This window comes from Candidatus Dependentiae bacterium (assembly GCA_016191325.1).
In the GTDB taxonomy this organism is placed as follows: domain Bacteria; phylum Babelota; class Babeliae; order Babelales; family JACPOV01; genus JACPOV01.
In genome coordinates this window covers 1-57,671 of the sequence record JACPOV010000008.1, presented here as the reverse complement: position 1 = coordinate 57,671, position 57,671 = coordinate 1, and the positions used below count along the sequence as shown (strand labels likewise).

62 protein-coding genes, 1 tRNA gene and 1 pseudogene (1 of these 64 running past the window's edge) are annotated in these 57,671 nt (G+C 39.3%); 25 read left to right on the top strand and 39 right to left on the bottom strand.

Annotated features, from left to right (window positions below):
* Positions 1-418 carry the 3' portion of an aquaporin gene (locus tag HYX58_00440; GenBank protein MBI2774464.1) on the top strand. It extends 200 nt beyond the left edge of the window, so the window shows 418 of its 618 coding nt (coding positions 201-618); its start codon lies beyond the left edge, outside the window; the stop codon is at positions 416-418.
* A 91-nt stretch (positions 419-509) separates the two neighbouring features.
* Here HYX58_00440 and HYX58_00435 read toward each other — a convergent pair whose 3' ends face one another.
* A complete protein-coding gene (locus HYX58_00435) occupies positions 510-1,187 on the bottom strand; it encodes a thioredoxin family protein (GenBank protein MBI2774463.1) in 678 nt (225 codons plus the stop codon).
* A gap of 208 nt (positions 1,188-1,395) precedes the next feature.
* Between HYX58_00435 and HYX58_00430 the strand changes: the two genes are divergently transcribed.
* Positions 1,396-1,926: a hypothetical protein gene (locus HYX58_00430; GenBank protein ID MBI2774462.1), complete on the top strand. Its 531-nt coding sequence runs from the start codon at positions 1,396-1,398 to the stop codon at positions 1,924-1,926.
* 59 nt (positions 1,927-1,985) lie between these two features.
* Here the strand turns inward: HYX58_00430 and HYX58_00425 are convergent, their stop codons facing one another.
* Positions 1,986-2,804, bottom strand: a complete 819-nt coding sequence (locus HYX58_00425) for a hypothetical protein (protein MBI2774461.1) — start codon at positions 2,802-2,804, stop codon at positions 1,986-1,988.
* Between the two features lie 188 nt (positions 2,805-2,992).
* Here HYX58_00425 and HYX58_00420 point away from each other — a divergent pair, with 188 nt between their 5' ends.
* The gene (locus HYX58_00420; protein MBI2774460.1) at positions 2,993-5,428 is read left to right on the top strand and encodes a cellulose binding domain-containing protein; all 2,436 of its coding nucleotides are present in this window, start codon (positions 2,993-2,995) and stop codon (positions 5,426-5,428) included.
* Between the two features lie 64 nt (positions 5,429-5,492).
* On the opposite strand, the gene HYX58_00415 is transcribed toward HYX58_00420, so the two are convergent.
* The 4 genes from HYX58_00415 to msrB all read right to left on the bottom strand — a co-directional run bounded on the left by HYX58_00415 (position 5,493) and on the right by msrB (position 7,936).
* Positions 5,493-5,966 carry an FKBP-type peptidyl-prolyl cis-trans isomerase gene (locus HYX58_00415; GenBank protein MBI2774459.1) on the bottom strand — a complete coding sequence of 158 codons (474 nt, stop codon included), beginning with the start codon at positions 5,964-5,966 and terminating at the stop codon, positions 5,493-5,495.
* A 50-nt stretch (positions 5,967-6,016) separates the two neighbouring features.
* Positions 6,017-6,415 (bottom strand): hypothetical protein, encoded by a 399-nt coding sequence (locus tag HYX58_00410; GenBank protein ID MBI2774458.1) that lies wholly within the window; start codon positions 6,413-6,415, stop codon positions 6,017-6,019.
* 54 nt (positions 6,416-6,469) lie between these two features.
* Complete coding sequence (locus tag HYX58_00405; protein MBI2774457.1) at positions 6,470-6,922, bottom strand: SET domain-containing protein; 453 nt, start codon at positions 6,920-6,922, stop codon at positions 6,470-6,472.
* Between the two features lie 63 nt (positions 6,923-6,985).
* A complete protein-coding gene (gene msrB / locus HYX58_00400) occupies positions 6,986-7,936 on the bottom strand; it encodes a peptide-methionine (R)-S-oxide reductase MsrB (protein ID MBI2774456.1) in 951 nt (316 codons plus the stop codon).
* Positions 7,937-8,051: 115 nt separating this feature from the next.
* On the opposite strand from msrB, the gene HYX58_00395 reads away from it, so the two are divergent.
* Positions 8,052-9,041 carry a hypothetical protein gene (locus HYX58_00395; GenBank protein ID MBI2774455.1) on the top strand — a complete coding sequence of 330 codons (990 nt, stop codon included), beginning with the start codon at positions 8,052-8,054 and terminating at the stop codon, positions 9,039-9,041.
* Between the two features lie 12 nt (positions 9,042-9,053).
* On the opposite strand, the gene HYX58_00390 is transcribed toward HYX58_00395, so the two are convergent.
* The 3 genes from HYX58_00390 to HYX58_00380 are packed head-to-tail and all read right to left on the bottom strand — an operon-like array spanning position 9,054 to position 10,840.
* Entirely contained in the window at positions 9,054-9,782 is a 729-nt protein-coding gene (locus HYX58_00390; protein ID MBI2774454.1) for an NAD(P)H-dependent oxidoreductase, read from the bottom strand.
* Positions 9,779-10,381 (bottom strand): NAD(P)H-dependent oxidoreductase, encoded by a 603-nt coding sequence (locus HYX58_00385; GenBank protein MBI2774453.1) that lies wholly within the window; start codon positions 10,379-10,381, stop codon positions 9,779-9,781. Before HYX58_00385 ends, HYX58_00390 begins: the two co-directional genes overlap by 4 nt.
* Positions 10,382-10,396: 15 nt before the next feature.
* A complete protein-coding gene (locus HYX58_00380) occupies positions 10,397-10,840 on the bottom strand; it encodes a hypothetical protein (protein ID MBI2774452.1) in 444 nt (147 codons plus the stop codon).
* Between the two features lie 114 nt (positions 10,841-10,954).
* Here HYX58_00380 and HYX58_00375 point away from each other — a divergent pair, with 114 nt between their 5' ends.
* Positions 10,955-12,025 (top strand): FAD-dependent monooxygenase, encoded by a 1,071-nt coding sequence (locus HYX58_00375; protein ID MBI2774451.1) that lies wholly within the window; start codon positions 10,955-10,957, stop codon positions 12,023-12,025.
* Between the two features lie 84 nt (positions 12,026-12,109).
* On the opposite strand, the gene HYX58_00370 is transcribed toward HYX58_00375, so the two are convergent.
* On the bottom strand, positions 12,110-12,457 hold the full coding sequence (locus HYX58_00370; GenBank protein ID MBI2774450.1) for a cupin domain-containing protein: 348 nt from the start codon (positions 12,455-12,457) through the stop codon (positions 12,110-12,112).
* Positions 12,458-12,712: 255 nt separating this feature from the next.
* On the opposite strand from HYX58_00370, the gene arfB reads away from it, so the two are divergent.
* Both arfB and HYX58_00360 read left to right on the top strand, forming a co-directional pair.
* The gene (arfB, locus tag HYX58_00365) at positions 12,713-13,144 is read left to right on the top strand and encodes an aminoacyl-tRNA hydrolase (protein MBI2774449.1); all 432 of its coding nucleotides are present in this window, start codon (positions 12,713-12,715) and stop codon (positions 13,142-13,144) included.
* Positions 13,145-13,600: 456 nt separating this feature from the next.
* Positions 13,601-14,026 carry a DUF1761 domain-containing protein gene (locus HYX58_00360; protein ID MBI2774448.1) on the top strand — a complete coding sequence of 142 codons (426 nt, stop codon included), beginning with the start codon at positions 13,601-13,603 and terminating at the stop codon, positions 14,024-14,026.
* Between the two features lie 50 nt (positions 14,027-14,076).
* On the opposite strand, the gene HYX58_00355 is transcribed toward HYX58_00360, so the two are convergent.
* From HYX58_00355 to HYX58_00345, 3 genes are all read right to left on the bottom strand, one after another.
* Positions 14,077-14,772, bottom strand: coding sequence for a VIT1/CCC1 transporter family protein (locus tag HYX58_00355; protein ID MBI2774447.1), 696 nt, complete (start codon positions 14,770-14,772; stop codon positions 14,077-14,079).
* An 87-nt stretch (positions 14,773-14,859) separates the two neighbouring features.
* Positions 14,860-15,030: a hypothetical protein gene (locus HYX58_00350; GenBank protein ID MBI2774446.1), complete on the bottom strand. Its 171-nt coding sequence runs from the start codon at positions 15,028-15,030 to the stop codon at positions 14,860-14,862.
* A gap of 12 nt (positions 15,031-15,042) precedes the next feature.
* The gene (locus HYX58_00345) at positions 15,043-15,399 is read right to left on the bottom strand and encodes a DUF202 domain-containing protein (protein MBI2774445.1); all 357 of its coding nucleotides are present in this window, start codon (positions 15,397-15,399) and stop codon (positions 15,043-15,045) included.
* Between the two features lie 80 nt (positions 15,400-15,479).
* Between HYX58_00345 and HYX58_00340 the strand changes: the two genes are divergently transcribed.
* Positions 15,480-16,376 (top strand): hypothetical protein, encoded by an 897-nt coding sequence (locus HYX58_00340; protein ID MBI2774444.1) that lies wholly within the window; start codon positions 15,480-15,482, stop codon positions 16,374-16,376.
* Positions 16,377-16,410: 34 nt separating this feature from the next.
* Positions 16,411-16,899, top strand: coding sequence for a MepB family protein (locus tag HYX58_00335; GenBank protein MBI2774443.1), 489 nt, complete (start codon positions 16,411-16,413; stop codon positions 16,897-16,899).
* Here the strand turns inward: HYX58_00335 and HYX58_00330 are convergent, their stop codons facing one another.
* Together HYX58_00330 and HYX58_00325 are read right to left on the bottom strand one after the other, a co-directional pair.
* The gene (locus HYX58_00330) at positions 16,900-17,664 is read right to left on the bottom strand and encodes an ABC transporter permease (GenBank protein ID MBI2774442.1); all 765 of its coding nucleotides are present in this window, start codon (positions 17,662-17,664) and stop codon (positions 16,900-16,902) included.
* Positions 17,665-17,676: 12 nt separating this feature from the next.
* Positions 17,677-18,432: an ATP-binding cassette domain-containing protein gene (locus tag HYX58_00325; GenBank protein ID MBI2774441.1), complete on the bottom strand. Its 756-nt coding sequence runs from the start codon at positions 18,430-18,432 to the stop codon at positions 17,677-17,679.
* 202 nt (positions 18,433-18,634) lie between these two features.
* Between HYX58_00325 and ung the strand changes: the two genes are divergently transcribed.
* From ung to HYX58_00290, 7 genes are all read left to right on the top strand, one after another.
* A complete protein-coding gene (gene ung / locus HYX58_00320; GenBank protein ID MBI2774440.1) occupies positions 18,635-19,342 on the top strand; it encodes a uracil-DNA glycosylase in 708 nt (235 codons plus the stop codon).
* 120 nt (positions 19,343-19,462) lie between these two features.
* Positions 19,463-19,660, top strand: a complete 198-nt coding sequence (locus HYX58_00315; GenBank protein ID MBI2774439.1) for a hypothetical protein — start codon at positions 19,463-19,465, stop codon at positions 19,658-19,660.
* Positions 19,661-19,753: 93 nt separating this feature from the next.
* Positions 19,754-20,197: a DUF305 domain-containing protein gene (locus tag HYX58_00310; GenBank protein ID MBI2774438.1), complete on the top strand. Its 444-nt coding sequence runs from the start codon at positions 19,754-19,756 to the stop codon at positions 20,195-20,197.
* 255 nt (positions 20,198-20,452) lie between these two features.
* Positions 20,453-20,998, top strand: a complete 546-nt coding sequence (locus HYX58_00305; protein MBI2774437.1) for a DUF488 domain-containing protein — start codon at positions 20,453-20,455, stop codon at positions 20,996-20,998.
* A 30-nt stretch (positions 20,999-21,028) separates the two neighbouring features.
* Positions 21,029-21,250 carry a DUF2945 domain-containing protein gene (locus HYX58_00300; protein MBI2774436.1) on the top strand — a complete coding sequence of 74 codons (222 nt, stop codon included), beginning with the start codon at positions 21,029-21,031 and terminating at the stop codon, positions 21,248-21,250.
* 842 nt (positions 21,251-22,092) lie between these two features.
* On the top strand, positions 22,093-22,506 hold the full coding sequence (locus HYX58_00295; GenBank protein MBI2774435.1) for a hypothetical protein: 414 nt from the start codon (positions 22,093-22,095) through the stop codon (positions 22,504-22,506).
* A 621-nt stretch (positions 22,507-23,127) separates the two neighbouring features.
* Positions 23,128-23,505: a hypothetical protein gene (locus HYX58_00290; protein ID MBI2774434.1), complete on the top strand. Its 378-nt coding sequence runs from the start codon at positions 23,128-23,130 to the stop codon at positions 23,503-23,505.
* A 384-nt stretch (positions 23,506-23,889) separates the two neighbouring features.
* On the opposite strand, the pseudogene HYX58_00285 reads toward HYX58_00290, so the two are convergent.
* The 8 genes and pseudogenes from HYX58_00285 to HYX58_00250 form a co-directional block, all read right to left on the bottom strand.
* Positions 23,890-24,075, bottom strand: a pseudogene (locus HYX58_00285) (DUF4177 domain-containing protein).
* A 193-nt stretch (positions 24,076-24,268) separates the two neighbouring features.
* Positions 24,269-24,345, bottom strand: a tRNA-Arg gene (locus HYX58_00280).
* A gap of 86 nt (positions 24,346-24,431) precedes the next feature.
* A complete protein-coding gene (locus HYX58_00275; GenBank protein MBI2774433.1) occupies positions 24,432-25,934 on the bottom strand; it encodes a F0F1 ATP synthase subunit alpha in 1,503 nt (500 codons plus the stop codon).
* Complete coding sequence (gene atpH, locus HYX58_00270; protein ID MBI2774432.1) at positions 25,924-26,472, bottom strand: ATP synthase F1 subunit delta; 549 nt, start codon at positions 26,470-26,472, stop codon at positions 25,924-25,926. Before atpH ends, HYX58_00275 begins: the two co-directional genes overlap by 11 nt.
* On the bottom strand, positions 26,469-26,957 hold the full coding sequence (locus HYX58_00265; GenBank protein MBI2774431.1) for a hypothetical protein: 489 nt from the start codon (positions 26,955-26,957) through the stop codon (positions 26,469-26,471). The genes atpH and HYX58_00265 overlap by 4 nt, the downstream gene beginning before the upstream one ends.
* The gene (locus HYX58_00260) at positions 26,944-27,318 is read right to left on the bottom strand and encodes a hypothetical protein (protein MBI2774430.1); all 375 of its coding nucleotides are present in this window, start codon (positions 27,316-27,318) and stop codon (positions 26,944-26,946) included. Before HYX58_00260 ends, HYX58_00265 begins: the two co-directional genes overlap by 14 nt.
* Positions 27,319-27,401: 83 nt before the next feature.
* Positions 27,402-27,665 (bottom strand): ATP synthase F0 subunit C, encoded by a 264-nt coding sequence (locus HYX58_00255; protein MBI2774429.1) that lies wholly within the window; start codon positions 27,663-27,665, stop codon positions 27,402-27,404.
* A gap of 71 nt (positions 27,666-27,736) precedes the next feature.
* On the bottom strand, positions 27,737-28,468 hold the full coding sequence (locus HYX58_00250) for a deoxynucleoside kinase (GenBank protein ID MBI2774428.1): 732 nt from the start codon (positions 28,466-28,468) through the stop codon (positions 27,737-27,739).
* 333 nt (positions 28,469-28,801) lie between these two features.
* Between HYX58_00250 and HYX58_00245 the strand changes: the two genes are divergently transcribed.
* The 5 genes from HYX58_00245 to HYX58_00225 are packed head-to-tail and all read left to right on the top strand — an operon-like array spanning position 28,802 to position 34,517.
* Positions 28,802-30,406 (top strand): hypothetical protein, encoded by a 1,605-nt coding sequence (locus HYX58_00245; protein ID MBI2774427.1) that lies wholly within the window; start codon positions 28,802-28,804, stop codon positions 30,404-30,406.
* 15 nt (positions 30,407-30,421) lie between these two features.
* Positions 30,422-31,078, top strand: a complete 657-nt coding sequence (locus tag HYX58_00240; GenBank protein ID MBI2774426.1) for a hypothetical protein — start codon at positions 30,422-30,424, stop codon at positions 31,076-31,078.
* Between the two features lie 6 nt (positions 31,079-31,084).
* Positions 31,085-33,274, top strand: a complete 2,190-nt coding sequence (locus HYX58_00235; GenBank protein ID MBI2774425.1) for an ATP-dependent RecD-like DNA helicase — start codon at positions 31,085-31,087, stop codon at positions 33,272-33,274.
* Positions 33,271-33,957, top strand: coding sequence for an N-acetylmuramoyl-L-alanine amidase (locus HYX58_00230; protein MBI2774424.1), 687 nt, complete (start codon positions 33,271-33,273; stop codon positions 33,955-33,957). Before HYX58_00235 ends, HYX58_00230 begins: the two co-directional genes overlap by 4 nt.
* Positions 33,954-34,517: a hypothetical protein gene (locus HYX58_00225; protein MBI2774423.1), complete on the top strand. Its 564-nt coding sequence runs from the start codon at positions 33,954-33,956 to the stop codon at positions 34,515-34,517. The genes HYX58_00230 and HYX58_00225 overlap by 4 nt, the downstream gene beginning before the upstream one ends.
* Here HYX58_00225 and HYX58_00220 read toward each other — a convergent pair.
* The 4 genes from HYX58_00220 to HYX58_00205 form a co-directional block, all read right to left on the bottom strand.
* Positions 34,426-35,163 (bottom strand): deoxynucleoside kinase, encoded by a 738-nt coding sequence (locus tag HYX58_00220; GenBank protein ID MBI2774422.1) that lies wholly within the window; start codon positions 35,161-35,163, stop codon positions 34,426-34,428. The two genes, HYX58_00225 and HYX58_00220, sit on opposite strands and share 92 nt — an antisense overlap.
* Positions 35,164-35,335: 172 nt before the next feature.
* On the bottom strand, positions 35,336-36,082 hold the full coding sequence (locus tag HYX58_00215) for a hypothetical protein (protein ID MBI2774421.1): 747 nt from the start codon (positions 36,080-36,082) through the stop codon (positions 35,336-35,338).
* 179 nt (positions 36,083-36,261) lie between these two features.
* Entirely contained in the window at positions 36,262-37,464 is a 1,203-nt protein-coding gene (gene alr, locus HYX58_00210; GenBank protein ID MBI2774420.1) for an alanine racemase, read from the bottom strand.
* Between the two features lie 78 nt (positions 37,465-37,542).
* The gene (locus tag HYX58_00205) at positions 37,543-38,187 is read right to left on the bottom strand and encodes a hypothetical protein (GenBank protein ID MBI2774419.1); all 645 of its coding nucleotides are present in this window, start codon (positions 38,185-38,187) and stop codon (positions 37,543-37,545) included.
* Positions 38,188-38,410: 223 nt separating this feature from the next.
* Here HYX58_00205 and HYX58_00200 point away from each other — a divergent pair, with 223 nt between their 5' ends.
* A complete protein-coding gene (locus tag HYX58_00200) occupies positions 38,411-39,148 on the top strand; it encodes an RNA methyltransferase (GenBank protein ID MBI2774418.1) in 738 nt (245 codons plus the stop codon).
* On the opposite strand, the gene HYX58_00195 is transcribed toward HYX58_00200, so the two are convergent.
* On the bottom strand, positions 39,117-39,524 hold the full coding sequence (locus HYX58_00195) for a hypothetical protein (GenBank protein MBI2774417.1): 408 nt from the start codon (positions 39,522-39,524) through the stop codon (positions 39,117-39,119). The genes HYX58_00200 and HYX58_00195 overlap by 32 nt on opposite strands.
* A 248-nt stretch (positions 39,525-39,772) precedes the next feature.
* On the opposite strand from HYX58_00195, the gene HYX58_00190 reads away from it, so the two are divergent.
* The 3 genes from HYX58_00190 to ftsZ are packed head-to-tail and all read left to right on the top strand — an operon-like array spanning position 39,773 to position 42,878.
* A complete protein-coding gene (locus HYX58_00190; protein MBI2774416.1) occupies positions 39,773-40,501 on the top strand; it encodes a hypothetical protein in 729 nt (242 codons plus the stop codon).
* Positions 40,498-41,724, top strand: a complete 1,227-nt coding sequence (gene ftsA, locus HYX58_00185; GenBank protein ID MBI2774415.1) for a cell division protein FtsA — start codon at positions 40,498-40,500, stop codon at positions 41,722-41,724. The genes HYX58_00190 and ftsA overlap by 4 nt, the downstream gene beginning before the upstream one ends.
* Before the next feature lie 8 nt (positions 41,725-41,732).
* A complete protein-coding gene (gene ftsZ / locus HYX58_00180; protein ID MBI2774414.1) occupies positions 41,733-42,878 on the top strand; it encodes a cell division protein FtsZ in 1,146 nt (381 codons plus the stop codon).
* Between the two features lie 54 nt (positions 42,879-42,932).
* On the opposite strand, the gene HYX58_00175 is transcribed toward ftsZ, so the two are convergent.
* The 11 genes from HYX58_00175 to HYX58_00125 form a co-directional block, all read right to left on the bottom strand.
* Positions 42,933-44,195: a right-handed parallel beta-helix repeat-containing protein gene (locus HYX58_00175; protein MBI2774413.1), complete on the bottom strand. Its 1,263-nt coding sequence runs from the start codon at positions 44,193-44,195 to the stop codon at positions 42,933-42,935.
* A gap of 79 nt (positions 44,196-44,274) precedes the next feature.
* The gene (locus HYX58_00170) at positions 44,275-45,546 is read right to left on the bottom strand and encodes a hypothetical protein (protein MBI2774412.1); all 1,272 of its coding nucleotides are present in this window, start codon (positions 45,544-45,546) and stop codon (positions 44,275-44,277) included.
* Between the two features lie 82 nt (positions 45,547-45,628).
* The gene (locus HYX58_00165; protein ID MBI2774411.1) at positions 45,629-46,888 is read right to left on the bottom strand and encodes a right-handed parallel beta-helix repeat-containing protein; all 1,260 of its coding nucleotides are present in this window, start codon (positions 46,886-46,888) and stop codon (positions 45,629-45,631) included.
* Between the two features lie 129 nt (positions 46,889-47,017).
* Positions 47,018-47,914 (bottom strand): hypothetical protein, encoded by an 897-nt coding sequence (locus tag HYX58_00160; GenBank protein MBI2774410.1) that lies wholly within the window; start codon positions 47,912-47,914, stop codon positions 47,018-47,020.
* A 53-nt stretch (positions 47,915-47,967) separates the two neighbouring features.
* Positions 47,968-48,393, bottom strand: a complete 426-nt coding sequence (locus HYX58_00155; GenBank protein MBI2774409.1) for a hypothetical protein — start codon at positions 48,391-48,393, stop codon at positions 47,968-47,970.
* Positions 48,394-48,407: 14 nt separating this feature from the next.
* Complete coding sequence (locus HYX58_00150; protein MBI2774408.1) at positions 48,408-49,763, bottom strand: hypothetical protein; 1,356 nt, start codon at positions 49,761-49,763, stop codon at positions 48,408-48,410.
* Between the two features lie 33 nt (positions 49,764-49,796).
* Positions 49,797-51,128, bottom strand: a complete 1,332-nt coding sequence (locus tag HYX58_00145; GenBank protein MBI2774407.1) for a hypothetical protein — start codon at positions 51,126-51,128, stop codon at positions 49,797-49,799.
* Between the two features lie 122 nt (positions 51,129-51,250).
* Positions 51,251-52,582, bottom strand: coding sequence for a right-handed parallel beta-helix repeat-containing protein (locus HYX58_00140; GenBank protein MBI2774406.1), 1,332 nt, complete (start codon positions 52,580-52,582; stop codon positions 51,251-51,253).
* Between the two features lie 14 nt (positions 52,583-52,596).
* On the bottom strand, positions 52,597-53,877 hold the full coding sequence (locus HYX58_00135) for a hypothetical protein (GenBank protein MBI2774405.1): 1,281 nt from the start codon (positions 53,875-53,877) through the stop codon (positions 52,597-52,599).
* Between the two features lie 25 nt (positions 53,878-53,902).
* A complete protein-coding gene (locus HYX58_00130) occupies positions 53,903-55,270 on the bottom strand; it encodes a hypothetical protein (protein ID MBI2774404.1) in 1,368 nt (455 codons plus the stop codon).
* Between the two features lie 197 nt (positions 55,271-55,467).
* On the bottom strand, positions 55,468-57,671 hold a 2,204-nt coding region (locus HYX58_00125; protein ID MBI2774403.1), incomplete at its 5' end, for a hypothetical protein.

The window sequence follows — 57,671 nt, the reverse complement described above, 5'->3', positions numbered from 1 at the left end:
GTATATGGTAGCACAAATCGCCGGCGGCTTTGCTGCGTTCGCTGCCGCTGCTTTTCTGCATGGGCATATCACCATCCCAGCTCCTGGCGCCGAAGTAACCATGATGCAAGCATTTATCGTAGAAATACTTTTAGCATTTACGCTCGCATTAATTATTTTATTTGTCGCAACCTCTGAAAAATACAGCGGAAACGATATTTTTGGATTTGCAATTGGTTTCACCATTCCAGCGCTTGCTTATTTAGGCGGGCCAATTTCTGGTGGTCTTTTCAATCCAGCGATTGCTCTTGGTGCGGCTCTTTATGGCCTTGTTTCTGGGATGCATGTTTCATATCACCATCTTGCAATGTATGTTGGCGGCGCATTTATTGGCGGCGCGTTAGCTGCTTACGCTTTCGATTACTTTACTGAAGAATAAGTTTTTAAAAATCTTGCGATGTTAGAAATCAGAAACAAAAAAGTGAGTACGGCGGCGTACTCACTTTTTTAGTTATTTTATATGAACTGATTTACATTTCTAATTTTTTAAATTCTGCTGTCAATTCTTCGGCTGTTCGGAAACCAACAATGCGCCCAACCTCTTTCCCGTTTTTATACATTAAAATAGTCGGCACTCCCGGTACGGTGAGCAACGATTTATCATCAAACAAATCAATATCTACTTCACCAAATGTTATTTTTTGATGAAGCTCTTGCGCTACCATTTCATAAACCGGTTTCAGTTTTTTGCATGGGCCGCACCACTTTGCCGATAATTTTATTACAGCCGGTTTACTAGCACTGCTGGCCACCATATGCTCAAAAGCAGTTTTACCCGGCAAATAGGAAATGAAGGCACTTTCATGTTCCAAAGATCCTTCTTGTTGCATTGGTGCTTTAGTGTGCACTTGGGCTTTTGCAAGCGTTGCATAATAATAAATAAGTGGAAGATACGTAGGTATCGCAACTATAGCAAAAAATAGGCTCATTAAAAGCAGAAGAAAAGATTCAAATCTATGAGAGCGCCACATTGATCGAGCTGAATAAATAACAAGCGCTAAAATAACAACCACAAGTATTATAAATTGCAGAGCAGCAACTACATAACGCAGACCGAGCGGAATTATTGGAAATTGCATTGAATAACTGACCGCAAAAAATGCTACAATGCCGCCAAGCACTAAACCAATTTTTTTTAACAACGTCATCGCCATCTCCATTTATAAATATGTTAGAAAAATAGCCATCTAAGGATTCAGTTTGCATATTAGTTTACTTAAAAGAGCATATTCTTAACAATAAAATGCTGAGCCATTAAAAAAATACAAACTTTCCTCGATTAATTGATAAATCAGTTTCTTTGGTTACTCTTATGCTCGACAATTAAACAATTTACTTATTTTAAAGGAGTTACAAATGTCTCAGCTCTTTCGTGTATCATTATTTGCGTCAGTTATTGCAATCGCACTGAACCACTCAATTAAAGCTGATGATGCTGCTAATCGCAATATGGCATTTGCGGTTGGAGGATTAGTTGCATCAGGCGGTGTAAAATATTTCACCGATAAAGCAAGCAAAAAACCATTAGTCAAAAAGTTTTCTGAAAAAACGGGAGTTGATGCGCAAGACGTCGGAAACGTTATTTCAATTTCAGGGGGCGCATTGTCTTTGAGTCTTCTGACAAATAAAGAAGCTGCTGACGGATTACGTCAACTTTCTTGGCGCGCTCCAATTGCTGCAGCAGTCGCAGGAATTACTTGCACGCAAACATTCCAAGAAGTAGCAAAACATATTCCAGTGATCGGCTCTGCTGTTGTCTGCGCAAACGAAGAATGCAAAGGTGTTTGCGATAGATGCAAGCTAACAAAAATTACCATTGCAATTGGCGTTTATAGAGCCGTTGATTTTGCGCTCAATATGTGGGTTCCCACTTCTGCCAATCCTTAAAAAATAGTCTTAAATAAAAAGGGCCTAGAACAAACTAGGCCCTTTTTACTTTTAATAGTTCATCCAAAATAAAATCTAAATCCAGTATTTACCGGGAACGAAAGAAGCGTCCCTTGAGACTCACGAATAAGATTATTAAAATTAGTAAAAATCGCCAGATTCTCGACAGCAAAATTAAACAACGGCTTTGGGGCAGCTGAAGCAACTATTTCAGCATTAAAAAACAACGATATTGAATCGCAAAACAAATAATCAAATCCAACTTGCAAGCCACCGCTTACGGCATTATTAGATTCATACCAGATCGAATCTTGTGTTAATTCGGCTCCGTCAATAGCGCGCACTATCCGCACAGGTTGTGATTTCACTTCCGTATAATTGACTAATCCAAATTTTGAACCCAGGAAGAAGGCGCATCTATCGCAAAAAACACGGTTGAAAAAATATCTAAAACCTACATACCCACCAAATTCCTGGAAGTGATTTAAATTCAAAAAGATCTCACCGAAAGCGCCAGCAGGAGATACTCCTGTAAACGACTGATTAGTTGGTGATGCACGCCGATAATTAAACTCGCCAAAGAGTTCAACATTATTTGCTAAAGCAAATGCCAAATCAATGCCTATATTTAGAGGATAGTTATGCCAAACCTGTCCAAACTTTTGCCCTTCAGAAACCTGAAAGAACGGCGTAGTAAACGGACAAACAACAGCATTCACCGTGCCACGATCAGAAAAAATCGAAGGCGCAACACCGGCCCTTATGGTAAGTGAAAATGGTTTGACAAGTGGACCATTAGTACAACAATCTTGATCCGCGCCTATCAACAGGCTCGAAGATATTAAAAGTAATACTATAAATAATTTAGTTTTACGCATATAAATCCTTTTTTTGGCCTACATTATGAACGAATTTTTTAATGAGTGTGCTGAAACAATAAAATATTATTATTAAAAAAAGCAATATCCATTCTGAAAAGAATCAATTATTTAGTTTTATTGACTCAAAGAATAAACATCTTGCTATCTTCAAACACGAAATAAAAATATTAAGAAAAAGGAAGTGCATGGGAAAAATAATAACAAAAAAAATATTTTTACTATTTCTAACAGTTATGTGGCAAGCAATGCCGGTGATAGCAGACTCTCCTATTACCAGCGCATTCACTGTAGATGCAAGTTGGGCGAACGGCTACAATGCTCACATAATTCTTACCAATGATTTGAGTACTCCATTAACCGCTTGGTCAGCAGATTTTGATATTCCAGCAGGGCAGAAGCTAGGATGTGCATGGAATGCTAACAGCCAATTAACTGGCCAGCATGTTAAGCTTACTAATCTTACTGATAATGGTTCACTCGATCCTCAACAAAGCGTGGTAGTAGCTCTTGCAATAAGCAATCCATCCCAAACGACGCCAGCGATTTTAGCACTCTCATCGCAAGGAACTCCTAAGATAACTACACCGCCTGCGCCTACAAATCCTTGTTCGTTCAATTTAGGTGCGCAATATGTTGTAGATTCTTCGTGGCAAGGTGGTTATCAAATAAGCGTAACGCTCAGCAATAATGGAACGCAGCCATCTTCATCGTGGAGCGCAACACTTCAATTGCCAACGGGGCATTCACTTAGCAGCATTTGGAATGCGATTTCTTCCGTTTCTGGAAGTACGGTAACGATAAAAAATCCTGCATGGGCCGGCGGTGGCACAATAGCGCCAGGCGCTTCAATAACGGTAGGAATGGTTATTAATAAAACAGGAACTATTGCTCCAGGAATTTCTAATCTCGTAGCGATCGCGACCATAGATCCATCTCTTTGCTCAATTCCACTACCAATTCCTGCGGCACCTGTTTTAGATCCGATAACTGCATCCGGTGCAAATTATTCTGTAAATTGGCACAGCGTTGCAAACGCAACCCAATATATTTTAGAACAATCATCTTCAGCAACTTTTGCCAATGTAAGCATTGCATATCAAGGATCTGCACTTTCAAAGGCTTTTCAAAATCAACCTAACGGCACTTATTATTATCGCGTTTCTGCATCTAATGCTTCGGGAAAAAGCAGCGCAAGCACTACTGCAAGCGTCACCATCAATGTTCAAGCACCGCAAACGCTTGATGCTCCTGTTCTGAATGCAATTCAAAACACCAATGGCGCTAATAGTTATTCTATTACATGGAACGCAGTCGCAGGCGCACAAACGTATCAATTAGAAGAATCATCAACCAACAGTTTTTCTCCAAGCGTGATTGTTTTTAATGGTGCAGCAACTTCATTCATGGTTTCTGGAAAATCAAATGGCACTTATTATTATCGCGTAAAAGCAACTGCATCGGGAGTGGTCAGCCAACCAAGCAATATCGCGAGCACGCAAGTTAACCAACCTGCGACTTCGCAACCAAAAAAAATAGTGGGTTATTATGCAAACTGGTCGATCTATAGAACTCCCGCCTTCTATCCACAAAATATAAATGCTTCGTTAATTACGCATCTTAATTATGCATTCCTTAAACATGATGTTGCAGGAAACGTCGCTCTCTTTGATTCTTGGGCCGATGTTGAATACCGCGATAATTGGAATGTAGAAAAACCATATTGGGGAAATTTTAGACAGATTTACGATCTCAAGCAAAAATATCCGCATTTAAAAACGTTAATTTCTGTCGGTGGCTGGACGCTTTCAGATAATTTCTCTCAAATGGCAGCCAATGCACAAGCGCGCGCTAATTTTGTAAGCCAATGTATTGCAATGTGCGATCAGTATAATTTTGATGGCATAGATATCGATTGGGAATATCCAAACTTTGCTGAACACAATGGCCAAGCGCAAGACACACAAAACTTCACACAGCTTTTGAAAGAATTATACCAAGCTGCTAAAGCTCATTCACCGCAACTGCTTGTAACCATTGCAGCGCCAGCTGGCCCAAATCACTATCAAGATATTGAGGTGAGCAAAATCCATAATTATTTAGATTGGATTAACATAATGTGTTACGACTTTGCAGGATCGTGGGATACAAAAACGGGCCACCATGCACCGCTTTATCAACCAGTACAAGGTGAGCCAAAATTCAACGCAAGCGATGCGGTTTCATATTATGAGTCTCAAGGAGTTCCACCTGAAAAAATAGTTATGGGAATCCCGCTTTACGGGCGCTCGTACGCAAACGTAAATTCTACGACCGATGGTCTTTATGCTCCATTCAATGGCGCGGGAACTGGAACAACTGAAGAAGCTGGGTATAGATTTTTCTCAGATATCAAAAAAAATCTTTTGGGAACTTATACACGCTTTAAAGAAAATCAGGCACAAGCGCCATATCTCTTCAATCTTAATAACCATGAATTTATTACGTACGATGATGAAGAATCTATTGCACTTAAATGTAATTATATTAAGCAGCATAATTACGGCGGCGCGATGATTTGGGAACTTGGGCTTGATACGCCCGCATGGGATGGAATAACAACGATTGTTAATAATTTAAAATAAAGATCAATGCTAACCGAAAAAAAGAGAAAGCAGGCTAAAATTTCCTGCCTTCTCTTTTTTTATTTTATCCAACGCTGATAAGTTCAACATCAAAAATTAAATCAGCATGCGGCGGAATTGATCTTCCAGCACCGCGAGCTCCGTAACCTAATTTAGAGGGAATAAATAAGCGGCGCTTTTCGCCAACTTTCATTGATTCAACTCCCTCATCCCAACCTGCGATCACATAGCCAACACCGATGACAAATACAAATGGTTCACCACGATCAACACTGCTATCAAACTTAGTGCCTGGTTTACCGTTGTCATCAAGCCATCCGGTATAATGAACTGTAACCTTTTTTCCTGTTACAGGCGATGCTCCGGTTCCCTCTTTTATAATTTCGTACTCTAATCCTGATGGGGTTTTTGTTCGACTCATCTGCATATTCCCTTCGTGTTGATTACTAGTTTTTTGTTCAATTTTCGTTGGTTGCCCACAACCAATAAGCAAAAATGGCGCAATCATAATAACTATGATTAAACAAAGTCTTTTCATTATAGATTCCTTTTTTTAAAAGAGGTACAAATTAAGGTTTTAACTTCGATTCAGTTTTTACTATATACATGGATCTTAGGAAGTTTAGTAAGATCTACCGTACGAATACCTTTCACTACTTTGATGGAATCCTTTTCGCGGAGGGCCCACAGTCCCAAACAATCGATGAGCTTGGGATTATCAATTTTTTCGTTTTCACAATTCACTGTTATTTCATTCGCCTTTATAACCCCAATCTTATGAGCAATAAATACTTTTAATTCTTCAAAAGTACCAATTATCGGAATCTGTATGAATAGAGCGGTAGGTGCTTTTCTATACCCTTGTGCCCAACACAATAACTCTACGTCTATTTTCTTTTTTTCTGCGTCATCTAACTGCAGGCAATAAACGACGCTCGGAAATAAAAAACTAAAAACCATACCCACTAAAAAAATCGTTCTTTTCATTAAACCCCTTCTGAACTATTTCGATTTTATCAGGTATTAAAGTGAACACGGTCACTATTTTGGCTTAAAATATTCTTCTTTTGTATTTTCTGGCTCATTAAAATCATTATAGTTAATAAGAATTTCTTCGCCCTTTTGGATATCTCTTAAGCTATAACAACTTCCTGGCTCAGCTCGTTTGATATTAGGATCTACAGAATGGTTTAAATACCAAGCTATTTCCATATGATCAAATTTATGTGGAGCTACCCATACTTCTTCCGTTTTTGCAACGCAATATTTCAAAAACTCTTCTGGAATATCTTTTTTGGGTAGCATTCGATGCTGATAACCTTCAGGAAAGAAAACTATTTTTGTTCCCTTGGCAATATCATGAGCAGCAAAGATACCAACGCCCGCAATTAATGAAGGCTTTAAAACAAATGAGAATTCGTTAATTCTGGTGTGAGATTCATCACAAAACACCTTCAAGTTCAACATCAAAGAAAGAAAAAATATTCTCTTCATAAAAGCTCCCAATAAATATATTTAAGATTTATCATTTTGCATACGGCTTTTTGCTAGAGCCAATCATCTAAATAGAGAAAGATACATGCCGTACCCTTCTTTTTCAAGATCTTTTACTGGAATGAAGCGAAGCGCAGCAGAGTTCATACAATAACGCAAACCGGTTGGTTGCGGGCCGTCCGGAAAAACGTGGCCAAGATGCGACTCACCTTTGGCGCTCACAACTTCTCGCCGCGGCAGGGATAATGAATTATCGTCTCGCTCACGAACGTTATCCGATTCAAGTGGTTTGCTAAAACTCGGCCATCCGGTTCCTGAATCATATTTATCAAGAGAGCTAAACAGTGGTTCACCAGAAATACGATCGACATAAATGCCCGGTTCTTTATTATTCCAATATTCGTTATTGAACGCAGGCTCGGTACCACCGCATTTAATAACATCGAATTGCAATGGCGTTAATTTTTTTTGCAATTCATCCTGTTTTTCATTCCAAACATTTTTTAAAAATTGTTCGCGCCCGGAATTTTGCGCATACATTTTATAACGCTCAGGATTTTTTTTGTAAAACTGCTGGTGATACTGCTCGGCAAGATAAAAATTGGTAAACGGAATAATTTCGGTAGCAATTTTATTTTCAAATGTGTGTGAAGCTGCAAGTTGATTCTTTGAAAGCTCAGCCTCTTTTTTTTGTTCTGGAGTACGATAAAAAATCACCGTTCTATAATGCGGCCCTCTATCTGCAAATTGCCCGCCAGAGTCGGTCGGATCTATTTGCCGCCAAAAGGTATCAAGCAATGCTGAATAATTTATTTTCTGCGCATCATACTCAACTTCGATCGCTTCAACGTATCCTTTTTTTGCATAATCCTGATACGTTGGATTTTCTTCTTTTCCGCCTGCATATCCTGCAACAACAGAAATCACACCTGGCAGCTTTTCAAATGGTGCAACCATGCACCAAAAACAACCACCCGCAAATGTGGCTTTCTCTGTTTTTTGATCCAATAGCATTGCTTCTCCTTTTAAAATAGATGATTTTTTTCATTCAATTATTTTATCGTTAGTGAAAGAATCACACGATCCCGAATTTACGCTCAACGAAAATCATTTAACGAAGATAGTTATTATGAATAATGTTTTTAAAACGTCATTTTTTTTGTCTTTCTATAGCTTGATTATGCAATGCTGCGCACTTGAACATAAGCTAACATCTGATCTGGTGCAAAATAAAATTAAACGCTTTATTAAATGTGAAACAGTTATTGATAAAAGTGTCCAAAAGCAACTCACAAAAAGCGTACGGTATATGTGCGGCGAGATTGCAATGTATAATGCAAGTCGCTTTTTTGGGCTCGATATAGTTCCACATGCGATACTGCTAAAATCTAAAAATGCAGAGGGAAAAGATACCGTCTCTTTTTGTTCGCAATGGATTGATCAGAGTATTCAGATTTCCGACTCGCTTCATGTGAAAAAGAGTGTTTCAATTGCAGAATGGGAAAACATGAATATTATTCAGTTTCTTTTTGGGCAATATGATCGTCATCTTGGCAATCTCATTATTCAAAAAGATACTCACAAACTCTATTTAATCGATAACGAAGCGATTGCAAACGTCGATCAGTTTGTATTTGCATACAGCTCAGATAAAAAGAAATCGTGTCCGTGGGTGGGCAATGTTGGCGATTTTGTAGCACATATAAAAATTGATCCGGATACGGAACCAAAAGATTTTGAAAGCGTTCTTAATGCTCAACAAGACCCTGCATTAATACATGCCGCCTTTCCGCAAGTAGATATCTGGACTAAAATTGATATCGATAACGGATACTGCAGAATATGGCGCAATCGCCTCTGGCGGCAGTTTTACGCTTCAAGCAGAGAAATCGCCGCACCGTTTTCAGAAACAATAGCATCCGATCTTTTGCAAAAAATAAAAACGCTCACGCCCGATCAACTTGCATCATTCTGGCCCTCAATTCCTTTTGAAATGGAGAAGGAAGGTTTAAATCAATATAAAGAACTGATCGAAACGTTCGTCAGAAAAACTATGGAACGCAGACAAATGATCTTAGATTATTTTGCCAAACATCCAGAAGCTATCCGCGTTCGTTAATGATCTGCTGCATCAATTCGTAAACTTTAACAGCATACGCATAAAAGTGCTTGATACAGCGTTCTTAATTCTCGTTATAAAATTACCCTTATGCGAAGAGTTAACAAGTTTATCAAAAAGCTCTCTCAGCTCTTTTTCTTGCTGTGCATTAAATAAACTGTGATGCGTAACATTCGGCAAATATAATGCAGGCTTTACTTGCTCAGTTTTAACAATGGTTAAAACATCACCGAACGAATTTATAAGATTATTCCCATCTTCCCCATAAAGAGAATAACCAATAACCGCAACTGGCTTGGTATGCCACGGTTCCCAAATCAAATCGACACTGTTTTTGAAAATAGCTGGATAACCTTGATTATAGTTTGGAACGAGGAAAATAATGCCATCCGCAGAATTTACCATTTGGCCCCACTGCTTAACCGATTTATCTTCAATCGGTGCTTGCGCAGGAGAAACCGATGCATTCAGTGTTGGCAAATTAAGCGTCGATAAATCGACGACCGTAATTTTAACATCCCGTTTTTTCATTTTATTTTCTGATGCTTGATAATCGCGTAATTGCTTAGAAACTTCTTTAACTAAAGAATTGGTGATTGATCGAGGCTCGATGTGATCAGCAATAATAACATATTCTTTTTTTTGGCTAGCTTTCATCGCCGGTATAATGACCGAATCAATGAGTACAATCGCCAAAATGCCAAGCGCGCTCGTTATAATAGTATATAAAGTTTTGCTCATGCGACTCCTAATTTTTTATACATATCCAATAACATTTTTTTTATTTCATCACTTACTTCATTTTTTTTAAATGTATTATCACTCGCAAGAGCACTCGAAATAAATGGTATAACAACGTACGAATCGGCAAGTGGCTCAATACCAATTGACTTAAGGCACGGTGTTAAAGTGGTGATCGGATTTGTGCTACCATAACCACCAGCATAACTAACCAAACCGGCGATCTTATTCTTACCTTCATCAACAAGCACATCTATTGCATTTTTAATCACCGACGAATAGCCATCATTATAATTTGGAATTAAAAGAATAAGCGCATCAGCATCGCGCACTTCCGCTGCCCATTTTTCCATGGTACCGGTTCTTTGTGGATTGTGAAGATCAATGAATGGCAATGAATATTCCTGCAAATCGATAATACGCACATTAACTTTTGATCTATCGACGATCGCTGCAATCGCTTGGGAAAGCGGCTCTGCCATTCTTCCCTTCCGTTCGCTGCCAAGAACCAGAAGAATCGTTGGCATCGTTTTGCCAAACGAAAACGGCTGGTGCGAAAATAGGGCTATAAAAGCACAAAAAACAATTATTTTTTTCATACTATTCTTTCTCTGTTAAAACTTTGCTCGCAATTTTTCTTGCTTTTTGCTGTAATCAACCCATTTTTTATCGTAGACGTATAATTTGAGAAAAGTTGCAACCTTCAAATTTTCTACAACGGTTTTCTTGCACGTTTGTTGATATGCGAGAAATTCATTAAGAGAGTCTATTATCTTTGGATTATCAAATCTTAGATTATAATTGTGAACTGTTATTTGATCCTCGCTTTTTGCAAACTGCTGCGCTATTTCTTTTTTTAATTCGGCAAAAGATGCCGGAGCCGCTATCTTTGTGAATCTAACCATGGGAGCTTTGGAAAAATGGAGCTCATCTTGTTCGGGCCAATAAAATAGTTGAGCGCAAATCTGCCTTTCTTGCAGATTTGCTGCTTCCATTGCTTTTGCAATGTTGTAAACAGAAAGAACAAAAACTGATATGCAAATAAATTTAAATTTCATTTCATCCCTTTTTTTAAAATTATGCGTTTGAGCTTTAAAGTAGGATCACTTTATTAAATCACTCTGGTATACTTTACCATAATTCATTTTTTCTCAAAAACAACATTTAATCGCTTGAATACAATAAAAACCGTTCGCCTCTGCCCGCCAAAAATTTCTGCAGAACATATTAAAGAAAAAATTGTGTGCATCCGTGCGCACAGAGAACGCATTTTTGAAACCTCTATGCAGTTGATTGGCGACAAGCTTATTTACCATAATTACGGGCAAGGAGGCGCGGGGTGGACCTTCCTTTTTGGCTGCGTAAATGAATCGATTCGGCAGTTTGAACAAAAAATAAATGAGATGCCAAATATTAAAAATAAACCGATTTGCATAATTGGAGCCGGTTGTTACGGACTTTTAACCGCTATTATACTGACGCAAAAAGGATATTCTGTTCGAATCGTGGCAAAAGAAACTGAAACGATCGCCTCAAATAAAGCTGCCGGCTTCTTTTTTCCTCGCCCTCGCAAATCATCGACGCCCGGTGAGCGCGCTATTTTTGAATCGCGAGGCATGGAATCATATCGCATTTACAAACAAATTGCGCTTGGCAATCATCCTTTTATCAAAGGTGGGCCCAAGATTTTGCCAGCCTATTATGGATTAGATATTGATCCGGGATTCGCGCCTTATATTCAAGCGGGCCTTGTGGATGCACCGCAAGAAGTGATTATTGATTTTAGCTCAGGCAAAAAATATCCCGCAATCGAATATCAAACCATATTTATTAATTCATCAATGTTGATGAAAGAGCTCAATCGCCTGCAAAATGAATTACGCATTCCTATTTCAATGGGCACTGTTGAAAATTTTCTCGATGTGCCTGAATTAATTATCTTTAACTGCGCTGGGTTGGGAGCTCGTGAATTAACGAGTGATAAACGAATTGTGCCAGTGCAAGGCCATTTAATTACTCTGCAAAATCAATCAATCCAAGATTTACAATACATGATAAATGTAAAAGTTGTGCAATTATCACCAAAAGGAACGCCGCGAGACGAATTAATTTATTTTGCGCCAAAAGAGGATGGCATTTTAGGCATCACATTTATTCGCGGCCAAGATTCACTCGCTGCAAATCACTATGAATTTGAGCGCCTTCTTGAACGATGCCATGATTTTTTTGGAACTGACACCTAAATAGTAACTACATTATAGTCGCTAGCAAAAACCCACGTCTATTGCAGAAAAAAATAGATACTTAAAAACTTGAATACATTTTGATTATTCTGGTTTTATTTTTTGAACAGTGCCAATCTCATGCTCAGATGGTGCGTAAATTGTAAATAACTTGAGCTCTTTGGACCCAGTGTTCTTAAAATTATGCTCAACACCTGCTGGAATGAATACAAGATGATTCTTCCCTAAAGGAGAGGTTTGGCCCTTTATTATAACTTGGCCATCACCCTGAACAAAGACAAGTATTTGATCAACATCGTGCTGTTCAAGCCCGATCTCGCCTCCTGCGGGTATACTCATGAGTACAACTTGACTATGCTTACCGGTAATAAGCTCTTTCCTAAAAAAAGTATTTTCAGTTGCTAAATCAAAAATATTTTTATTAAAAACCATTACACTATCCCCCTTAATACTCCGAACTACCGTTCTTGCCCGTAGAAAAAGTATCCCAAAAAAGAATACCAATAATAAGATAAACAGCAGACTTATTGAACTCTTAGATTTCATTAAACCCCCAAGCTTATTTTTCTCGCCAACATTCTTATTCTTTTCAACTATTTAGTTTATTTTATCAAACACTCTTTAATACAATAAAAAAAAGATGAGCCTTTAGATAGACTTTTACTTTTATAAATGATCTGAGCAGTTATGAAAAATGATGTACCAATCAAAAACGGTATTATTATCCCCGAACACGAACTAGAAATTACTACCAGCAGATCTGGCGGCGCTGGGGGGCAGCATGTTAATAAGACAGAAACGCGCATCACCCTCCGTTGGAATGTAAAAACCTCAACCGTATTGCCTGATGAATTAAAAATGCGCATTATGGAAAACTTACAATCACGCTTGACAGCCGAAGGTGATTTGATCATTCACAGCAGCGCGACACGCAGCCAACAGCAAAATAAAGAACTCGCTCTCGCGCAACTTGCGCATACTATTCGTAAAGCGCTCTATGTTCCTAAAAAAAGAATGGCAACTCGGGTTTCAAGAACAGCTAAAGAAGCTCGGGTACAGGTGAAAAGAAAGCGAAGCGAAGTTAAAAAAATGCGAAACAAAAAAATTTTTGATGAATAAAAATACTGTAACACCCAATAAAGCACCATGTCTCCATGGCGCTTTTACTGGGCATAGTTTTTAATTACTAATTTTTACTCATCGCAATCTTTGCAATCAGAACACGTTGAGCAACTCTCGCAATCAGAATCGCACGGCTTACAGCCCCCTTTTCCCATTTTTTCGCACGTTCCCTTTTTATTTTTGCAGCTGCTGCATTTCTCTCTGCAGCTTTTACACATTTTAGATCCGTTTTCCATAAGTACTCCTTTTTTTGATAAGATTTCCTTTATCATCTATCACATCTAGCAAAATAACTTTTTTGCGTCCATCTCATAAACCCGAACTCAATTCTTTAAGCAACTTAAGCCGTTTGCATTTTTTTATTCAGCCTATACTATCTAATTATAACTTGAAACTAATGGACTATTAAATATTTGGCCAATTTCATATTAATCTTTTATTAAAGGAATCCCGATGGATATAAGCTTTTTTTCACATCTTAATTATGTAGCGGTTCTTGTATCATCGCTCGCATTTTTCTTTATTGGTTCAGTTTGGTTTTCTGGCCTCTTTGGATCAATCTGGGTTGAAGAACTAGGCAAGCATGGTATTAAAATCAAGAAACCTTCATCAAGCGAAATAATGTCGAAAATGATTTTGACGTTCGCTGCAAACGTTATTGCTTCTCTTGCGATGGCATGGCTCGTAGAAGTTACGGGATCATCAACTCTCTATTCGGGATTCATTTTAGGAAAAATCGTCGCTATTGGTTTTGCTGCAACGGCAATCGGATCAGTATTTATTTGGGAAAGTAAATCTCTTAAACTTTTTCTAATTGATGCTGGTTATCCTGCAGTTGGCATTATAGTCAGCGCTATCATTCTTTCTGTTTGGCACTAAAAACATTATTTATTTAAAGGGCGTCTTAAGATGCCCTTTAAATAACAAGATTATCCAACTAAGCGAGCGATAACGAACGCTGCTGCAGCCGCCAACGCACCAATGATGGTTGTTTGAATCGCTCCCCGAACTGGCCTAACGCTCGTAAAGTGCCCTTTAATATAACCAAAAATAAATAACGCTATAAGTGTAAAAATAGCAGAGATTGGCAACGCTTTTTTTGCACTGCTCATTAGCATATAAGGCAAGAGAGGAACCATACCTCCTGCGATATATGACAAAGCTATCGTAATTGCACTCTTGAGCGCACGCTTTGGATTGGGTTTTTCAAGACCCAACTCGAACCGCATCATAAAATCAACATAGTCTTTTGGCCGCTTGTTCAGCGCTTCTACAATAGTCAATGCTTGGTCTGATGCCAAACCGTAATTCATAAGTATTTTCTTTACTTCGAGCTTCTCCACCGCTGCCATCTTTTCAATTTCACTATACTCACGAAGTTCTTCGGTAGCATAATGTTCTGCATCACTTTTTGCGGCTAAATAACCTCCTAATCCCATAGCTATCGAGCCTGCCGCCATTTCTGCAAGCCCCGCAGTTATGACAATGGTTGTAGAATCAACGGCGCCAGAAAGGCCCGCTGCCAAGGCAAATGGAACCGTTAATCCGTCAGACATTCCTATGACGATATCGCGCACCGTATCGCTCGCCGTGAAGTGTTTTTCGATATGCGGAGTTTGTGGCATATTTTTCCTAATTTTTTCATTTAATTTTTTTTAAATTAATCCCCATTAAGCCCCACGTGGAAATGAGCCGCTTATTGCCTATAATTTTTAGTGTGGGTTCAAAAGCCATATGATAATGCGATGCAAAATGCGGGGAGACTTTTGCATTAAAAAAGAATAATGCATCGTAACCAACTTCCATGCTGTGAGGCTTTCTAATAGTATGAAGCGCCCAAAAAAGATATCTGCTAAGTTGCCAATGTCATACTTAAATTTCATGCTCGCATATCTTTACGGTAATGTAACCCATATAAGCAATGCTGACATAATAATAAGCGGTACAACAATAATTATAAAACCTAATGATGAGCTTTTATAACTTTTGGCAATATCTAGCTTTCGGCGTGTTTTTTTGTAGTCTAGCGCGGATAAAATAATAATTATAAATCCCCAAAGAATAAGTGTTTCGCCCGTGATGTGCGCGATGATTTTATGAAAATCTGTTTTGAATGTAATTAATCGCAGAATTGCAATACCGCCCGCCATAGCGGCAAGAGCTGTTCTCAACCATGCGCTAAAGGTACGCTCCGCTGCGAGTAGCGTTCTTTCTTCTGCTAGCATTTCCATACTTAGTTCACGATTCTTCATTTTTTCCTCGCTTCGCGATTATAGTAAAGTAACATTATGAAACTCTAAATGCGTGGTGTTTGTACCTTAGGATAGAATTCGTGAAAAGCTCAATAGCTCGTAAATCTCTCTTATTGTTATCAATTTTTTCTTGCCCTGATCTCAGCGGTATTTCTATGGTGTACAATTTCCGCATTGCGCAAATCACAAAACAGCCAATTATGCAGCAGAAAAGTCAGAAAAATCACCTCTTCGTCGCTCTTCTCTTTGATCAATTTCGCAAAAAACACAGTGGCGTCTACCAAAATTATTTTGGTGGCCTGGGATCGTTCATCTACGACTTTAAGCCATATTATTTTCGCACCGATTTTGCTGCATCTTATATAAAGGAAAAAGATAATGGAGTGGTCACTTTTTCTGGCACTGAAACGGATGACATACTTTTTACGCTCGGGCGTAATTTTATTTTAAAACAGAATGATGTGATAACGTTATCCGGCTTATTTGGCGTTCCCACGCACAAAATCTATCGTTTGCAACATGCAGATTTTGGGTATAGCCAAATAGGAACTGGCATTCAATTAGATGGCGCGCACGCTTTTAGATGCATGCGCAGCGTGATGTACGGTGCTCGCTATATATATTTTGTACCGAGAAAAGCGTTCGATAATTTTGATCAAAAACATACTTTCACGTTGGGAAATATCACCGATCTTTTACTTGCCTTCTCTAAAGATTGGCAAAAAAAGGGAGTTGAACTTGGCTACACATTCCGCACACGATTCGGCGCTCATTCATCTTCACCGTTTGATGACATTGAAAAAAAGACAGATTACATTAGAAGCAATTTTTATGGCGTCTATAAATATAAATTTTCGATCCGAAATCTTTCGAATCGTTTTTTATTTTATGGAGCGTATGGATTTGATCACAGTCCCAAGTTTTTTGGCTGCAAATACATCGTAACATTCTGGGCTTCGTGGAATCTTAGTTTTTAAAGAAAAGTAAACTATGGATAATCAAGTAAACTTAATGCCTTCTGATCTTCTTGGTGCACAAGAAGTAGCTTATCTGCCCTGCGGCCTCTTTTTAAAAAATTTTGAGCGAGAGCAAGAAAGCCAAGAATACGATGCAAGTCGTTTTAAAATCAACGATAAAATAATTCAGTTTCGAAGTGCAAAAATCACCCCAACAAAAATTGGTCAATTCGTTACCTTCTGGAAAAGAATTGGAAATGGCCCAATTATCCCCTTTGACCTAGCAGATCCGGTAGATATTTTTGTTGTAAGTGTCCGTTTTGGAGAACTTCTTGGGCAATTTGCTTTCCCAAAAACGGTATTGCATCAAAAAGGATTTATTGCAAAAAAAGGAATTGGCGGAAAGCGAGCGATGCGCGTTTATCCGCCATGGGATCATGTCGAAAGCAAGCAAGCGAAAGCAACACAAAGCTGGCAACTTCAATTTTTTTTCGAAGTACGGCCAAATCCCAATACAATAAAGATCAGAGAATTATTTTGTTAATTATGAAGCGGTCTTTTTCAACAAGCGTGATGCACCGTAAAAAGCCAATGCGGCAATAAGAATCATACTTACAAACCCTAATGCGACTGTTTCATTTAAATAATCACCCATAAACAGTGATCGCGCAGCTGAAACTGCATGAGCGAACGGGTTAAAGAACGCGACTCGCTGAAGCCAAAGAGGCGCTAACGTAAGCGGAAGTGTAATACCCGCAAGCAGTTGAATCGGTAACAAAAAGAAATTAATCGCTGGCGCAAGCGCATCTTCACTTTGCAGCATAAGTGCTGCGCAATATGATGCAGTGGACATAGTAAATCCGACAAGCAAAACTAACCCGTACGAAATCAATACACCAAAAAGTGACGCCGATAAGCCAAGAAGCCATGCTAATACTAGAAGAAATGTCGCTTGCACTGCAAGAACGCACAAATCTCGCAAAACGCGCCCCAAAATGAGTGCTTTTCTATTAATGGGCGTTACGCGGAAGCGCTCAATAACCCCAGATCTAATATCATCAATAAGCGCAAAGCCAACAAACGAGGTACCATAAAGCGCGATCATGATCAAAAGGCCGGGAGTAAAAACAGTTAGTGAATTTGAGCTGCCAAATGCCGGATTACTTGTAAGTTTCTCAAGCAACGGAGCAAATAAAAGCAGAAAGCATAGCGGCTGGAAAAGACCAAAAATGATCCACACCGGATTACGCAAAGTGGTTTGCATACTGCGAAAAAAAATGAGTGAGGTATCGTTAAATAATTTCATCATAGTTCTATTCTCTTAATTATCTTGTTTAAAACTGTGGCCTGTTTTTTCTAGAAAAACTTCGTCCAACGTAGCTTTCTTACCTGGAGCAATCTCATGTTTGAGTGATTCAGGCGTGCCAAGAGCGACGATCTTACCATTATCCACAATGGCGATACGATCGCAGTAAATATCCGCTTCATCAAGATAATGCGTGGTGAAAAATATCGTAGTGCCATGTGTTTTGAGTTTTTTAATTTCTTCCCAGATTTGCGCACGGCTCTGAGGATCAAGTGCTATGGTTGGTTCATCCAGAAAAAGAAGTTTAGGTTTATGAACCATGCCGAGCGCAATATCGGCTCTGCGGCGTTGGCCGCCAGAATAGGTTTCTACAAGCCGATCTGCAAAAGCTGCAATTCCCAAAGAATTAATAAGTTCCGCTGCACGCGCTTGCGCCTCAGTTTTGCTCATGCCGTAAAGACGTGCTTGTAAAACCAAGTTTTCTCTGGCCGTTGCACTGCGTTCCAAACCGCCTGTTTGACTCACATAACCAATACTCTTGCGCACCATATCGGGCTCAGCACCAAGATCAAAGCCGGCAACGTGAACGGTACCAGATGTCGGTTTTAATAAGGTGGTGAGTATTCGCATGGTGGTGGTTTTGCCCGCACCATTTGGCCCCAGAAACCCGAAAATTTCGCCCTTATGAACAGAAAGATCTATCCCATCGACCGCTTTTACTTGCGCAGTACCGGAAAGGTAAACTTTTCTTAAATTTTTTATTTCTATCATTGAATGCATATAAAAACTCTTTTAAATATTTTTTTGTATTATAATTAATAATAGAAAATGATGTAAAAAAGTCAAGAAAGAACAGGGCTGATCACGCTTTTCAAACGAAACACTTTCCTCCTTTTGCCAGTATTTTTATAACTTCAAACTCAAATTTGACAAGGCGCACAAATACCTACAAAATCATCCTGTTATGAAAGAAATGAGCGCAAGACAAAAACATTTTTTTTCCGCCCTGCCACCATCGTGGCAAAAACCGTTGGAAGAAGTTTGCCACAAACCAGAAATCGATGCATTAATAGGTTATTTGCAAGAACGGGAAAAAGCGGGCGCGACTATTTATCCTGCAAAACAAAATATCTTTGCAGCATTGAAAGCAACACCTTTTGATAAAGTAAGTGTGGTGATTATTGGGCAGGATCCCTATCACGGCCCGGGCCAAGCGCACGGATTAAGTTTCAGCGTGCCACCAGGAATTGCAATCCCTCCATCGCTGCGAAACATATTTAAAGAGCTCGCCAGTGATCTTGGCATCGCTGTGCCACAAAATGGCACATTAACCGGCTGGGCAAAACAAGGAGTTTTGCTCCTTAATGCTATTTTAACGGTTGAAGCAGGAACACCCGCAGCTCATGCAAATAAAGGTTGGGAGATTTTCACCGATGCGATTATGGAGCAACTTCTCAAGCGGAAACACCCGACTGTTTTTATGCTTTGGGGCTCGTACGCACAAAAGAAAATGCAACATTTGCATATACACGAAGATTCATCTCGACATTTAATTCTAAAATCTGCACATCCCTCACCTTTATCCGTGACCGGATTTTTGGGCTGCAAACATTTTTCAAAAGCGAATTCCTTTCTAAAAAAACATCATTTGCCTGAAATTAATTGGGCGGAATCTTCTTAAGAATAAAATTAAAAATATTTCTGGAATTTGCGGCAAAAATATTCAAGACATTTACTTTTAATTGCCCTATTTTATATTTTTTTATTAATAGGCAGATTGCTATTAATAAAAAGGAAAACGATGGTCGCAAAAAAGAAAAAATTATGGATTGCAGATGCAATAAAAAAACCAGGTTCATTACGTAAAGAACTTAACGAAAAAAAAGGAAAAAAAATCCCATCTAAAAAGCTCAAAGCGGCTGCTAAGAAAAAAGGGATTGTAGGAAAACGTGCACGTTTAGCGCAAACATTATCTAAATTAAGAAAGAAAAAAAAGTAGACGAATAGATAGGAGCACTAATGAGCTTTGCTGATAATCCTGAGGAACATGTTTCGGGCACTTCCCTATCAACAAAAAAAGAAAGCTAATTTGATGAGATATTTTAAATTGGTTCTTAGGTCACTATTATCGTTCATATCAATGTACATACTTTTGTATCTAACGGTTGATAGTTATTCAAATACTTTTATGAATCTAAATCAATTTTATATGGCAAGCGTATTAACACTATCCATTATAATAATCGAACTATTATTAATGGGATCATCTTACCCAAATAAAAAACTGAATAATTTAATCTTATTTCCCAGTGGTATTATATTTATTTTACTAATAATCTTCGCTAGAAAACAGGTTGGCATAAATGATGAACAATTTTTAAGATCCATGATTCCTCATCATGCAATCGCTGTTCTAATGTGCCAACATTCTCATCTTAAAGACCCCGATATACAAAAAATCTGTAAAAATATCAGTGCAATGCAATTATCAGAAATTGATGTAATGAAATCAAAATTAAAAACTTTGGAAAAATAAATTGAAAGTTGATTTAAAAAAATTATTAACCCCAAAAAGAGTCAAAACGTTTGGCAAATAAGTCTAATCCCTCTTGTATTCTTATTTTATGCTCATCAAAGATGGGTTGAAGATTGGGCGTGCCTTATCGGATTATTTCATTACCTTTTCAATCGAAAATAGTACTTGTTATTAAACAACTGTTAGCTACATATTAAAAGATGTAGCCATCCCTTGCAATGTTTCAAATGTATTATAAGAAAAAGCACATGCCACATGAACAAAGTGTTGCGTATTTTTACAGTAGGACATTCAACTCGGTCAATAGAAGATTTTTTAGCACTACTTAAACATTATCATGTTACCGAACTTGTTGATATTCGCACAATACCAAAATCACGCCACAATCCACAGTTTAATGGCCCAGAATTAGCCCATGTTTTAAGAAACCATCGTATTGGTTACCGACATCAAAAAAACCTAGGCGGCTTACGGCATACGCACTCCGATTCGATCAATATGGCCTGGCGTAATGTTTCATTCCGCGGATTCGCAGATTATATGCAAACAGCAGAATTTAAAGATGGCATAAGAGAACTTATTGACGTTGCGCATGAAAAAACGGTAGCTATTATGTGTGGTGAAGCTGTTCCTTGGCGATGTCACAGATCTTTAGTTGGAGATGCCTTGTTAGTGCGAGGAATCGAAGTTGAAGATATTTATAGCATAACATCAATTAAACCTCACACATTAACCCCTTGGGCAATGGTACAGGGGACAACTATAACCTATCCAGCTATAGATGGTACAACAGTATCATAAAAATATTTTGTAAATACGCAGAGGATAATCATGTCTAAAGATTTTAAAGTTGGAGATCTTGTAGAATGGAACTCAGAAGCAGGGCGAGTACGCGGTAAAATCAAAAAAAAGATTACATCTGAAATTAGCTTTAAAGGATATACGGTTCATGCCTCAAAAGAGGAACCGCAATATTTGATAAAAAGCACAAAAACAGACCATTTAGCGATGCATAAAGGATCTGCTCTGAAAAAGATACCTAAAACAAAATGAGCTCTAACATGCTATATACCAAGATTAAATATCAAATCTCGCATTTGGGTTGCTAGGAAAGTAAGGCCTTACCTTGCTTCAACTCCAGAAGAGGATTTGTCAGAGTTAGAGAAAAAGCAGGCTGAAAGGCTCCTTAAAGCTCAAACAGAATTAACTGAATGTCTCATCAAAAATAAATTTACCTTGAAAAAGACACCGTTAATCCTCCACCTACGTGTGAACACCAAGCGCGCGTTTTTGAGCTAATGTCGGGTAAAAACGTTTTCAAGCACTAGAATATCAGGGCCCTGACCGGGGCCTCTTTTATTTAATAGCGAACGTTATTCAATACCTGCACAGCTCAAAGCAAGAGTAGGCTTCCAAAAGCAATCTCTTCATCGTAAAAGAATTTACTGATGTCCAAACTGCGAAAAGCGCAGCAAACTTGTCAAGAACGAAGACGGTCAGTCTTCTTCCTGCTCACAGAGTTTATTTTGGTATTAAATTTTTTTCGTGGCGCGAGCCAGACGAAGCCTGTATGGCGAAGTCCAGTCTTCACTTATCCGGGGCTTCGGCCTCGGCAAGTTACGACGGACAAATTTCGTGAAACGAAATTTGGTGTACCTTAATGGATACATTCATAACCGGCGAAATTGAGTATACATTCACACTCGAGCATATACAAACAGTTTTCGAATCGTTAGGGATCAACGTAAATCAATAAATCAAATGAAATTCAGTCCTGTGCAACTAAACAAATAAACTTCTATTCTAATTGATATTAATTCTCATTTTGTTACTATAAATATCTATTTATGCATATTTTGCGACAACATACAAAATGAATATTAAGAGAGGATCATATGCTTCATAAAAAATTTATTCTCAGCATCTTTGGGTTTGCGTTCCTCAACCAATCTATATATATGAGCGCCAATAATCATCCTATTTCACCTCTTCCTAACCTATTTGTAAATTCATTCTTTGATAAATTTTTTATAAAAAATATCAGCGAAACCACAATGAATAATCCCATTATTATGGGTGGCCTAAGCACTTTAGTATTTGGTACAGCAGTCTATTGCGTGTCCCGTATAGAAACAAAGAAGCATACTGAGAATAGGGCACTTAATCAGTCACAAGCAAACGTACAAGCAATTAATTATCAAAGTAGAATATGGAATAAATGCGATCTAGCTTCTATGAGTCTTCTCGTTCCATCAACCATTTTAATCGCATACGTAAACGCTGGCATTACTGCGCTACTAAAAAAATAAAAATGACAAAGAAATGGGCGCTCGTTCGCCTAATTTCTTTGAACAACACTAAATAAATTCTTTCATTTCTCATCATCTCGTTCTGAACTTTTCCCTTCCATGGTACACTGCTTGCGGAAATCAGAATTACATTCAATCTCGTGGAGCATCATGAAAGCAATTCTCATTGCGCGCGTCAGCACCGAAGAACATCCAGCCGTCGCTCATCAATGAGCTTTGGCGGACAGGAAAAGAAGCAGGCAGCCTCATGGCTGATGCAAATAAGATCAATTTACCGGGGATTCAAAGCCCTTTTGGAGTCATTAGAGAGCAATTGGAAAGATTTACATCAATAAAGTTCTCTAAATTATTTACTTCTTAAGCAATTCCGCTCACATGTTTTGTGCGAAGGGGCCGTTCCAGTTTTTAGAGACTACCCACCGCATCCTTTTGGCCATTTGCCCACGTCGTACAGAAAAACTATTTGCTAGAGTTGCGCTATAAAATATGTTGCCCTAGAAAATTTGGCACCATACTAGATTTATTTACAAATCGTATATATTTATAATATGATTTACATAGAATCATGACCAATCAACAGCTAAACTAAGCTAAACTTTATGTATAAAAAAAGGATACTCTATGAAACTCGGTTCAAAACTAATTATGTTATCGTTGCTGGCAATAGCAGTGCCGATGCAATGCGCAGTATACCGCCCAGCAACCACCAACCTTAACCAATTCCAATCGCCCTTATTTCAAGAAAAATATGAGGAATTAGTAAGGCTTGACGATATACAGCGCGCTAGCGTCCCTCATTTCATAGAAATGATTCAAGGAGTAGAAAGAGTATGGTTGAGAGCCCTTAACGACCCCAGATCATCAGCAAACGAAAAATCCAGAGCACAGAATTTCCTAGCACGAGCAGCGGAATCTAGAGACGCACTCAAAAAACTGGCCCACGATCCCAACTTTCAGCTATCTGACGCTGATACTATATTGATTAACGCTTTCGAGTAAAAAATAAATGTAACTTCGGATCCATGTACTTTTGCTTCATGGATCCTCTTTATCTTTATATAAAACTTATCAATGCTGTAGAAGTTTCTCCCATCTTTTAATTCCATTCTTAACGTTCCACTTGCCCATGCTACAATGCTTTAGAACAAAGAATTTATTATCTCTGGAGCATCATGAAGGCTATACTTATTGCGCGCGTCAGCACAGAAGAACATCCAGCCGTCGCTCATCAATGAGCTTTGGCGGACAGGAAAAGAAGCAGGCAGCCTCATGGCTGATGCAAATAAGATCAATTTACCAGGGACTCAAAGCCCTTTTGCGGTAATTCGAGAGCAATTAATGAAATTCAAACCCGTAAAGATTTAGCTTTGATCAATAGGCTTTTTATATCTCTCGCTCGAATATCAGCTCGAAAAAATCTGCGTAGCCCTTAGTACCAACTGGTGCAAAAATTTCAAATAAGCGCCAGCCATCTTGGGCCTGATCTTTGATAATTTGCTGATAATCTTGCTTTGGTTTTCCTGTCCAAAAACCGGCTACATCTACTCTTACAAACTTATATTCATATAGCTATTATATGACTGCAAAATATGTGCTGGTCTTAATAAACCAGGCGCACGAATTATTTGAAAGTTCTGAAGTTGAGGAAAAAAGGCAATTAATCAAGCTCGTACTATCGAACCTGAAGCTTGAAGATGAAAACCTCGTCTACGACGCTCAAAAGCCATTCAATGAGATACTAAAATTGTCCGATAGTCAACGATGGTGTGCCCGGCAGGATTCGAACCTGCGACCTACGGATTAGAAATCCGTTGCTCTATCCAGCTGAGCTACGGGCACGTAAAAAAGATATGCGGCTATAGTATACGCAAGAAAGAGAACTTTTTAAAGTGCACAATTATCTCATTTGCGCAATTATAGTTCGTTTATGCTTTTGGTATGAAAATCTTGGTAAATTCTCGAGCAATTTCTACAAGCTTATTTTGCGTTTCTTCTGAAACATCCTGAGTCTTAAAAATCGTTTCGTATGTTTCTTGATAAATCGATTTTACATAACTTACAAATTGCTGTGCATAGGTTTGCACGTCTCTAATCGGTAATGCATCCAAGAAATTTTCTTTCAGCAAGAAAAGCATGAGCGATTGATCGACAAAACTATAGCCAGCAAACTGCGGCTGCTTGAGAAGTTCCACTGCTAACGCACCACGGTTTAATCGCTTTTGCGCAACCGGATCAAGCTCGGTTCCAAACTGCGCAAAATCAAGAAGCTCATGATACTGAGCCAATTCAAGGCGCAATGCGCGCGTCATTTTCTTAATTGCTTTTGTTTGCGCTGCACCACCAACGCGAGAAACCGACAGTTCAACGTTAACTGCCGGGCGAACACCCTGATTGAAAAGATGCGTATCTAAGAAAATTTGCCCATCAGTAATCGAAATTAAATTAGTTGGAATGTACGCAGTGATATCATCGCTTTGAATTTGCACTACGGGAAGCGCTGTGATCGATCCGCCTTTTTCTAATTTTCCAGCACGCTCAAGTAAACGAGAATGTAAATAAAAAACGTCGCCAGGATATGCTTCGCGGCCCGGAGATCTGCGCAAAAGGAGCGACATTTCGCGATACGCAATCGCATGATTACTCAAATCATCGTACACCACCAAAACATCTCTGCCTTGATCGCGGAAATATTCTGCGATTGAACATCCTACATACGGAGCAACATATTGGCGAAGCACCGTATCACTGGAATCAGCACTTACGACAACGGTGTATTCAAGCGCACCATGCTCTTCAAGTGTTTTTATAAAGCGAGCCAAGTTTGCTTGTCGCTGACCAATAGAAACATAGACGCACAAAACATTTTTATCTTTTTGATGCACGATAGTATCAAGAACAACTGCAGTTTTTCCAGTATTGCGATTACCAATAATCAGTTCGCGCTGGCCTCTGCCAATTGGAATTAGTGCATCGATTGCCATGATGCCAGTCTCTAGCGATTGATTAATAGGACTGCGTTCAATAATGCCCGGAGCTTCTGCTTCGATCGATCTTGCTTCTTCAATGTTTATTGCCCCGAGTCCATCTATCGGTTTTCCTACCGCATCGATAACACGGCCGAGTAAACTATTTCCGACTGGAACTTTGAAAACACTGCCGGTTCGTTTTACCACTTCGAGTTCATCGACCGCAATTGCAGCATCAAAAAGAAAAATCGAAACGTAATCTTCATCTAAATTAAATATAATCCCGCGATTACCGCCTTCAAAAGTGACGAGCTCACCCAAAACTGCGTTACGCAACCCATGCACTTTGCACATTGAATCGCCCACTTGAATAACGACACCAATCTCTTCAAGTTGTGCTTGATCAATATTGTTTAACGCTTTTTCAAATAAGGAAATAAGATCAGAGCTCTTAATCTCCATTGCTTAATAGCCTTTCTGCATTCCGTAACTGCTTTGCAACCGAATATTCCCAAAGAACCGTATCGGCTTGAAGCCGAACTCCCGCAATGAGCGAAGGTTTTACTACCGGCTGGGCTTCGATTTTTGTTCCTGTTAATTGCTCAAAATAATTTTTAAGAATAGCGATTTGTTTTTCATCAAGTGGATGCGAACTTTCAAGTCGCGCATGAATAATCCCATTTTTTTCGTCAAAAACTTCTTTTATGCTCGCGCAAACAGTTGGCAGCATAAAAAGTCGCTGTTGCGAAAGCAGAAGATCGATAAGCTTTGTAAGATGCTCGCTCATCGGCAATTGTTCACGCAATCGTTTAATAATATGCACCTTAACGCGGTTAAATTTTGCGGGCAACTTCAAAAAAAAGAGAACTGAACGATTATGTTCAAAAAAGTCGCCAATCAATGCAATCTCACTCACTGCTTTTTGATTAAGCGTATTACCAAAAGCATTCAGATACGCGATCGCATATTTCCGTGCTAATGGAACATAATCTTTATTCATATTTTCTTCTTTTCTAAGGCGGCGACTAGTTGGTTAAGATACTGATCGCCCATCTGCTTATGAGAAAAATGTTCTTTGAGCTCTACGCGTGCTTGTTCAATTGCCGGATTAATAATCTCTTTTTTTATAAGCGAATCTTGCGCTTGCTGTAAACGGACCACGGCTCGTTCTTGGTTTTGTGCAGCAATAGTATCTTGTGCCTGAAGCGCAATCGTCTTATTCTTTTCTACTACCTGCACCCATTTGCCAATATATGTTGATAGTTTATCGCCTAATTTTTCTTGTGCTGTAAGCGTATGCTCCATTTCTTTTTCTAACTCATTGAGCATCTCTTTTTTCATCTGCCTATTTTTTTCAGCAGCATCTTCTTGCAAAAGAATTTTAGAGATCGAAGGCAAAATATATTTGAAAAAAGCGTAACCGAGCAATGCAAACACAACAGCTGCATTGAGTAATCTGAAGAAAATCGTACTAATGCCGATCATGAAAAGCTCCGATACGTTTGACAATAACGCCAGCAATTTCATCGCGCATTCGATCAACTTTTGCTTTATCCGGCTCTTCAGGTTTGAGAATGAGTTCTTGATTAATTACTGCGCTCTCTTGTTTGAACTGTGGCAACTTAAGTTTAAAAATAGATTGCCATTCTCGCCAACGAGCCACTTCTTTTTTCTTAAGCTCTTCTATTTGTCTTTGGCTTTTTTCCAATTGCGCAGTAAGAGCGCGATCTTGCTGATTTTGCGTTTGAATATCTTTAACAACCGAGCGCAAAAGAATTCTATCGAGCGCAATATAAGCGATCGCAAAGTTAATCATTTGCACAAAAAAAGTTGCGTTAATTAGCATAGAACAATCTCTTCATTATTGCCGGAATAGCCAATACGTTTGGATTTTTCCAAAGCAAGCTACACGGAGCATTCCGGTAGCGTTTAAAGACTGTATCCCACAAAAATTAAACCACCAGCTACCAATAACGCATAAACAGCTGATGACTCAATAATGCCGAGTGCCATAACAAGAGCACCCCGAATATCTTTTGCACTTTCTGGAAATTTTCCAATATTTTCGCATGCTTTTGCACCAACAAGTCCCTGGCCATATGCCGGAGCTATTGTGCCAATACCCATTGCAAGCGCCGCACCAATAAATGCCGCAGCTTTTGCTATGTAGATTCCCTCGATACCGACGTTCATAAAAACCCCTTCCACCACTTAAGGATCTTTAAAAATATATTTTTTTTAGTCTACCGTATTTTCGATTTCATTTACAATGACGCTGTTTCTTGCGCAAATTCTGCACGATCGATATTCCTAAAATCGATACCAAAAAATTCTGCAATTGATTTCATCAATCTTAGTTGTTCTTGCCTATCATGCTCAAAATCTTTATCCACAGAAAGAACAAGCAATGGCACATTCTGCTCGATTGCCGAAATATCCAGGCGCTCGATCAACCATTGTTCATGCTTTTCGTGAATTGTACGCAAATAATCGAGAGAAACATTTCGCTCTTCTGAACGATTTCGTTTCTTGAGACGCTCGTAACACACTTCTGGGGTTGTACGCAAATAAATAAATCCCGCAGGTTGCGCAACATAGCCATCGACAAGCCAGGAAAACCATTCTTGATACAATTTCCACTCAAGTGCGTTCATGAGCCCTTGTTCAAAAGCATTTTTTGCAAAACAATACCGATCAGAAAACACAGAACGCTCGAGTACTTGCACAGGATATCTGCTTTTACGAGCATGAGCTTCCTGCTCCATAACGCGCGTTACAAAAGCATATGTTTGAAAAGTATATGCCCAACGCTGACCGTCGGCATAAAAACGTTCTAACAAGTTCTCAGTTCCACCAACCTGTTGCCATTTAGCGTGCGGTTCAAATATCGCTTGAACCAACAATGCACGCTCAACAAGTTTTAAAAAAGTTGATTTACCTGCGCCTATATTGCCTTCAAGGGAAACAACGCGAGGATTTTTATGTAATTCGCTCATGGACAATACCAAAGTGTTAAATATGTAAAACAGAGGTCTTTTTTTAGGTTACCTCTTTAAGCACAAAAAGCCAGTTAATTTGACCTCTTTTGCTACTCAAAAAAAAATATGGTACGATACCCTGTACTCAAATAAATAAACTAGCTGTAAAAAAAATATCATTTTTCTGCTCATTCATAACTTTATGAGCAGGTAGAACTATGGAGCGTTCAGCTTGTTAGTTATACTCTCAAATACTGCGTTACTGTATTACTTGAAAAATAAATCACCCATTTTAACACTAAATGGTATCCTATGAATTATGTGTTTAGACAATGGAGAAAGATCCTCTCGATGCTTTGTTTGTTCCCACTTTGGGCAAACCCAATGGATCTTCTTTTACAATATGACGATTATCCTGATCAAGAATTGCCAATCCAAGATCAACCAGCTGGCCAAAATGCGATGGCCGCAGCGTTTGCTCTCTTAACACGCGATTGCCCCTCAGATGCAGATCCAGGCGACATCATCGAAGCGGATACTATTTTACGCAATGACGTTTATTTGCGTACTAATCCATTAGTTAAACGCTCGATTCTTGATTATCCAGCTTTCTATTATCCGTTCTGTCGTCCTGAAACTTGGTCTCTTATCGGTCAATTATGGGTTAACCAAACGCCACGAATGGCTTTCTATAATGATGCATTTGCATTACGTGATTACTTGGCATTTGACAATAAAAATCTGATCTCACAAATCGATACTCTTGCTTCATTAGTTGTGGGTCTTAATATTCCAAAAATTTTATCACTTCTTGGCGACATTGAGATTGAAGATCGGCGCGCAGCGTTGATGTTTTGGTTTCAACGACAAAAAGGTAAATGGCTTATTCAATGGAAAACTCCCCTTGCGTATATCGAAAGAAATTTTCAACTCGATGAACAGGAAAAAGCTCAATTAGAACAAGAAGTCAGCGGTTTTTTTAACACGGGTAACGATATTCCTGCAGAAGTGGCATCTTTGAGTGGTACACAAAATGAAGAATTCGAAGCATTCAAAAAACAGCATTTAATTAGTGATAAGTTTGGATTGGGCGACAGCCGTTTCACTGCAGGTTACACATTTGTAGATAATGATAGCTTGTGGGTAAATGCGGGCTTTCTTGCAACGATCCCAACAGCTTTTGCTTTCAGCAAAGGAGTATGGAAAGGATCTCATTTTCCAAAAAACAGCGATCATCCTCCCTTTGATTTAGCCGAAATCCTCCTTCTAGCACTCGGCGACGATGCAGAACGAGCGCAAGCTCAACAATTAACCATCAACTTTTTACTCGGTGCGCTCGATAAACTTTCTGCCAATTTACTTGATGATAATATTGGCAATGGTGGGCACGTTGGGTTGGGTTTTGTGTACGATAGCAAATTGCAAGTCACCCCCCGTTTTAGCTTTGATACGCATGCAGAGTTTGAATATCTTTTACCTGTAATGGAAAAGCGGTTTTATATAAACGCAAAAGATCAAGCTGGCTTCAATGCAGTAGCGCAAAATCCTGCCGATTGCCCAAATGATCTGAATTTTATTCAAGAACAACTTATTCAGATACTTTACCCTCGCGTTTACAATACTATGGTTTTTCCAGGCGTACTTATTAAATTTTCAACAGCGGCCGACATTTGGATCGCAGAGCAATCAACACTGAATCTTGGCTATGATCTTTGGTGGCAACAGCAAGAAAAACTCGGCAGAATAATCGCCTCATCGCAAAACCAAGCTCTTGCACGAAAAGATATAGCTACAAAACCATCTGCTTTCCAAAGTAAACTATTTGGAGCGTACACCTACAATCACCCTGGAAAATGCGGAGATTGGTGCATTTCACTTACCGCAGATTACACATTCCTGAGTGCCGGTATCGGTAAAGACTACTCAGCTTCATTCAGGCTTGAATATCTGTTTTAATTAAGAAGGAAAATCTTGAAGAAAAATTTATTTAAAAGAAAATTAGCTCTCTCATTATTGGTTATTATTTTAAATAACCCCTTAATTGGAAACAGCAAGCCGCTTCAACATCGCGCTTTGGCGATGGTCGATGGCCTTCCTCATCCTATTGGCGTCGATTGGAAAACGGTTGATGAGATGGTTCATACCATAAAAGAAATCCTTAAGGGGCAATTTGGCGGCAGACAGCCTAATTCTAAGAAACGCATTGGCATTTTTAATTTTCGCAATTCATTATATTCCATCCAAGAATTAGCAGCGCTTGAGTGCACCGCCCACGAAACGAATGATAAAGAGCTTCAGAATGATCTTGAAAGTCATTTGGTCATTTTCAGAACTGGATTTATTGAGGTTATGCGCCCCATGCTCACTAGATTGCAAGGATTGCCTCAGCGCACCGCTCATGAATTAATGAAAGAATGGGCAGAGTTGCACAATCGGCATGATAGTATAATCTTTGAATGGTGCAAACATAGATCTGGAAACGAAGAAGAACTTTTCCATAATCACATTGCATCTTTTAAAAGTTTCGACCAATTTTGCAGCGACGTTGTCAGCTTTCTTGATGATTTAATAAAAAGCTGCCCAATAGGTTATCAACAATATCTTGATGCGATTCACCAAAAAAAATAATTCATTATGAACGAACAACAAGAACTGGAAGAATTATTAGGAACGGTCGAGCGGTTTGTTTACCAACACCCCCAGACCGGATTTTCTGTTGCTGTTGTTCAAACCAAGCAACGATCAACACTTGTAACAGGTTATTTATCTTCGACTCACGTCGGCCAACAACTCATTATGCAGGGAAAATGGGTTACGCATCCAAAATTTGGTCGTCAATTTGAAGTAAGTTCTCATGTTGCTCAAATGCCAACATCGCTTCTTGGAATAACTAAATATTTAAGTTCAGGATTGATCAAAGGTATTGGCCCGGTTTATGCAACTAAACTCGTAGAAAAATTTGGGGATAAAGTTCTCGAAATTATAGAGCACCACCCCAAACAGCTTGAACAAGTTGAAGGAATTGGCCCAAAACGCGCAGAGATTATTGCAAACGCCTGGCAAAGCCAAAAAGAAATATCTGCACTCATGATTTTTCTGCAGGAAAAAGATGTTTCACCGGCATATGCTGCAAAAATTTATAAAAAATACGGCCAAACAGCAATGGCGGTCCTTAAAGAAAATCCCTATCGCCTTGCTGAAGATATTTGGGGCATTGGTTTTAAAACCGCTGATAAAATTGCTCAACAGCTTGGCTGCGCTCCCGATTCACTTTCGCGTATTAAAGCAGGAATTGCGCATCTTCTTTCGACTGCAACTTCAAGCGGCTCTATTTACTGCGAATTAAATGCACTTAAAGATCAAACTTATGAGCTGCTTGAGCTAAAAAAAGAAGAACACGAACATCTGATTAAATCTGCGCTGCATGATCTTTATGAATCGCAAAAAATAAAACTCATCTCTCATGAAGAAAAACATTTTATTACGCTCAGTTCTTATTATTTTACCGAATTTGGTATCGCGACGAGCATAAAAGTATTGCTCGAACATCCATCACTCCACCAGTTTGATTTACACGCAATTTATCAGTCGCTCTTAACGCCCGATAAACGCGGCATTATGCTCAACGAAGATCAACAAAAAGCGATCATGGCGGTACTACAATCAAAAGTGACGATTATCACCGGCGGGCCGGGAACGGGTAAAACCACTCTCATTAAAAAACTTCTTGAGATTCTTGATAGTCAACGGATCACTTATCGCCTTGCTGCTCCAACTGGGCGCGCTGCCAAGCGGATGATGGAAGGAACTGGCCGCCATGCAATGACGCTCCATCGCATGCTTGAATTTGATGCGAGCACGATGAAATTTGTACACAATGAAAAGAACGCGATAAAAACCGATTTTATTATTGTTGATGAAGCTTCGATGCTCGATATCTTTTTGGCGTCTGCAGTACTTAAAGCACTTCCGCACACTGCACACTTAATATTAATTGGCGATATTGATCAATTGCCATCGGTCGGTGCTGGAAACGTTCTTAACGATCTCATTAGCAGCCAAAAAGTCTCCACGATTAGATTGACTCATATTTTCCGGCAAGCGCAAGATAGCCTTATTATTACAAACGCTCACCGCGTCAACAATGGCGAATTTCCTGTTTCAAATCTGCCCGATAGTAAAAAAGATTTTATATTTATTAAAGAAGATAAAGCCGAAAATCTTTTTGCACATCTTAACGCGATTTATGAAAAAACATTACCCAGATACGGATTTAAGCCAGAAAACTCAATGGTACTTGTTCCAATGAACCGAGGGATAGCTGGTACGTTCACCCTCAATTCTCAATTGCAAACACTTTTTAATCCCGAGATTAAAGATCAAGCACAAAGCAGCGGCACTACCTTTAAAGTTGATGACCGCGTCATGCAGATTCGTAATAATTATGATAAAAACATTTTTAATGGCGATATTGGCACAGTTACCGAAATAAATAGTACAGATCAGCAGCTCACCGTGCTTTTTGGCGATCGCAGTGTCATTTACGAATTGAATGAACTTGATGAACTGGTACTTGCGTACGCAATTTCGATTCATAAAAGCCAAGGTTCAGAATACGATGTTGCGATTATTCCAATTTTCATGCATCATTTTGTCTTGCTACAACGAAATTTAATTTATACCGCGATCACACGCGCGAAAAGATTATGCATCATGGTTGGTCAGCCAAAAGCGATTGCCATGGGAATAAAAAATAGCAAAGGTGTAAATCGTATAACTTTTTTACAGCATTATTTAACCAGCACACTAACATGCCGTTCATGATATTTTTACGCATTTTTATTATTGGTGCAGTTCTTGCATTACATAATGATGCATCTTCTTTTTTTACGCGAATGCCAAAAAAATTTATTATTATGCTCGATCCTGCAGGAGATGGAAAAAATCCTGGTAGATCGATAAAAAATAGTTTTGAGCGGGGCACCACTCTTTTGCTTGCCGACGCATTGCATCAAGAGCTTTCGTTTCAATATCCTCATGTGCGTTTTCTTTTCTCACACAAACCTGGCCAATTGAGCGAGCAAATGCAAATTGCTCAATCTTCCAATCGAATTGGCGCACAGCTTTTTATAAGCATTCATTGTTTTCGAGAAACAAATTCACTACCGACGATTGCTCTTTATCAAACTATTTGGAATCGCACTACCGATTGGTGGCAAGTTGCACCAACGCAACTATCTTTGATTCCAGCAGCATTTGCATATCGAGGATCGCTCAAAACAACACATTCATTTATGACTCTTCTTTCTCAAACGCTCACTAAACAATCTGAACAAAACACTTTTAGTTTCATCGGTGGATTTGCAATTCCATTCCGTCCTTTTTTTGGCATTCAAGCTCCCGCAATTGCAATCGAATGTGGATTACGAGATGAAAAAGACATTTATTTGCTGATAGATCCGATAAAAAATGCACTCGCGACGCTTATACACAAAGAAACGCTATGAATAAGTATACGTATCTTATTATTTCGTTTACTGCCTTTTTTCTTGGTTTAATTACTATAGCATTCCAGCAGCAATGGATTATTCTCCGATTACCTACCAGAGCTGCAGCTGCACATACGCTCGTGCCGGGAAATACAACAAAGAAAAAGCCTGTGATTATTATCGGCTGGCATGCAAATAAATGGACACGAGAGCCAAAAGATCTTTTATGGCCAACCGATAAATCTGAACAGATAAAGCAACTTGTGTATGGATGGCTGGAACTAGCTCATAATGAGCAATTTGGCGGAAAACAAATAAGCTTACAATCGATTATAATCTGCCAAAATGGATTGGATGCTTATATTTCGTTCGATCAAGCCCCTCTGGAAAAAGAATGGTCGATCTATCGCAAGTGGCATCATTTAGAATCAATGATAAAAACGTTAAAAGAAAACGGTATTTCGTTGCGCTCTATAACCTGGCTTGTTAATCATCAGCCGTTGATCGATCCACATTTAGACTTTTCTCAGGCGTGGCCGTTTGAAGGATTTCTGGATTCTGATGTGCGCTCGTCTTAATAATAAATTCTTGAACTGCTAATAAGTGTTTGTTTAATTGCTCCGCATTATTCTCAAATTCAGTATCACATTCAAGTATTAAAACCGGAACATGCACAAGATCTTGCAAAACATCATTTTTTTCAAGTAAAAACCGTTCATGCTGATCGTGAATCTGCTTAAGATACGCAAACGTTATATTTTTTTCTGCGAGTCTGTTTCTTTTTTTTATGCGTTTATACGCAACTTCGGGCGTAGTTCTTAGATAAATAAAACCTTGTGGCGGTTTGCAGCGTTGTGGAATTAAATAATTAAACCATTCTTGGTACATAGACCATTCTAAATCGGTCATGAATCCATTTTGGTAACCGGTGAGCACAAAGCAATAGTGACCAGAATAAATAGAACGTTCAACAATACGAGATTTGCTACTATGCTCTTGCTCTCGAATATGCTCGCGAACGCGGCAAATCATCGCAAATGTTTCCAAACTGTACGACCATCGTCGCGGCTCTTGGTAAAAATTGGCCAGCAGCGATTGACCGTAAACCTTTTTTTGCCAATTATGAAGCGGTTCAAGGGCAATGCCAATTTGTGGCATATGCTTTTCGATGAGCTTTAAAAAAGTCGATTTTCCGGCTCCAATATTGCCTTCTACGATATACATTCTGGCTTTCTCGCTGGTTACTTCAGTATTAAATGGCAATACTGCCTAAAGATGGTTTTAATATATCATAGTCAGCAGAATTTGTTATAATTTAGCTCTGATGAGTTTAAAAAAATCTACATTGATCAAATTTATTTAGTTGAAACTAATTTCTATGTAAGTTTTTTTATACCTATTTTTGATCAACCGCTTCAAGCAATGCTGTACATACAGTATTCATTATCGCAAAAGTATTTCCGCTTTTTTGAAATTCTTGTTGCCATCCCGGAAAAAAATATAAATCATTAAATGCAACAAAGGGGAGCGCTATCGCGTTCATTGCATATTCATAGCATCGCTGCCAAGCCGCATTTTCAATTTCAATTCGCCTTAGCTCAGATAGCTCGTCAAGATAACCACATTTACACATAAAACGCGTTATCATATTAAATGATGGATTGCCCAGATCAACTTCTTTTTCAAATTTTCTGATTCCCGCTTGACCCTGTGAAAAATAAGATCCTATACCATTGGGATAACGTTTTTTCAGGCTCTCATTCATAGCTTCACGGTCTTCAGTACTTACTTTCGCCATTATCATTAAATCATCAGCCGTTGTTACAGATAAATCTCTTAAATCCTGCAATATATTAACTAATTTAGTGCGTTGGTTTTGTGTCAAATCATGCTGAAAAGCATGCACGCTTTTAGTTTTAATTGTTGGCAATTTTTGTTTAATAATCCGATTAATAGATGCAAAATCTCTATTTTCTTTCGTTATCTGGCTATCTATCTGATTAATCTCAGCTTCAACCGCCTTACCTAATACATTAAAAATAACGATTAGATCTTGATTGGATTCGTTATCTGCTTCTGATAGCGCTACACCATTGCTCAATGCGATAAAGACCAAGAAAGTAAGTTTTTTAAACAAATGCATATAAACCCCCAAACATATTGACAATAATAGTCTCAAATAGAAAAATTTAACCTTATACATATTATTATAAACGCCATATTGAAATCAGTCAAAAAAGCATTGAGTCGGCACGTACCCCCAGAAGCCATTAATTCTATTTGACAACAAATATGCTATCTGTAGATATTTTTATCTTTTTTTTATACTACAATTCTTGTAACTAAAGGATTTATTCTCGTGACGATTTCATAATTTATAGTACCAGTATGCCCAGCTATTGCGTCGGCGCTCACCATCTCATGCTCTCCTATAAGAATCACTTCATCGTCGATGCAAACCCCTGGCACGCCAGAGACGTCAATCATGCACAAATTCATAGCGATTCTTCCTATCATGGGAACAATGGTATCGCGAATAATTACCGATCCTTTATTAGAAAGCCTTCTATCCAATCCATCCCAATAGCCAACCGGTAAAACTGCGATCTTGGTTTCTTGCTGAACTTGATGGGTCAAATCGTACCCCACGAAGCTTCCGGCAGGCAAAGTTTTAAGTTGAATGATGCGCGTTTTCCATTTTAAAACCGGAATCAGCGAGAAATTTGGCATTTTTTCCATGACAGCTTGCCTATTTTCATTTGAAGGCCATAAGCCATAGAGCCCTATCCCAAATCGCACTAACGAACCATGCGCATTTTCGTATGCACCAAGTGCCGCGGTGCAGGTTGCATGCTGCAGCGGTATAGTTATTTTCTCAAGACGCAGCTTATTAATTAATTCATTAAATCGAGAAAGTTGCAAATTAACAAATGAATCTTCATCACTTTCTGAATTTGCAAAGTGAGTCGATATGCCGATAATTTCTACATGCGGTAAATTGAAAGCAGCTTTAATAGTTTCAAATGCTTCATTCGTAAAAAACCCAAGCCGTGAAAGACCGGTATCAATTTTAATATGAATGCGCGCTCTTGAATCTAATTTTTTTGCGATTTCGTTCAATTGATCGATAACTTCTTGATCATATACAACTAATTCAAGATTATGACGAACGACTTCTTGCAAACCGGCATCGATAATGCCAAGAACGATAATTTTCTTGCCAAAGCCGTTCTCACGAAGGGCGATCCCCTCGCTTATTGCAACGACTGCAGCGCCATCTACTCCGGGATGATCTTGCAAAATTGAGCCAACAGCCAACATGCCGTGCCCATACGCATTGCTTTTGATCACAGGCACAAACAGCACACCCGGCTTAATAAGAGATCGATAATTTGAAATATTGTGATGCAATGCGCTTTTACTTATCTCAATCCATGTTAAGGGTTCGTGTGCCACGCGCTGATTGACAGATGGCCAGAAATCTGCATTATTTCTATTTTTTTTCACTAATTCTTTGTCGATCACAATGAATTTCCTCATCATAAGTTAAAAAAAAGCCCAGCAAATTGCCGGGCTTTTTCAGATTCATTAAAAACTTAAAAATTAGATTTCTATTTCTTTTGAATAACGTTGCGCTGAAGATGCTTTTCCAACACTAATTTGAATTTTTGAACTCTCAGGAACGCGTTTAATTTCAATTTTCTCTAGATTCAGTGCAGGCAATGAATTGCATTGCTTGCGCTGGATTTCCTCGTTTTTTGTCTTATTTTTTGCGTGCATTTGCAAAAGCGCATAAGGCATTTCAGTGTTCGTTCCAACATTTTGTAAATGCAACTTTATAAATCCTTCTTTAAACGGCACTTCAATATCTGCCTGAGAAAAAGTCTCTGTTCCTGATTGCTTAATTTTTCCTTCTGGTGCCTCAGGCAACTCAACGATAATAGTTACTCGATCCGGCTCGTCCGCATCAATTTTATAATTTATCGGGAAAGATTGAAATTGCGCTTGAGCACTTTGACACAATTTTTCCATCCTTTGCATGTTTCTATTAAATCTTTGATGCACATGAGAAAAGAATGGCACAACGTCATCAAACAACTCTAGAAATAATTTTGGCACCTCATAGGTCGTTTCACAGTCAGTTTCAGTCTTTACTTGCGTAGCCTTTGGTTTTTCTTCATCGCAGCGAATTTGTAGCGCGAAGGAATTCACAGCCACTAGTGCACCAAAGAGAGCTATCTTTTTCATAAATGTTCCTCCTAACAACGTGGTTTTAATCGGAATCATAATAGCGCAAATTACTAACAGAGACAATATCTCGGCGCTCGCGGCCCGGCCGAATCGCCCATGATAGCCAAAACCGCAAAAGTCGAATAATTGAGCGATCTGGTAGGGGATCACTATATTTTCGCTACTCTTTAGCCCTTTTTTATGATAGAATGATTCAAATTAAACTTTTAATGCGATGATCATGGTCAAAAAAACAGAAACCTCACCTACCGATCTTATTTATGGTATCCATCCTATCGTTGAGCTTTTAAAGGCAAAAAAACGAAAACTTAGAATTATTTATACCACAAAACCTACCCCTAAGGCCTGGAATCAGGTGGAAGCTTTGCTTCCCAAGGGTATGCAGATTCAATATGTGGAACGAGATATTTTAAATAAAATCGCTGGTTCAGTCGATCATCAAGGCGTTGTTGGCTATGCATCCCCAATGCATATCAGATCAAAATTTTTCGACCCACAAAAAGAACGTTTTCTCCTCTTGCTTGATGGAATTCAAGATCCGCGTAATTTAGGAGCTATTTTGCGCTCAGCTTATTGCACGAGTTGCGACGGCGTTATTCTCATAAAACGTGGCGGCGTTTCTCTTACTCCTGCCGCTTTAAAAGCAGCCGCCGGGCTTGCTGAATATTTGGATATTTACGTTGCCCCTTCTATTATGGCGGTTACGCCACTTTTAAAAAAAGCTGGCTACCATATGTATTTGGCTGTACTACAAAATGGGCAAAATGCTCTTGAAATTTCGTACAATTCACCAATGTGCTTGGTAATTGGTAGCGAAGGAACTGGAATCTCCCAAGAAATTCGAAAAGATGGAACGTTGATCACCTTACCTCAACGACGCGGCGATATTTCGTATAACGCCTCGGTAGCTGCCGGCATTTTACTTTTCAACGCTGCAAGTCAGTTGAAAAAAATTTAGCAACCAGACGCGAAATCGATTCATACGTCAGCCACGGCACGAATGTGATTATACTTCGTTCACTATATTCTTTAGCGATCCAAGCAAAAATACCTGGAACAGATCTTTCTTTATTTAGAACCAGATCGATCAGCACACCCAAAAAAACCGTATTGAACCAATAATTTTTTGTTAAATTTTCTGAATCAGAATCTTCGGGATCTTGAGCAATATAATTGAGCAGAACCCACAATCCGGTAATCATCGCGGCGCTTGTATAAGGATGGTTTTTGCATAAATTAGTTGCAACTTCCGGAATCTCATAAAAAGACGGCGCATCAACTGCTTGTGTTTGGCAAAGATAACTCAATAAAAATACAATCCCAATCCTCTTCATTTCCCCTTCCCTTCCCCCTCTAATCTATGAAACAGGTTCTATCTTTAGCAAGAAAAGAAAAAGATCCTCGGATAAAAAACAGATGCGTTTATTAAAAAAAGTTTTGGGGTGCTCGCTCACTATTTTCACCAATGAGAAATTAATTTCTCAGACAAATTCATTGATTAATGCAATGGGAAAATAGTAAAAAGGTAAAGAGAGTGTGCTCTGCGATTGGGGTTCGCATATGCACATAAAAAGGGGGGATTATGAATCGCCAAAAGGCTATTTTATACCTTGGTATCACTGGATGCGCAGCTCTTATTTGCGCAAGCTTTACCTTTTGCATTATTTCAACGCTCACCCCAGATGCATTCACTTTCTGCGTTGATCCTCTTGTTACTCAAGAAACTGAACAGGCAATAATCAAAACTGCGCATTATTTGTACAAAACAAAAAATGAAACACCGTGGCATACCCAGCTAAAAGAAGCGTATCCGATCATAAAATCGATCAGTTGGAAAAAAACTAAATCTAAGTCGCTGCTCGTTACAATACGAATTGATGCACCTTGGCTATTAGCGAATGATAATTTAGTGCTCACCGAACGTGGCGCACTCGTTTCTCGCTCGCTTTATGGTGCGCATTATATGCAACTCCCGCGAGTTATTATAAAGTCACCCGCAAATTATTTAGAACCATATTGCATGAGTTGGTTGGAGCAGTTTCCTTCATCGTTTTTTGCAACGCATGCTATTACGATAGAAAATGCAGGCTCAATCATCGTGCACGATCTTGCAAAAAAACTATTTCCGATTCGCTTGAGGGCGGAACAAAAAATTGACGAATCAGTTCTTGATCAATGTTCAGATGCGCAAAAAAAATTGGTAGAGCAAAAGAAACTAAAAAAAATAATACCAACCGCCTGGCTGGCCGATATCAGATTCCACAAGCAGATTATTGTGTACCAGGCCAAAGGTAGGGAGGAAAGAGGATGAAAGGAAATATTTTTTCTGAACTTATTGTCGCAATAGATATTGGGACAACCAAGATTTGCGTTCTGGTAGCGCAACAACAAGCTGATGGCACTCTTGAAATTGTTGGCATTGGAAATTCTCCATCCCACGGTTTAAAAAAAGGTGTGGTGGTAGATATTGCCAAAACAGTTCAATCAATAAAATTGGCAGTTTCGGAAGCGCAGCTTATGGCAGGATGCACTATCGATCGTGCGTGCATTGGCATTTCGGGAAGCCACATTAAATCGTTGAGCTCTCAAGGCGTTGTTCCTATTAAGCGCGGACAAATTTCTCACCAAGATATTGCAAATGTGCTGGCTGCAGCGCAAGCAATAGCGCTTCCAGAAGGTCAACAAATTCTTCACGTTCTTCCGCACTATTTTGTTATCGATGGAAATGAACGAATAAATGATCCTTTTGGTATGTACGGCGTTCGGCTTGAAGCAAATGTTCACATTATTACAGGTGGCACAGCCTCTGCGCAAAACCTCATTAATTGTTGCGAATCTGCCGGCATTAAAGTTACCGATATTGTGCTCGAGCAACTAGCATCTGCCGCAGCAGTGCTTTCTCCAGATGAGAGAGAACTTGGCGTTGGCATGCTTGATATTGGTGGTGGCACCTCAGATTTAGCACTTTATGCACACGGTGCAATTCGCTATACGCATGTTATTCCTGTTGCTGGAAATCAATTTACTAACGATCTTGCAGTCGGCCTGCAAACAACGCTCATCGAAGCTGAACGTATAAAAAAAGAATTTGGAAGCGTTCAGGAAATCGATAATAACGAAATTATAAACGTAGCTTCATTACAAGACGGGCAAACACATGATGTTTGGCTTCCTGAACTGAGTGGTATTCTCCGCCCGCGCGCTACAGAATTACTCATGATGGTTAAGCAAATTATCGATAGTAAACAACTCAATCAAACAATAACGGCTGGATTTGTTCTTACCGGTGGCGGTTCATTGCTCAATGGTTTAGTTCCACTCGCGCACGAAATTTTGAAAGTTCCCGTTCGCATCGGTAGACCGCGATTGGATCATACAAATTTTATCACGCTCACTACGCCGCTCTATGCTACTGGTTACGGACTCTTGCTTCATGCACTCCAAAAAAGCAATACTTCTACTGATGGGATATCGGGCCCCCTCGTATCGCGTATGGTGGCTCGAATGAAATCATGGGTGTCCGACTTTTTTTAGGAGAGGGTATGATAATCTTTGAATCTGAGAATAAAACAAATGCTCCAATAGCGCGCATCAAAGTCATTGGAGTTGGCGGAGCTGGCGGTAATACGGTAGACAGCATGATCGATACCGGTTTTGAGGGTATCGAATTTATTGTCGCAAACACTGATGCTCAAGCTCTTGAAAAATCCAAAGCTGAACATAAAGTTCAGATAGGTTTAAAATCTACCAAGGGGCTCGGTGCTGGTGCAAACCCCGAATTAGGAAAACGTTCTGCAGAAGAAGATCTCGATAAAATTCTCGAGCTTGTTGCCGATGCAGATATCGTATTTCTAACAGGTGGCCTTGGCGGCGGAACCGGATCTGGCGCATTGCCAGTAATTGCAAAGGCACTACGCGAAAAAAATATTTTATGCATCGCGGTAGTAACAAAGCCTTTTCAATTTGAAGGAAAACGTCGCGCCACCGTCGCAGATTCTGCTTTAGAAAATCTAAAAAAAGAAGTGGATACACTTATTGTGGTTCCAAATCAAAAACTTCTTGATGTGGTTGATGAAAACATTTCGATGATCGATGCGTTTTCGATGATCAACGGTATTTTGCACCGCTCAGTTAAATCTATTTCAGATATTATCTCTAAACCTGGGCATATTAACGTTGACTTTGCCGACGTACGCACCATTATTAAGGATCGCGGCCTTGCGGTGATGGGAACTGGAATCGCTTCTGGAAGCAATCGTGCGCAAAAAGCAGCGCTCGATGCAATAAACTCCCCACTACTTGAAAATATGAGCATTGCCGGAGCAAAAGGTGTTTTACTAAACATTACTGGCGGCACTAATTTAGGGCTACATGAAATCCGCATTGCTGCATCGATTGTTCATGAACAAGCTGATATAGATGCTAATATAATTCTAGGATCGGTGATCGATCCGTTGCTCATAGATGAAATTCGCGTGACCATAATCGCAACAGGCTTCAACACAGTCTCAGCAGAAGCACCTAAAGTAGCGCAAAAAGAAATTACGCCCGCGCATTTTCAACGTGCTGAAGTAAAAATACAACAAGCATTACAAGCTGAACCAGTTCAACCATCGGTCGCATTTGATGATCTAGATGTCCCAACATTCATGCGTCAAAAAAAACAATCTGAACACGATATCGTTTAAAAAAATTGGGCCGCTTTCTGCGGCCCTTTCTAATTCGTACTTTTTTTTTATTGCTTAGATAGTAACACTCACATTGTCGAATGTGCCACAAACTTGGGCTGGCAATCCTGGTGCGGGGTTTGAAAGACTTCCGTTAATAACAGGAATGGAAAATCCCGGATAAGAAACTAAATAGTGCGTACCGCTGTTAAAACACTCATTTTTTACAATTAACGAAGAGGATTGTGCAGACAGATCTACAATGCCAAATGCTGAAGAACCGCTGTTATTACTCACCAGATTTTCTTCAATATGGCAAAGCGAACAAGTCGCATCAAGCTTAATGCCGTAAGCACTTTCATTCGTTGATACAATGCCGCGGATTATAGAGTCATTTATATAAGAACTTGATTCACTTGCCAAAGATATACCCGCGGTTTCAAGTTTACCTTGATCACTTTGCGCTAGTACCTTTTCGAAAATATTGCGGCTACCCCCCGTCGTGAAAAACCCAATGCATTTGCCAGTTTCAGATTTTCCCGCAACGCTTTGGCAATTATTTATCCAAATCCTCTCAGATGCGGACATGTAAAAACCATATACTGAATCTGTTCCGTCGCCCGTGGTAGTAGTTGCATAGGCAAGGCAATTTTTTACGATTCCTTCAGTACAATTTTCAAGCATATAGCCAGCTGCAAAGCTAGCAGCCCTCTGACCAACTGTTCTATTTTCTAACAATTCAAAAACTGAAGAATTTTCTAGATGCACGCCTGCACTTGAAGGGCATAGTATTAATTGGTTTCCTTCAAAATAGCAATTCGAGATTCTCATTCGCGTAGTGTTATTTGCATGAATTCCTGCAGCTACCGAAGCCAAACCAGGCATACAATCGGAAATCGTGCAGTTTTTTATAACCACATCCATAATGCCCGATAAGCTTCCCAATGAATTTATGCCAGCATCAGCGCATAGGGTTGTGGTAATATTATCTATAAAAATATCGTAACAACCGTCATTTATGCGAATTCCATTACCCGTAAACCCTGCAACGATGCCGTTTTTAATCGTGACGTTATAAACGTTTGGCGCAATCGTAATACCCGTAAAACCAGGGGCAGAATCTTGCCCAGCAAAAAAAATATTACCGCCCAAATCGAGAACAATATTACTTGTGGCTATGATGATCATGGAATCGTTCGGGTCCACCGAAGTCGTTTGCATACCCCCTGAATAGAGAAACTGGCCAGGTGTATCATAAATTATAGCTACTGAACCGGCGCTCATCGATAAAGTAACTATCAATAGTATAGGTAGAATCGAATGCTTTAAAAAATGCATGAAGTTTTCCTTATCGTTGATGCAAAACTAGATTAAAAAAGGCCATTCACCCAAAAATGAATGGCCTGCGGAATGTTCACTAGGGATTTATTAAAATATTATCTATTAATCCCCCTGCACTGCTTGGTAATCCGGGCGGATTTAATGATAGACTTCCGACAATCACGGGCAATTGAATACCATTTGGATAAGTAACTGCATATCCGGTGCCACAATTAAATGCACGATTAGAAGTAATTGCCGATGTACTTGCGCCAGCATCATCTATAATTGCAAATGAGAATGTTCCAACAGAATCGAGAATATTATTGGATTGAATATTGCAGTTGCTACACCCCATAAGTAAAATTCCGGTAGCGCTTGCTGTTATTGCAAATGTTTCACGCAATGTGCAGCCTTGAATATTTGAGTTCACTTCATTTGATAAAAGAATGCCCGAGGCTGATAAGAATCCTTGATTACTTTGCGCAAGAACCCCATTAAAATTATTCCGATCCCCGTTTTGCGCAAAAAATCCATTGCATGAACCGGCGCTCGCTGAACCCACCGAGCTTTGACAATTTTGCACCAATATCCGTTGGCAGCTATCAAGTTCATAACCGTTTGCTATGTCGCTGCCGTCACCGTTGACTGTCGAACTTGAATACACCAAATTATTCTGAACTAAGCCTTCTTTGCAATTTTTCATTACAATCCCAGCTGCAAATTGTGATGCGGTCTGCGCAAGGCACCTACAATTATTGATACCAAAAGAAGTAACATTTTCTAAGAGGATGCCAATACATGTTTGCGTTAAACTTGTTTGGCTTACTTGCTGAAGATTAGATGCGAGAGACAAAAGGTTTATATTCGTGCCTTTAATTCCATAAACTGCCAAGTGATCGCTCGTGTTAACAGTTGCCATGGAACAATTGCTGATGCTTATATTCGTCAACCCAGTTACGGTACCCTGAAGTTCGATATCGGCATTGGTCATTCCAGTAAGAACCATGCTATCAATCGTTAGCCCTCTATTATTATCCTGTACTATAATGCCTGTCCCCGTAAACCCTTGCGCAAATCCATTTACAATATTAACGTTTCTAAAACCTGGGTTGACCACAATAAAATTAAATCCCGGAACACCCAATGTACTTTGATCTTGAAAAAAAACATTCCCTCCAAAATCCAACGTTATATTATTCGTTCGGATAATAAACATTGAATCATTGGGATCAGTTGGCGCTGAGCTGAATCCACCCGAATAGAGATAATGACCCGGTGTGTCGTAAATGATAGCTACCGATGCAGCAGTTAAATTATTGCTTATAAAAAAGCTTAGAATTAATAAATATATATTTTTTTGTTTCATATTATTTTCAAATAAAAATGCCTGTTTAGATAAATAAATTAAAATCCCCCAGAAGTTTCTGGGGGATTTAGAAAATCAAATATTATGCGGTGAAAGCAATATTTACATATTTGCTTGTAGTGCTGATAGTTGTAAAGTCGGCCACCGATGCAGTAGCAACAGGAAATACGCGCGGCAATGTTTGAGTAACATCATACCCGCTCGTTGTGTTTTGAAATGCAAGATTTCCTGCAATTAAATTATTAGAATCGGACGTCGTATCTGTTAACCCAAAGCCTGTATTTCCCGTATTTGCTATTACTTGGTTATACCAAATATCGCAGTTTTGGGGGCCATTGATCAAAATACCGTACCCAATTCCCGCAACTCCACCATCATTAACACGGCTCTTGCATTTAAACAATGACGATTTACTTTCTGTTCCGCTCATATAAAACCCGGCAGCCGATGTTGCCCCAGTATTATTTCGTGCTTGGCAAAGCACGCATAAATTATCCGATCCATCAATCAATTGATACCCATAGGTATCACCAAGTGAATTGTTTGTGTGTTTTACGATCCCGTTTGATACGGTGGTATGAGTTGATTGATTTATCAGAAAACCGCATGCTTTACTGCTAGAAGCTCGAGCAATCGTATTAAGCACGGTGCAATTATTAATAATTGTCCACTGGCATTGGAAAATGCTGATACCAATACCTAGCAGATTTCCACCATTGCCGTGAGAAATTGTATCTTCAATGCGACAAGAATTGCAGGATTCCAAACTGATACCAAATCCGGAATTAACTGTCCCGCCATCATTACCCTTAACGGTACAATTTTTTATACTAATATTATCTCCGTTTGAGACACGGATGCCGTAGGCGGTACTTAAGCCATCGCCTGTACAAGATGAAACCAGGCAGGTATCAATAACGGTATCTTTTATGGTATTAATTGAGACGCCATTCATTTGAATACCGCCAGAATTGCATGTATCAACATCAATATTTTCAATGCGAATATTGCTGCATCCTTCACCAATGATAATGCCAAAACCCGTAAGGTTTCGAATTGAACCATTTTTTATAATAACATTGGTTACATTTGGAGAAATAACAACGCCCGAGAATCCATCCACAAAGTTACTCGGGTCTTGCGTAAATGCATGGCCCCCTAGATCAACGACCACGTCACTTACTTGTACACACACTAAGGCATCATTTGGATCGGTTGGAAACCCAACATTATCAGCGGCATAGAGATAATTGCCGGGAGAAGAGATTATCGAACAAACGGAATCTGATTTTATTTGATAAGAACCAAGTAACAATAACCCAATTATAAGACTCTTTTTCATTTCAAATTTTCCTTTTTTACATTGAAAATTTTGTGCACAAAAATAAATATTTCGAAAACACTATTCCCATCCACTTGATTTTTTTCCTTATCAGAGAAAGGTCCAGAGTCTACATACTATTCTCACTCCTCATTGGGTTATCGCGAGATTTGACCACGGACCGGTTGGCGATGCCATATTACTAGTAGCGGGGGCTGCGGGAGTTATAACAGCAGCTGTCAATGTTGCGCCATTAATCTGATTGCCAACGGTCGAAAAATTCGTAAAAGCAATATTTTTTGAGAAAAGGTTATTAGCTGAAGCCCCTACTATAATTCCAAATGAATTTGCTGCGCTTCCAGCTGCGACATTTCGTTCCGTTATCGCATCTATCACCGACCAACTGACTCCGATGGTTGGATTTTGAAAATTAATCCCAGCTGTCGCATTTGCTGTGGTATTAAAATTGTATGATGCATTATTCCTAAGCAGAATTCCGAAACTGGCATTATTCACGACGATTCCAAACAAGTTTGCCACATTTGCAAAATTAGAAAGAACTGAGCAATCAATGAGTACGTTTTGGGATGAAGAACCTGAAAACGAAAAACCGCTAATAGACCCACCAGTATTTGTGCTTACTAAACATTTTTCTAAATAATTTGCAGTTGATGTAGAGGCAAAGAGAAATCCGGATAAGCTGCCCGATGCTTGATTTGAGCTTGCCGTACAGTTAATAAATGATTCTGCACTGCAGCCGGTTAAACTATAACAAATAACGGTTGATCCTGTATTTGTACTCACAAGTGTATTTTGGATAACGTTTCCTGTTCCAAGATTATCGCTAAAAAGAGTAAGGGTTGATGCAGTATTACCGTTAATACCAAGAGTGCCAAATGAGCATTGAGTGCAGTTACTCATATTAAATGCAGTTATTGTGGATCCTGGTTTATTAATGCTTGCGACAGTTGTATTAGAAATATTTATGCGAGAGGCCTGATTGAGTAATACACCATTTGCACCACCTGCCGCGTTAGCACACTGCAAAAAACGGCAATTGGCAATATCAACATCAACAATTTTACTAGTATTAAGGGCATTCAGCGCAAGCCCTTCAAAGCCGATACTTTTAAAAGCTTCAGCGCAAGCCCTTCAAAGCCGATACTTTTAAAAGCAATATTATTTATTTTTATCTTAGAACATCCTTGATTAATCAAAATGCCGGTCCCAGTGATATTTTGAAGACAACCATTTTGAATAATAATGTCGCTCAGATTTGGGTTAATAATAATGCCAGTGCAATTTCCCACGCTATTTCCCTGAGAAAGCGTATACCCTCCAAAATCGAAAAGAACATTGCTTGAGGAAATAGTGATAATTGTGTCTCCGGTAATATTGGGGACACTAATAATTGAATCACCCAACTTATATTTTCCAGGCTGATTTATGAGCAAATCAGTGGAATAAAGTAATCTGGAAGAAAAAAGACAGAATAGCAATACAAATAAAAAATGATTTTTTTTCATTTACCAACTTCTTATTACGAACCAAGTGATAAGTTACTCCACGGCAATGTAGTACTATTAAGATTACTCGTTTGGGGAGACGCAAGCGTTGTAATAACTGAACCTGCTGGAACGTTTCTAAATTGAGTTGCTTGGCCTGTGCCAGAAGTATCGCACACAAAACCAATATTGCGGGCAAACAGATTATTGGCACCGCTAATAACATTGACTGCCTTGCCAGATGCTGTTGTTGAACCCGTATTTTTACTAAATAAACAATCTACGATGACTGAAGTATTGGTCGCATTTGCGTTCAATCCTTGCCCAGCGCTTGCGGTTCCTGCTGTACTACTAATATTTGAACCAATACAGCGCACTATAATTTGATTATTTGCGGTCAGCAAATAACCAAGATTCGTAGTTGAAACAGCCAAAGACGTGTTGAGCGCCAAGGCATTGCAATCAAGTAAGGTTTGCTGCGCACTTCCAATATTAAATGCCGCATTGATTGAATTCAGTTGATTTGCAGTATTGCTTATAAAATTGACGTTGCTAAACAAATTATTAAGCGAAGTAGCGCCGCTCACCAAAACGCCACTGAATGGCCCTGCTGATGCAACATTGCCCGTTGCAAGACAACCAGAATAAATATTATTCGAGCTACTTAATGAAAAACAAGTTAAGGGACCGTTTGCAATGTTATTGCGAATGGTAATGCCCGCAAAGGCACTGTTATTATTTGTAGTTTCAGCGATTCCATTAAATCCACCAGATGGCGTTGCTATATTTTGAATGGTGATGTTTGTAAAGTCGCACATAGTGGATTGATTAACTAAAATCGCATTCAGAGTCCCTGTTGTATTTATCGTATTTGCGATGATACAATCACTCATTTGTAAACGGCTACAATTTGAGAATGCTATGATATTTGTAACCCCGGTTGTACCACAATTAAAAAACCTCGATTGGCGCAGTTCAATATCATTTATTGTGGACGCTGCAGCGCCAGAGGCAAGAACTGCGCTCCCATTTACGTTTTCCATAATAATATTATTCATACGAAGACGAGCACAACCAGAATTAATGAGAATTCCAGTTCCTGTCATGCTACGAACAGTACCATTTTGTATTACGATATCAGTTAAATTTGCATTAATATTAATACCAATAACGCCCGCTTGAGCATTCCCCAGAGAAACAACATATCCACCCAAATCAAGAACCACATCACTAGATTGCACGCTAATAACATTACTTGCCGCAGTAGGCAGACTTACTATACTATCACCCAATACATATATCCCCGGCGCTGCTATGATCAAATCATCCGCGTAGCATTTTTGCATACCCAAATAACTTAAAATCAAAACAATTAAAATTTTTGACTTCATTCTTTTTTAGTCCTTTTTTAACCTATGCGTTTTCTATGCAGATACAGACAGATTTATCCATGGCGTTGTAGCACTATTGATATTCGAACTCTGAACTGCAGCAAGCGAAGTTACAGATCCGGCGGGTACCCCACTTAATTGGGCTGCTGTAGCTCCAGTATTATTATTACATCCAATGCAGCGGGTAAACAAATTATTAGCACCAGTAACGATACTTACTCCCAGTGAAGTTGCCGCAGTTGTCCCCTTATTGCTTTTAAACAGACCATCCTTTATCATGCAAAAATTACTCACGGTAGTATTAAACACGAGACCCTGGCCACTGCTCCCAGTTGATGCCTGATTAGATCCAATATACCGCAACAATGTGTTAAAACTCGAATTGATTAGCTGAAATCCAGAAGCTGTTCCAGTTGCAGTATTGGCCATTCCCATACAATCATTGAAGGTAGATTGGTTAACAGCATTAACAAGAAATCCTATAGTACTAGTTCCTCTATTTGCTAATGCAATGCAATTCTCAAATAATAGGTTTTGATTTGTGGTTATTACAAATCCACGTCCAGAAGCCAACGATGAGCTATTGCCGACGGCTTGGCAATTAATAAAGCGATCCTGTAGGCAGTTTGTTATATTAAATCCATTTAAATTCGTGCTACTAGCATTATTTACGCGCACGACACAGCCGTTAAATATATTGCCCGTGCCGCTAGAATCTTGTATCCCAAAAAATGTGGGTGAGCTATTTCCCTGAATAATAACTTTATTCAATGTACAAAGTGTGCAATTTGAAAGACTAGTGTAAAGAATATTAGCAGCTGCTATCGTTCCAAAGATTAATACATTATTTATTGTTATTCGAAGACAATTTTGTAAATTCAGAAGAAAATCTGCAGACGCATTACTAGAACAATTGGAAAATCGGCAGTCATTGATTTGACAATCGGTAATCTGATTAGGGGCTACGTTTCCTTCAAATGAAATCCCTCTAATTGCGCAATTTTCTAAGTATAAATTATTCACACTTATTGCTGAGCAACTTTGATTAACTACTAACCCACGATTTGTAACATTGCGGATAGTGCCGTTTTGAATCGTAATATTAGAAAGATTGCTGTTTACAACTATGCCATCGACACTTGCTGTCGCGTTTGCCTGAGCAACGATATAGCCACCAAGATCGAGAACAACATTGCTGGCAGCAATATTGATAATGGTATCTGCCCCAGTTGGATTGCTGGCAATTGAACTGCCCAGTTGATAAAGGCCAGGTTGTGAAATCGTTAGCTCGATAGCATTAAGATACAAAGGCAGGAATAAAATGATTATGCTCAATTCTGCTTGGCTGATTAATTTTCTGCTCATCATCTTCCTTTATTGAAATCTAAAATCGAGCGCATCAATCCTAATGAGAATCTTCAATTATTGTCAAGCCTCCTCAAATCTTCGGCTTTAAATAAAAAAACTTACCAGAAGCCAAAAATAAACTAACTTGGAACGGCTAAATTAGTCCAAACTCCGGTAACTGAGTTTAAAATAGTAGCAGCTGCAATAGTCGTTAACGAACCGCTGTAAGCTGCTGGAAAACTTATCTGATTTCCGGTGGTATTATTAGCAAAAGCAAGTGTTCTCAAAAAAAGCGTACCAAGCGGCGCGCTTGCCGAATAAAGTAGCCCAAACGAATTTGCTCCAGAGCTGCCACTATTTTGAGTAAAGAACGGCGATGTCACAACCCACGCATTACCTGTAGCGTTTATCACCATGCCATGCGATCGAGTTGCAGAACTATTATAAAGGGCACTGCAATCACGCAGAAGCCCTGAAGATCCAACAAGCATAGCAAATCCCGTAAAGCTATTAACCAACGAAGTAGTGCTGTTGGCATTAACTATGCAATTGCTTACTACGCTATTTACCGCAGAGGTATCAAAAAGAAATCCTTGCATCCCCCCAACGGAGGTGTTGCTATTAGCTGTACATTTATCAACATATGAAAAAGCTGCGTTATTAAAGTTATACCCAACTAATATTCCAGTAAGTGAACTATTACTGCTCACAAATGAATTAAGTAGTATTGTACTCGTGGTAGATCCTGCTAAGTTAAAGCCCGTTAGGCTACTTGCAATGTTATTTTGAATGAAGCAATTTGAGAAACTATTTGATGCGCCACCGCTAATGCCGATGCCTGTCAGGGAATTCGTACTCGTATTTCCCTTAACCATTACCGATTGAATGGTGCATTGCGAGCAAGTACTCAACAATGCTCCCGTCCAGGTAATGGTCGCTGATGAATTTGCAATAGTGCAATTATTCACAGAGAAATTTGAACAGCCCAGCAAATTCAGAGGTGCACCCCCGGCAGTAGTGCCACAGTTGTAGAACTGACAGTTATTTATCGCGCCGTCTACAATAGCCGCTGATGCAGTTCCCTGAAAGTCTGCCCCTGCCGTAGCACAATTGAGAAACTCTATATTCTGTATAATAATCTTTGAACATGATGAGCCGACCCGAATGCCCGATCTAGTAACATTGCTTATAGTTCCATTCTGAACAACAACATCGCTCAACCCGCTATTTATTGAAACACCATCCACCAAAGCTGTGGCGTTTCCTTGTGATGTGGTAAGCCCACCCAGATCGAGGACTACATTGCCAACTGTTATATTTATTATGCTATCTGCAGCTAAAGGAAGACTTAAAATAGTATCGCCCAATTTATAAAACCCAGACTGATCTATAAGCAAGTCAACTCCTCTAGCTGTTTGCATAAAAAGCATAGCAAGTAAAAAGAATTGAATACTAAAATTACTGTACCGCATCTTTTCCCCTTTCTTTATGCAGCAATAGCCAAATTAGTCCACGGTTGAGTCACCGCTGCAATATTTTGTGTGGCGGGCGCACCTGGCGTTGTAGCGCTAAAACCGACTCCACTAAACTGCGCTGCACTATTATTAAACGCTACATTCCGATAGTATAAATCTCCCGTTGTTGAAACTGCATCCTGTACTCCCGTACCAAGCTTGGAAAACAAACAGTCAAAAACGGTAAGTTTTTGCACCGTACTAGGAACAGATAGACCGATGCCCACTAAAATATTAGAAGCCGTACATCTGGCGACAATAGATCCCAGTGAGTTAAGATTAAAAAAAACGCCAGTACTTGAAGAAGAACCGACGTTGGCGGTACAATCGGTAAAAATGTTTTGATTTCCAGGTGAGCTTTCTCTGAATCCACTCAATGTCCCTGATTGTGCCGTATTATTAATTATTTGGCATTGTCTATAAAGATTACCTGTTGTAGAGTTCAAATTAAATGCATTATTAGCACCTCCCCCAAAGTTTCCAACTATCGAGCAATTTAAATAAAGAGACGATGTGCCAGTTGTATTAAATCCGTTAAAATTGGCAGAAGCCCCACTCGTGTTATTTCTAATAATTACATTTGAAAAATAATTATAAAAAGTAGAATTTTCATTAATGGCGCTAAAAAGAGCGCTGTTATTGAGCGTCGTATTATTTTGAATTGTAATATCGTTCATTGTGCATGATGTACAAGTAAGAAGATTGATACACGTAAAAGCAGCTGCTGTATTGATCGTTCCATCAATAATACAGTTAACAATTGAAGAGCGACTGACATTATTCCATAAGATCACGCTCGTGCCGGTTGAAGAGCAGCCGTAAAACCGACACTGTGTTAATTCAAGATCAGTTATGGTACCAGCCGAGCCATCTGCAGCCATACCTGCACCGGCACAGTTCTCAAAAAGAATATTTGAAATGCGAATGCGCGAATCTGTCGCTAAAAGTGAAATCCCAGTACCGGTCACGCTTCTGATCGTACCATTACGAATCACGATATCGCTTAAGTTTTGATTAACAACTATACCTGCGACATTGGCAGTTCCATTCGCCTGAGAAATAACGTAGCCACCCAAATCTAAAACTACGTCGCTTGCAGTAATATTAATAATATTATCTGCAGTAGTTGGACTGGTTAAGATTGGAGCGCCAAGTTGATAAATTCCCGCTTGCGAGATAGTTAACTCTGTAGCATTCAAGCACAAAAAAAAATTTAAGAAACTCATCGCGAGAACCACTACTACGTTTATCATATATAATTCCTTTTATTCTACATTATTAAGTAGCTACGCTTAGATTAGTCCAATACAGCGTTACGCCATTAATATTTTGCGTTGAAATAACAGTCGGCATAGTAACTGATCCACCCGGAAAACCGACAGCGCCGCCAAATTGGGCAGAGTTGTTTGCAGCAGCATTATTATTAAACCCTATATTACGAGAAAACAGATTATTCGCTCCCGTTACAATATTTGCTCCAAATGAATTGGCATCATTTATTCCTTTATTATTGCTTAAGAGGCAATCAGTAACGAGACACGTATTACTGGCGGCAGTAACAAACGAAAGTCCGGAGCATGTATTGCCAGTCGATCTGTTATTTGAACTAATGCAGCGCCGAAATGTATTGCTGCTTGCGTTGTTGAGGGAAATACCAATAAACGCACCTGATGCATTATTTGATGCGATTATCGCATCGTTGAGCGTATTTAATGTAGCCCCAGCTGAAAGTGTAAAACAGGTAGCTCCCACGGATACATTTCCCATAATTACAGGCTGATTAAAAATAGTCCTGGTAATGCCCGCAAGTGTAAAACCAGTGAAAGATCCTGTTCCTGTAGTTCTATTACCGATAAGTTGACATTGCTCAAATGAATCTCTTGTTGTCCCACTTAAAAGAGAAAATCCAACGAAATTCGCGCCCGTAAAGGTATTAAATCGTGCAACACAATTTTTAAAAATATTACCCGTGCCCCCCGATTCTGCAAACATGGTAAAGATAATCGTGAGCGAGGGAGTATATGAATTTCCTTGAATTAAAACATTGGCAATCAAACATTGCGTGCAACTGCTCATAGAAACAAAAATGATCGGGTTCAGCCCGCTACTTATTGCTAGTCCATAGATAGTACAGTCGTTGACCGTGAGGCGAGTGCAACTGGTAAGAGTTAGTGCCGTGTTGCCGACCGCAATAGTTGCAGGGCAGCTGAAGATCCTACAGTTACTGATTTGGCAGTCGTTAATTGTATTGCCTGCAGCTCCGAGCATAGCAATCCCATTAGTGCCACATGATTGGAGATTAATCGCATTTATATTAATGCGCGCACAGTTCTGATTTACCACAATGCCACGGCTTGTCAGATTTCGTATGGTACCATTCTGAACGACGATATCGGTCAGCCCAGAGTTAATGACAATCCCATCGACGCCTGCCGTAGAATTACCTTGAGAAATAACGTAACCACCAAGATCGAACGTAACGTTGCTGGAAGTAATATTGATAATACTATCGGCGCCACTTGGGTTACTTACAATAAAATCACTTAAAAGATAGAGCCCCGGTTGTGAAATGGTAAGCTCAACCGCTTGAAGCCGTCCCATTAAAAAAATAGACAAAACAAGAAATGCTAATTTTTTGTAATTCATGCTTCCTCAAACTAATTTCCAATTTTGCACTTATAGAAAATGTGCTATGAAATTCCAAATAACCTAATGCGATTTCTTTAACGTTGTCAATTCGAAACGAATTCAGCGAAAACAATATGCGACTGTTTTTTGCTATTCTGTTTTCCGCTCAGTTCGATTTTCCTTTTGCAGTAAATCGAACTGAGCGGAAGTATTTATTATCCTACGCCTAAGTTAGACCACGGTGCATTTATAGCGTTTAAGTTATTCATTGAGGCAGCGGATGAAATAGATGTAGCAGCAAAACCAATATATTGCGTAACGTTTTTGACAGAAATGTTTCTGATAAAGGCATTAAATTGCGATGTTCCGCTAGCCGGATCCAGACGGAATCCAACTGGATTTCCTGAAGCGTAACAATCCCTAACAGTATTTCCAAATGCACCCGTTGCTGAAGTAGCTCCATTAACGATTCTAAATCCTACACCATTTGTTCTCGTTATCCCATTATTGTCACTTGCAAAACAATTAATAAGATCACAGCTTGTCGTCGTATTCAAGTCAAATCCCAGAGCAGCAAAGCCATTGGTACTTGATGGAGCAACGTTAGATTCGCTGACGCAATTAGCAGCAGCGACCCGTTGGCAAGAATTAAAGTTGAACCCGCGTACTGTTGATAGCGCATCAGAACCTGTAGAAGTATTTTGAAGTGCTTTGCAATCCATAAAGAGATTGTCGTTACAACCTGTGCCCGTAAAGAATCCATCCACCGCTGCCGATCCACTCATAGCAAGAACCGTGCAATTCAAGAACTGATTTCCCGTAGAAGTACTATTGCTCTCGAGTAAGAAGCCTCGGGCATTGCCAGATGCCATGTTATTTCTTAATATGCAATCCTGGAAAGAGCATTGAATGGATGCATTGAAAAGGCGAACCCCTGTGACGTTCGCTCCAGTATTATCATCAATAGTAATTGTTCTAAATGCAATCTTCTGACAGTTATCAATATCGAGTGGTAGTATATTAGTTGTAGTTCTTAAGCCATTGCCATTAATAGTGCAATTAGTTACTTGGAAATCGGTGCACGATTGCATATACAGTGCTCGATCTGCTGTTGATTGGTTTAATCCTTGCAGAATATTACAATTTCTAATTGCGCCATTTACAATACTCGATTTTGTGGCACCGCCAAGAAGCTCAATTCCTCGTATTCCACACCCAACAATAGAAGTATCCGATATTACGATTCGTTGAACGTTACTTTGTACAGTTATGCCCCGGCTTGTGAAGTTAGCAATCATACCATTTTTAATAGTGATATCGTTAAAGCCACTATTGACCCTAATAGCGTCGGTTGCTGCTACCCCACCTTGTTGCGAAAACGTAAAGCATGATATATCGAGCATAACGTTTGAAGAATTAATAGTGATACCTTGAGTTCCAGCCCCTGCAGGAGTGTAAACAACGTTACTCGCAAATCTATAGACACCCGGTGCATTTATAGTAAGCGGTGTTTGTGCTCCACCAATAGGGCCGAAGGTTTGTTGGGTAATATAGGTTGGTGAACAATTATCCTGATCGAGACGATTGAGCACAGAGAAAGTACCAGCGCTGCTTAATGTACTTAACACACTGAACGTACCGTTAAATCCAGCAGCGACTTGGCTAAATGTACCGTTAAATCCGGCGCTCAATACACTAAATGTACCATTGCAGCATGCAGCAAGCGCACTGAATGTACCTTGTTGGTTAGTCGTCACCGTATTCAATACCGAGAATGTTCCATTGCAACATGCGGCAAGTGCACTAAATGTACCGTTAAATCCTCCAGCAATTGCAGTGAATACGGGACTCAGACTCACCGATGATCTGATATCTGCTAACGCTGAGAAAGTTCCATTACAACATGCAGCAAGCGCACTGAATGTGCCAGCATTGCTTATTGTGTTCAGAACGCTAAACGTGCCATTAAATCCTGCTCCAACTTGCGTGAATGTACCTTGTTGATTTGTTAATATCGTTAATTCATTTGCAATCACCGTGTTCAATACGGAGAATGTACCATTACAGCATGCGGCAAGTGCACTAAATGTACCGTTAAATCCTCCAGCAATTGCAGTGAATACGGGACTCAGACTCACCGATGATCTGATATCTGCTAACGCTGAGAAGGTTCCATTACAGCATGCAGCAAGCGCACTAAATGTTCCGTTAAATCCGGCAGCGACCTGTGTAAATACCGGACTAAAGTTGACGGTTGCCGTTACTTGCAAGTTATTAAGAATTGTCCACGTTTGATTAAAGTCGCTTGTTATTAAACTGAAGGTTCCTTGTTGATTTGTGGTCACCGTATTCAATACTGAGAATGTACCATTACAGCATGCGGCAAGCGCAGTAAACGTTCCATTAAATCCTCCAGCTA

Bases quoted from the DNA above. Each gene is read 5' to 3' on its own strand.
- HYX58_00435 (MBI2774463.1), bottom strand. From the start codon at position 1,187: ATGACGTTGTTAAAAAAAATTGGTTTAGTGCTTGGCGGCATTGTAGCA.
- HYX58_00430 (MBI2774462.1), top strand. From the start codon at position 1,396: ATGTCTCAGCTCTTTCGTGTATCATTATTTGCGTCAGTTATTGCAATC.
- HYX58_00425 (MBI2774461.1), bottom strand. From the start codon at position 2,804: ATGCGTAAAACTAAATTATTTATAGTATTACTTTTAATATCTTCGAGC.
- HYX58_00420 (MBI2774460.1), top strand. From the start codon at position 2,993: ATGGGAAAAATAATAACAAAAAAAATATTTTTACTATTTCTAACAGTT.
- HYX58_00415 (MBI2774459.1), bottom strand. From the start codon at position 5,966: ATGAAAAGACTTTGTTTAATCATAGTTATTATGATTGCGCCATTTTTG.
- HYX58_00410 (MBI2774458.1), bottom strand. From the start codon at position 6,415: ATGAAAAGAACGATTTTTTTAGTGGGTATGGTTTTTAGTTTTTTATTT.
- HYX58_00405 (MBI2774457.1), bottom strand. From the start codon at position 6,922: ATGAAGAGAATATTTTTTCTTTCTTTGATGTTGAACTTGAAGGTGTTT.
- msrB (MBI2774456.1), bottom strand. From the start codon at position 7,936: ATGCTATTGGATCAAAAAACAGAGAAAGCCACATTTGCGGGTGGTTGT.
- HYX58_00395 (MBI2774455.1), top strand. From the start codon at position 8,052: ATGAATAATGTTTTTAAAACGTCATTTTTTTTGTCTTTCTATAGCTTG.
- HYX58_00390 (MBI2774454.1), bottom strand. From the start codon at position 9,782: ATGAGCAAAACTTTATATACTATTATAACGAGCGCGCTTGGCATTTTG.
- HYX58_00385 (MBI2774453.1), bottom strand. From the start codon at position 10,381: ATGAAAAAAATAATTGTTTTTTGTGCTTTTATAGCCCTATTTTCGCAC.
- HYX58_00380 (MBI2774452.1), bottom strand. From the start codon at position 10,840: ATGAAATTTAAATTTATTTGCATATCAGTTTTTGTTCTTTCTGTTTAC.
- HYX58_00370 (MBI2774450.1), bottom strand. From the start codon at position 12,457: ATGGTTTTTAATAAAAATATTTTTGATTTAGCAACTGAAAATACTTTT.
- arfB (MBI2774449.1), top strand. From the start codon at position 12,713: ATGAAAAATGATGTACCAATCAAAAACGGTATTATTATCCCCGAACAC.
- HYX58_00360 (MBI2774448.1), top strand. From the start codon at position 13,601: ATGGATATAAGCTTTTTTTCACATCTTAATTATGTAGCGGTTCTTGTA.
- HYX58_00355 (MBI2774447.1), bottom strand. From the start codon at position 14,772: ATGCCACAAACTCCGCATATCGAAAAACACTTCACGGCGAGCGATACG.
- HYX58_00350 (MBI2774446.1), bottom strand. From the start codon at position 15,030: ATGAAATTTAAGTATGACATTGGCAACTTAGCAGATATCTTTTTTGGG.
- HYX58_00345 (MBI2774445.1), bottom strand. From the start codon at position 15,399: ATGAAGAATCGTGAACTAAGTATGGAAATGCTAGCAGAAGAAAGAACG.
- HYX58_00335 (MBI2774443.1), top strand. From the start codon at position 16,411: ATGCCTTCTGATCTTCTTGGTGCACAAGAAGTAGCTTATCTGCCCTGC.
- HYX58_00330 (MBI2774442.1), bottom strand. From the start codon at position 17,664: ATGATGAAATTATTTAACGATACCTCACTCATTTTTTTTCGCAGTATG.
- HYX58_00325 (MBI2774441.1), bottom strand. From the start codon at position 18,432: ATGATAGAAATAAAAAATTTAAGAAAAGTTTACCTTTCCGGTACTGCG.
- ung (MBI2774440.1), top strand. From the start codon at position 18,635: ATGAGCGCAAGACAAAAACATTTTTTTTCCGCCCTGCCACCATCGTGG.
- HYX58_00315 (MBI2774439.1), top strand. From the start codon at position 19,463: ATGGTCGCAAAAAAGAAAAAATTATGGATTGCAGATGCAATAAAAAAA.
- HYX58_00310 (MBI2774438.1), top strand. From the start codon at position 19,754: ATGAGATATTTTAAATTGGTTCTTAGGTCACTATTATCGTTCATATCA.
- HYX58_00305 (MBI2774437.1), top strand. From the start codon at position 20,453: ATGAACAAAGTGTTGCGTATTTTTACAGTAGGACATTCAACTCGGTCA.
- HYX58_00300 (MBI2774436.1), top strand. From the start codon at position 21,029: ATGTCTAAAGATTTTAAAGTTGGAGATCTTGTAGAATGGAACTCAGAA.
- HYX58_00295 (MBI2774435.1), top strand. From the start codon at position 22,093: ATGCTTCATAAAAAATTTATTCTCAGCATCTTTGGGTTTGCGTTCCTC.
- HYX58_00290 (MBI2774434.1), top strand. From the start codon at position 23,128: ATGAAACTCGGTTCAAAACTAATTATGTTATCGTTGCTGGCAATAGCA.
- HYX58_00275 (MBI2774433.1), bottom strand. From the start codon at position 25,934: ATGGAGATTAAGAGCTCTGATCTTATTTCCTTATTTGAAAAAGCGTTA.
- atpH (MBI2774432.1), bottom strand. From the start codon at position 26,472: ATGAATAAAGATTATGTTCCATTAGCACGGAAATATGCGATCGCGTAT.
- HYX58_00265 (MBI2774431.1), bottom strand. From the start codon at position 26,957: ATGATCGGCATTAGTACGATTTTCTTCAGATTACTCAATGCAGCTGTT.
- HYX58_00260 (MBI2774430.1), bottom strand. From the start codon at position 27,318: ATGCTAATTAACGCAACTTTTTTTGTGCAAATGATTAACTTTGCGATC.
- HYX58_00255 (MBI2774429.1), bottom strand. From the start codon at position 27,665: ATGAACGTCGGTATCGAGGGAATCTACATAGCAAAAGCTGCGGCATTT.
- HYX58_00250 (MBI2774428.1), bottom strand. From the start codon at position 28,468: ATGAGCGAATTACATAAAAATCCTCGCGTTGTTTCCCTTGAAGGCAAT.
- HYX58_00245 (MBI2774427.1), top strand. From the start codon at position 28,802: ATGCTTTGTTTGTTCCCACTTTGGGCAAACCCAATGGATCTTCTTTTA.
- HYX58_00235 (MBI2774425.1), top strand. From the start codon at position 31,085: ATGAACGAACAACAAGAACTGGAAGAATTATTAGGAACGGTCGAGCGG.
- HYX58_00230 (MBI2774424.1), top strand. From the start codon at position 33,271: ATGATATTTTTACGCATTTTTATTATTGGTGCAGTTCTTGCATTACAT.
- HYX58_00225 (MBI2774423.1), top strand. From the start codon at position 33,954: ATGAATAAGTATACGTATCTTATTATTTCGTTTACTGCCTTTTTTCTT.
- HYX58_00220 (MBI2774422.1), bottom strand. From the start codon at position 35,163: ATGTATATCGTAGAAGGCAATATTGGAGCCGGAAAATCGACTTTTTTA.
- HYX58_00215 (MBI2774421.1), bottom strand. From the start codon at position 36,082: ATGCATTTGTTTAAAAAACTTACTTTCTTGGTCTTTATCGCATTGAGC.
- HYX58_00205 (MBI2774419.1), bottom strand. From the start codon at position 38,187: ATGAAAAAGATAGCTCTCTTTGGTGCACTAGTGGCTGTGAATTCCTTC.
- HYX58_00200 (MBI2774418.1), top strand. From the start codon at position 38,411: ATGGTCAAAAAAACAGAAACCTCACCTACCGATCTTATTTATGGTATC.
- HYX58_00195 (MBI2774417.1), bottom strand. From the start codon at position 39,524: ATGAAGAGGATTGGGATTGTATTTTTATTGAGTTATCTTTGCCAAACA.
- HYX58_00190 (MBI2774416.1), top strand. From the start codon at position 39,773: ATGAATCGCCAAAAGGCTATTTTATACCTTGGTATCACTGGATGCGCA.
- ftsA (MBI2774415.1), top strand. From the start codon at position 40,498: ATGAAAGGAAATATTTTTTCTGAACTTATTGTCGCAATAGATATTGGG.
- ftsZ (MBI2774414.1), top strand. From the start codon at position 41,733: ATGATAATCTTTGAATCTGAGAATAAAACAAATGCTCCAATAGCGCGC.
- HYX58_00175 (MBI2774413.1), bottom strand. From the start codon at position 44,195: ATGCATTTTTTAAAGCATTCGATTCTACCTATACTATTGATAGTTACT.
- HYX58_00170 (MBI2774412.1), bottom strand. From the start codon at position 45,546: ATGAAACAAAAAAATATATATTTATTAATTCTAAGCTTTTTTATAAGC.
- HYX58_00165 (MBI2774411.1), bottom strand. From the start codon at position 46,888: ATGAAAAAGAGTCTTATAATTGGGTTATTGTTACTTGGTTCTTATCAA.
- HYX58_00155 (MBI2774409.1), bottom strand. From the start codon at position 48,393: ATGAAAAAAAATCATTTTTTATTTGTATTGCTATTCTGTCTTTTTTCT.
- HYX58_00150 (MBI2774408.1), bottom strand. From the start codon at position 49,763: ATGAAGTCAAAAATTTTAATTGTTTTGATTTTAAGTTATTTGGGTATG.
- HYX58_00145 (MBI2774407.1), bottom strand. From the start codon at position 51,128: ATGAGCAGAAAATTAATCAGCCAAGCAGAATTGAGCATAATCATTTTA.
- HYX58_00140 (MBI2774406.1), bottom strand. From the start codon at position 52,582: ATGCGGTACAGTAATTTTAGTATTCAATTCTTTTTACTTGCTATGCTT.
- HYX58_00135 (MBI2774405.1), bottom strand. From the start codon at position 53,877: ATGATAAACGTAGTAGTGGTTCTCGCGATGAGTTTCTTAAATTTTTTT.
- HYX58_00130 (MBI2774404.1), bottom strand. From the start codon at position 55,270: ATGAATTACAAAAAATTAGCATTTCTTGTTTTGTCTATTTTTTTAATG.